This is a genomic window from Calothrix sp. CCY 0018 (genome assembly GCF_963920925.1).
GTDB lineage: Bacteria > Cyanobacteriota > Cyanobacteriia > Cyanobacteriales > Nostocaceae > Rivularia.
In genome coordinates this window covers 1-57,671 of record NZ_CAWUDI010000033.1, presented here as the reverse complement: position 1 = coordinate 57,671, position 57,671 = coordinate 1, and the positions used below count along the sequence as shown (strand labels likewise).

The window sequence follows — 57,671 nt, the reverse complement described above, 5'->3', positions numbered from 1 at the left end:
TATATGTACTATTAGATGTACTTTTTAGCAATAGAGCCGCCGTTGATACCAATAGCAAGCGTCAACGCCGCTATATAAAAAGATACTTCATATACCTGTTAATACTACTCAAAGAAAAACTATTCTCCGGTAGGTTCGGAAAGGGGTACTGCATTTAAGGCAGCTTGGATACTAGGTAATTCCAAAAATTTCTTTGTATCGGATAGTAAACGAGTGCCCCAAAGATTTTCCTTGAGAAATTCTAAATCGGCGTAGCGTGGATCGATGCGGATTGCAGCTTCACCCATTGCTAAACCCCTTTGGCGATCGCTTTTATCGCCTCGATTGTATAAAGCAACGGCTAATGCCAATTGAGGTTCGGCAGCTGGCTGTTTAGCATTGTTGGCTTTAGTAATAGCTTGCTGCCATTGAGTTATAGCATTTTTGATATCGCCTTGTTCGTACAGAATTAATCCAATATTGTTCACAGCAGGCCAAAAATCTTGCTTGTAACCAATTGATTTTTTGTACTCAACAATAGCTTGGGGTAATTTACCCAGCATATAGTAAGCATTGCCCAAATCAAATAACCCTTCTGGGTCTTTGGGATTTATTGTTAAACCCGTTTTATATTCAGCAATAGCCGATTGGTATTTTTTTTGTTGAAAGTAAGTAGAACCCAAAGCAAAATAAGTTTCAGCGTTTTTAGGGTTAAGACTCTGTGCTTTTTGTAAAGCTTCAGTAGCTTTCTCAAATTCTTGGGATTGTAAATATAATCCTCCTAATAGGAACCATACTTTGTCACTATTAGGAGCAAGTTGAGTTGCCAATCGTGCCCGTGGCATTGCCAAGTCGAACTGACGAAATTGTGCAAGCTGTGCGGCTTCCTGGGCTAAAACTAACCCTTGTTGTTCCAACTTTGCGGCATCAAGCTGCACCGTATGAGGTACTAATGCTTGGGCATTTACTGGTTGAGATACGCTTAAAAAGCTACATAGAAATAGAAAAGAAATTAATCCTACACGTTTAGGCACACTACCACCACCTTTTTGCCATAAATTAAGCAATCTTTCAGATAGCTTAAACCATCCAGGCTGTGGATGACAGCTATTTTTTTTGATCGTTCGTCTTTTGTCTAATTCCTTAATGGTCATTTTTGCGTATCCAAGATTTGGGTTACTGAAAACATGAAAAACTAATTAATTATGACTAAAGTCACCACTAAAGGTGAAGCCATATGTAAGCTGAAAAAGCTACTATTAAAAAAGTATTCAAGTACAAGTCGCTCTTTTTTGATTTTAGAAGTACGAACTTTTGTCCGATTTAAACGCCTTGCGCGAAGGTAGATAGTCCAAAATTGATTTACACCATTTGAACAAAACACGCTCCCGTATTTTTGACTTTGCTTCAATCTATCAGTTCCGTAAAAGCATATTCCACTTTACCTTACCCAAACTCTTTACATTTTTTATCGCTGCTGTTATGGCTACACCCATAGAAATTCCCGTAATCGGCAAAGTAAAACGATTACCTCGTTGGCTCGGCGTTTTGGCAGCAGGAATTGTAATTGTTGGTGCAACGACTACCTATGTTGTCGTCAATCGAGCAAACAATAAACTAGATATAACAGAACTTACCGTGCCTGTAGAAGACAAAAATGTGACTCTACTTCTAAGTGCAAGCGGAAAAGTTGTGCCAGTTCAAAGCGTTAATATTAGCCCGAAAAACCCCGGTACGGTTACTCAACTGTATGTAGAACAAGGTGATAAAGTAACGAGCCGGCAAATTCTTGCCAGAATGGATAGTGCAGATATTCAAGCCAGAATTTTACAAGCTCAGGCTAATTTAGCACAGCAGGAAGCAAAATTAGACCAACAAAAAGCTGGTTCTCGTCCCCAAGAAATTGCTCAGGCTAAAGCACGTTTATCACAAGCACAAGCACAATTAGACGCAGCTCGTTCGGGAAATCGTTCCGAAGAAATTGCCCAAGCACAAGCACAGGTAAACGCTGTTAAAGCAAAAGTAGATTTAAGTAACGAACGAGTCAGACGTTACCGAAACTTGTATAACCAAGGAGCAATTGAAAAAGACAAATTAGACCAATTTGTTAGCGAAGATAGTACTGTTCAAGCAAATTTACTTGAAGCTCAAAAAAGATTAGCTTTATTAAAAAGCGGTAGTCGCCCAGAAGAAATCGCTCGACTCGAAGCAGCAGTAGAAGAAGCACGCGCTCAACTACAGCTCTTAGAAAATGGTTCTCGTCCCCAAGAAATTGCTCAAGCGGCAGCAGCAGTTAGTGCAGCACAAGCGCAACTCAAAACCGAACAGGTAAACTTAGACAACACAATTATCCGCGCTCCTTTTTCGGGTATTATCACGCAAAAGTTTGCCAATATTGGTGCATTTGTCACGCCGACAACCTCCGCATCTAGCAGTGCATCAGCCACATCTAGTTCCGTAGTTGCCCTTGCCAAAGGATTAGAAGTATTAGCAAACGTACCCGAAGCCGACATAGCCAGAATAAAGGTAGGACAAGAAGTAGAAATCGTTGCCGACGCTTATCCAGATCAAGTTTTCAAAGGAGCGGTACGTCTAATTGCTCCTGAAGCCGTAAACGAACAAGGAGTAACATTGTTTCAAGTCAGAGTTGCAATTAGTACAGGTTTAGACAAATTGCGTTCCGGCTTAAACGTCAACCTAACTTTTTTAGGTGATGATGTAAATGCTTTATGGATACCAACAGTTGCCATCGTCACAGAAAAAGGTCAAACAGGCGTATTAATTCCTGACGAAAACAACAAAGCAAAATTCAGCGAAGTCACAATTGGTTCCCAAGTCGGAAATGAAACTCAGATATTAGGAGGATTAAAAAAAGGCGATCGCATTTTCACCACCCCTCCAGATGATTACAGAATTAAGAAAAAGTTAGAGAAACGTAACGAGTGAGGGGGAGATGGGGAAGAGGGGGAAGAGGAGGAAGAGGGGGAAGAGGGGGGGAGAATAAATAATAATTACCAATTACCAATTACCAATTACCCATTACCCGTGCCCAATGCCCCATGCCCAATCCCTCACTGATAACTGATAACTGTTAACTGTTAACTGAAAATGAATTTTACAGAAAGTGTACAAATGGCAGGTAAAACCCTGCTATCAAACAAATTGCGTAGTGCCCTGACAATGTTGGGCATTGTGATCGGAAATGCTTCGGTAATTGCCATGATTGGTATTGGTGAAGGGGGACAAAAATTTGTTAATAAACAGTTGGAATCTCTCGGTCCCAACGTACTATTTGTAATTCCAGGAAATCAAGAAACTCAACGGATTACCTTTGAGATTCCTAAAACCTTGGTGTTGGCAGATGCCCAAGCCATTGCAACTCAAGTTCCAACTGTAGCGGGAGTTGCACCGGAGTTGAATCGAAGGTATGTAGTAACTTACGGGAATAGAAACACCGATGTAAATATAATTGGCACTACTCCAGGTTTTCCACTGGTGCGGGATTTTGAAATTGCCGAAGGACGTTTTTTTAATGAAATAGATATTAAACGTAGCAATCAAGTGGTTGTACTAGGTGCCGATTTAGCAGAAAAACTTTTTGGTAGTAGCAATCCTTTGGGAAAGCAAATACGGATTAAAAATACTAGTTTTCAAATTATTGGAACTTTAGAAGGTAAAGGTTCGGGATTGGGAGGTGCTAATTATGATGAAGCCGCATTGATACCGATTACAACTTCAGCAAATCGACTCGTAGGAAAAAATTCGCCCTACGGAATCGCCCTAGATTACCTTGTGATTTCTGCCAGGAATAGCAAAAGTGTAGATGCCGCAGAGTTTCAAATGAGAAATTTATTGCGTTTGCGGCATAAAATAACTGGTGAAGATGATTTTACCGTTCGCTCTCAAAAAGATGCTCAAGCTACAGTAGGGCAAATAACTGGTGCATTAACAATTATGTTAGCTGCAATTGCCAGTATTTCCTTATTTGTTGGCGGCATTGGCATTATGAATATTATGCTGGTTTCCGTTACCGAACGAACTCAAGAAATCGGATTAAGAAAAGCAATTGGTGCAACTCAACAAGATATCTTATTACAGTTCACGATCGAAGCAGTAATTGTTTCAGCAGCTGGTGGATTAATTGGTACTGCTGTTGGTGTTGGCGGCATTTTCTTAGTCGCAGCTTTTAGTCCCTTAGAAGCCGGAATTTCAACTGTAGCAATACTTTCTGCCGTCGGTATTTCCGGTGCGATCGGTTTATTTTTCGGCATAATTCCCGCACGTCGCGCCGCGAAACTCGATCCAATTGTTGCCTTGAGAAGCGCGTGAATCAATTATCAATTAACAATTATCAATTATCAATTATCACTTACCAGTTACCAGTAGCCTTGTTCCCAGTCTCCGGCTGGGAATACATTTCAAGAGGCTCCGCCTCCTGATAATAGATTGCTAATTAATAACTCAATAACAGATGTAGCAGTGCTACGTCTCTACAATTTTTAATCCAAAATCCAAAATCGAGATGGCTAATATAATAATTCGCTTGGAAGATATTTTTAAAATTTATGGTACTGGGATAACTGAGGTAAAAGCATTAAATAATGTAAATCTAACTATTGAAGAAGGGGAATATTGCTCGATTATGGGGCCTAGCGGTTCGGGTAAGTCTACTGCTATGAATATTATCGGCTGTTTAGATCGTCCTACATCAGGAAGTTATTATTTGGATAATGTGGATGTGGCGCAAATGGATGATGCCCAATTAGCACATATTCGTAACAGAAAATTAGGTTTTGTTTTCCAGCAATTCCACTTATTGCAGCAGCTTACAGCATTAGAAAACGTCATGCTACCAATGCTTTACGCTGGCGTAGCGAATTCTGAAAGAAAAGATAGAGGAATCGAAGCTTTAAAAAAAGTTGGTTTAGAAAACCGCGTCAATAATAAACCAAATCAACTATCGGGGGGGCAACAGCAACGGGTGGCGATCGCCCGCGCTATCGTAAATCGTCCCGTTGTACTCTTAGCCGATGAACCTACTGGGGCACTTGATTCTAAAACTACTCAAGAAGTACTAGATATTTTTACCGAGCTAAATTCTACGGGAATTACCGTAGTCATGGTAACTCACGAGCCAGAAGTTGCACGTCAAACACAACGTATTATTTGGTTTCGTGACGGCGAAGTTATACATTCAAATTTAACTGCTGATGATTTGAATACTGTTGCAGTATCTTAATCAGGTTAAAGTTGAAGGTTAGGAGCGATCGGTAACTTGTTACCAGTTAAGAATAAAAAATAATTTACTCCCCATCTCCCCCATCTCCCCTCTCTTCCCCCTCTTCCCACTCTCCCCCCTCTTCCCACTCTCCATTCCTCAACCAAAATTTTTCACAATTTTCACCAACTCTTGGGGATGATGAATTAAAAAATCTGGATTTTCTTTAATTAATGCTTCCTCGGAATTAAAACCCCAAGTTACGCTACAGACTTTTACGTTAGCTTTTTTCGAGGCTTCTATATCTCTGGTTTCATCCCCTACATATATAACTTCTTCAGTTTTGATCTGTTTTTGTCTCAAGACATTATTAATTATTTGAGTTTTTCCAAAAATTGTGACACCAGGATGAACAAACTCAAACAAGTTATCTAAATTATTTACTTTAAGAAACTCTTGGACGTTACCTTTAGAATTAGAAGTTACAATACCCAACCTCGAACCGTTGTCTTTGAGTTCTATTAAAGTTTCTGGAATTCCCGGAATCGGTTTTAGTTCGGGAATTTTATTTTTTAACTCTTTTTTAACCTTTTTGAGTAGAAAAGGTATTTTGAATAAAGGAATCCCAGAGTACTTAAATATTTCTCTAGAAGTTAAATTTCTGAGTATTAAAAATTCTTCTGGAGTAATCGGTGCGTAACTAAATTCTACAGCTAAATTATTAGCAATACTTACTAGCGCATCTACTGTATCCGCGATTGTGCCATCAAAATCAAAAATAATTACTTTAGTCGTCATTCAATTTTGGATTTTAGATTTTAGGTTAACCCTATGTTTAAAGCTAAGGGCTTGAAATAATACAATGTCGGATTTTTCCTATATTCCTATATATGAACCCTGTTAACGGGGAGCCTTTAACTTACTTGCTAAAAGTTCGGGGTTTACAACTTTAAGTTGATGGGGGTTGACGCGATGCTTCAAGATTAGCACGGGCATTCCGTCGTAACATTTGTGGCTTAATTCGCCGTAATGCCGATGCCGGAAATTGTTTGTCCCAATCTTCATCTGTGATTTTGGCTAATTCTATCAGCTTGGGAGCAATATTCCCAGAGTAAGGTTGAAATTCTTCCACGTCGGTAGGATTCGCAAAACGTTGATTCCAAGGGCAAACGTCTTGGCAAATATCGCAACCTGCCACCCACCCTTCTAATTTAGTTGCAATATTTTCGGGTAATTGATCATCGCGATTTTCAATAGTATGGTAAGCAATGCAGCGATTGGCATCTACTACAAATGGCTGTCTAATTGCGTCGGTGGGACAACTTTCAATACATTTAGTACAGCTTCCGCAATGTTGGGTATGGGGAGTATCCGGAGTTAATTCCAAATTTGTCAAAATTTCACCCAAAAATACCCAAGAGCCGTATTCTCTAGTAATTACATTTCCGTTTTTGGCAATCCAACCAATCCCCGCTTGTTGTGCCCAAATTTTATCTTGGATCGGTCCTGTATCTATATAATGTCTAGTTTTTATTTCTTCACCGAATGACTGCAACCAAATTGAAAGCGCTTTCAATTTTTTTTGCACAACTTTGTGATAATCCCTTCCCCAGGCATACCGAGAAATCTTTCCGTATTCTTTTTCTTGAGGACGTTGATGCTCTGTATAGTAATTTAAAGCCACACAAATTAGCGATCGCACTTCTGGCATGACTAATTTTATATTTTGACGCTTGGGATTTCGCATCCATTCCATGTCGGCATGATATCCCAGCGCTAACCATGCTTGTAATCTCTCTACAGTCGTCTCTGTATGATTGACAACAGCTATGCCGACTTTATGAAATCCCAAATCTAGCGCTTTTTCTTTAATTTGTATGCTGCTTAAGGATGATGATTGATTCATTTATCTTATTTTAAGATTTGCCCGAAAACGGCACCCCTATCATATACCGCTATTATGATCCCCCGTTTTAAAATTGCAAATCGATTCATATGTAAATATTATTTGCAATTTGTAAAGTTTCTATGCACAATTACAAGTGGAAGGTAAAGCAACATACAAACAAAACCTTCCTATGTGAATAGTGCGCTACAAAACTTACAAACAAATGCAAACAAAAAATGGTGCCTGATATGACTTTCTCTACAGATTCAATAGAAAACGGTTTTCCCAGCGCTTTCAACTACGATACTCAGTTGATTGATGCGGTAAATTCCACCGTGAATGTATTCAAAAGCCTTTCGGTAGACGATCAATTAGCAGTGCTTTGGTTTGCATATACCGAAATGGGACGTTCTATTACTCCTGCTGCTACAGGTGCAGCACGCTTGCAGCTAGCGGAAGGTTTGCTCAATCAAATTAAGCAAATGTCTCACTCCGAACAATTGCAGGCAATGCGCGATTTGACAGCTAAGAATAATACCCAAATTTCTCGCTCTTACGGTATTCTCAGCGCTAATACAAAGTTAGCTTTCTGGTATGAATTATCTGAATTAATGGTTAAAGGCTTTGTTGTGCCAATGCCATTCAATTATCAATTGTCTCGCGATGGCTCACAAGTATTGAAAGCTGTTAAGGAACTTGATTTTGGTCAACAAATTACAGTTCTTCGCAAGATTGTTACCGATATGGGCGTTGACTCTTTAGCGTAATACCGCATCGCTATATTTTTCAATACAACTACAGGCAGATTTTTTAATCGTACTGCCTCAATCAAAACTTATTTCTTCTAGTTCAATAAAACCGTAGATTGTGGGGTGGGGATTATTTTCCACCTTACAATAATTTTTACCTTCTTACAGAATACGAAGTTGAAAGTTTGTATTTTTAATCCAAAATCCAAAACCAACGCATCCGTTATTAAAATCCAAAATCGAATAGATTGCTTGCGTTATCTACCCATAGAAGTAGTTCGCTTAAAGTAGATTATCTCTCAAGCAGCTTTCGGAGTTGCTAGCTTTTGTATTCAAATAATTATAATAAGCAATTGATACAGGAGATTTCATTTTGGCAGTACAATCGAAAGAATCTATCCAAATTCAAGGAATCAGCGAACCAACTATACAGCAGTATTTTCAAAGTTTAAATGCAGGTGATTACGAAAAAACCGTTTCCTTATTTGCAGAAAACGGTGTGATGCATCCTCCATTTGAATCTGGGATTGTGGGAAGAGATGCAATTGTGAGTTATTTAAACAAGGAAGCAATTGATATTAAAGCTTGCCCTGATGAAGGTATCAGCGAAACCTTAGAAGATAACCGAACCCAGACTCAAGTTGCGGGTAAAGTCGAAACTCCCTGGTTTGCTGTAAATGTATCTTGGTTGTTTATCCTAAATGAAAACCTTCAAATTTTGGATGTGAAAATTAAAGTTTTAGCTTCTCCCCAAGAATTGCTTTCCTTACGAAGATAAAATTTTTAAATCAGCAAAATTAGCGAATATTAATACAGTTTTTTGATAAGTTAGTGCAAAAAATAATCAATTATTAACTTTTAATTGCTGTAGCTTGTTGCAAAGAACTTACTAATAATCTTCGCCCTAACTCCATACCAGAAAAAGCGCATTGCCAATCGGGATGGGCAGTCATTAGTAAACTATCTAAAGTCTCTTCGTCAAATAAATGCCAAACTGGGGCACCCAGTACTTCTATTTCAATTGCGTAACAGTTACTGCTAATACAGTGAATTGTACAGTTACTAGCAACTCTTTCTAAAGTCATTTGTTCGCCGGGTTGAAGCGAGCGAAATTGTTTCATTGCCTGCTTGATTTCATCCATAGAAGAAACCAATAATCCGGGAATTGCCACTGTTAGGCTGCTTTCCCCATTCACTTTAATCCAATAATGACGGCTGGGATCTATTCCTTCTAACCAAGGTAACTCATCATCTAAACGGTAACGCGGTGACAGACAGAACGAAGCTGAGCTATGCATCGTTAATAATTTTAGTATTAGGGACTCAAATAATTTTTAGCTTTAGACACATGGTAAACTACGAGAACCATTTTGAAGTAAATTATGGTCGCGCATCTTTAGCAGTACCCAAGTCTTAACTAGTGAATTACGACGGTGCAATTTACCGACTTAAAGCAATTAGTCAGGAGTACAGCCACTTTTCCATTATTTGATGATTCCCAGACATAAATCAAATAAACTTAGTAAAAGTTATCATTTTAATTAACTATTGTTAACTTAAATGATTATTAATACTTACGGAAAGGTCCTTAATTCCGAAGCGAAGTTAAGGGAGTGTCAATATATATTCTATTGTTGAAAATTCTGTTTTCAGTCCTCTTGAGAGGACTTTAGCTATTGGACAGAGAGCAGCGCGTTACGGAGGTTCCCTCCGTTGTAGCGACTGCGGAGGACTTATAGTCCCTGACGGATGGGAAAGCAGCAAAAAAACCGTAAAAACTTATTGTCTTCAGATTTTATAATTTGATTGTTGTAACACTTTGTTTTCTAAAGCGGTTTTTAAAATTAAGGTGTAAGAGCTAACGTTACCTGAGCGATCAATTATTAACTTTATCTTGAATTTCTGCTTTTTCTGGAAAACTAGCTTCTAATTTAAGACAATTGCCGCCATCGACTTGTAATTCATACTCCACCTTGTCCATCAAACGGTTCATAATCAACCAGCCATAACCTCCCTCTTGTTTTTCTACAGGAGAAGGAGGGAAGTAAGTTGACATATCATAACCTTCACCTTTGTCCCAAACTTCCAAAGCTAAATCCCTTTGTTTGAGTTCCAAGCGAATCAAAATAGGAACAGATGGTTGTTCCTTGTGAGCATGACGGACTACATTAGAGTATGCTTCAACTAAAACTAAGCGTAAACGATTTGATTGTCGCGTCCAATCAACCGATTCTCCTAATTCCGCTTGTAAGCATCCAAGTAGCCAGTTTTCTACAAGATTCAAATACTTCAAGTCACTTGGTACGTGAAGCTCGCTTTTCATTATTTATAAAACCTCTAATGAAAGTATAGTTTGGTCGTCTTCTTGAACTTCGGTATCAACATGGATACGACTTAGTAATTTATTCAGGCTAAGTGGCTTTTCTTGTTCGAGCAATAATTGCCACAATCCTTCTTGATTGAGCATCGAACGTGTTAGTGATTCAACATCGTCTGATGAAGAGTTACTAAAATAAGTTTTCATTGAAACTTGAGCTTCAGTAATTCCATCACTTGCCAGCAACAAAGTATCTGACTGAGCAAGAAGCCATTCTCCAGCGTTTGCTTTCCATTCAGGTAATATACCCAAAGGAATTCCTCGTACTTTAAGAAAATTGGGTTCTTCTAGTTTTGCATCTTTGTGGGAACAGACTATTGGGTAAATATGACCGGCGTTAGCATATACTAACTGCTTGGTAGCGGGAGAATATCGAGCTAATACCATAGTAATAAAGCAATTATTGCTTACCAGGTCATCGCCTAAAGCCTCGTTTAAATTTTTCATAATTATGTTTGGCATTGGAGGTGTTTCTTGAGATAATTCTCGACGCAACACCGATATTGCACTAGCCATAAACAGTGCAGCAGGAACTCCTTTACCGGAAACATCACCTACAGCCAACCATAAATCCCCTTTGGGATGAACGAAAACTTCAAAAAAATCTCCCCCTACTTCCCGTGCTGGGTAGCAACAAGCCTGTACTTTTACCCCTTCCATTTCAGGTAAACTTTGGCGTAATAAATTGTGCTGAATTTGACGAGCAACTTCTAATTCGGCATGAATCTGTTCTTGCTTTTGCTGAAGAGTTTGATAAAGTTTTGCCTGAGAAAGAGCTAACGCAGCTTGTTCGGCAACACCAGAAATTAGTTCAATATCTTCATGCTGCCAATTGCGATACGCCGGAAGCGTCGCCCCTTGGGCATCGCCATATTGCTGATGAAGAACTAGTACTGCTTGTAAATGTTGTTGATAAATCAGCGGTACGGCTAATTGCTGATAGCTTTTACCATCATCTGAAGTAAATTTTGCTATCTCGCTGTTACGGGTGACAAGAACTTTTTCCATTAAGGAAGTAGGATTAAAGGAGCAATTTTCAGAGCCAGTATTATCACTGCTGTATAAGAACTCATCTGGTGCTAATTGTTCTCCCTCAATAGCCCTAAGTATGCAACCCGCTGCTGCAAAAGTTTCCCCAATTGTGCCCACAATTTTTTGTAGCATACTGCGGTAATCTAAAGATTCCCGAATCGCTGTTGTGACTGCATTAACTAAGGATTCCCGCCGTAGAGAACGACGTAAACTGAAAGTTCTTTTTTTTACTAATCGATAAGTTTGGGTAGCTTGTTCGACTAGGGAACGGAGTTGATCTGGCTTCCAAGGTTTGGTAATGTACCTGAATACCTGACCTGAGTTAATCGCCTCTACTAAATCTTCGACATCGGTAAAACCTGTAAGTAGAATCCGAATTGTATCTGGAAAACGCTCTACCGTAAGACCGAAAAATTCGGTACCGTTCATCTCTGGCATTCTTTGATCGGAGATGATTACAGCCATTTCGCCTTCTTTGTCTAAAATTTCAAGAGCAGTGCGAGCATCGCTAGCCTTGAACACTTTAAAATCTCGCCTAAAAGTGCGGTAAAGTAAATCTAGGTTATCTAGCTCATCATCTACTACCATCAATTTGAGTTTGCCTGCCTCAATGTCGGTCATAGTTGACTTTTTAGTTTATATTTTTCAAAAACAAGACTGTATAATTTTGATTAAATTTATCTTGCCTGTTATACCATTTGGGAACAAAAAGGTAGTTGTTAACATCCCTCCACATTCCTAACACAGAATTAACTGAATGTCGTAAATTTATCTCTAATCTCCTCAAAAAATACTCAGAACAACCGAAAAATTATCCTACCAATCCGGAACGCAAAGCACGTACTGCTGCTTGAGTGCGATCGTCGGCGCATAATTTGTTCAAAATATTGCGGACGTGAGTTTTGACAGTTCCCACTGTGATGTAGAGTCTCTCGGCGATAATAGCGTTACTACAGCCTTCTACAATTAGCTGCAATACTTCTAATTCTCTTTCGGTAAGAGTATAAGGTTCAATAGTATCTTCATGATCTTTACTATTACCAAACTCAGACTTTTCCGCAAATTGATTAGTCTGCGACGCTTTCTGAGATGCTGGTGGATTTTCTTGCGCTTGCTGCAATACAATGCGGGCGATCGCCGGATCGATCCAAGCATTACCATTGTGAGTATGGCGCACTGCTTCAAGCAAGTTATCGTATTTGTCTTTCATACAGTAAGAATCTGCACCAGCTGCAAAAGCTGCAAGCACGGCTTCTTTACTATCGCGTAAAGTCAAAATCAAAATTTTAGTTAATAAGCTTGGTACTATTGATTTAGCTTCTCGGGTTAATTCAATGCCATCTTTGTCGGGTAAACCGATATCTACGATTGCCACATCTGGTTGCAGCGTTTTTAATATTTGTAGTCCGTCATTTGCATTAGCAGCTTCTCCTACTATTTCAAAATCAAGATTACGCTGTAATGCCGTCCGAATACCCAAACGGGTAAGATCGTGATCTTCAATTAAAGCAACGCGAATTTTAGTCATGATAAATTTTTGCCCGCTAAACTATTAACTGTAAAATTGAGTTTACTAAAAAGTCTCCGCCAGATACAGTTTCCTTAACATCTGTACTATCGATGCCATAAAACTCATATGTATAGCGATTGATATACGATCGGACTTGGTATTTATTACCCATATTGCAAACGCTATATTTATAAATTTAGAGTTAATTACGCCTTGTTTAACAGCATCCAATAAAAGAATCGGGTTTAAATATACAATCAATAGGACGTGAGTTAATTAGCGATAATACCCCTGAGTGGTTAATATTACCATTACAACCGTATTTGTGTCTCAAAAACTTTAGGCTCGCGAGTAAACTAAAACATATTTTTATTACGTTTTTAACCTCCTTTGTTAAAAGTATACTGGCGTTTTGAAAGATGCCGTCAGTTTGTTTACAATTGCTTGTTTGAAGATATGTATCTAAATGCTACTTAGAATACAAGGTTGCAAAAAATCTCTTATTTTTTCATATTTAAGTATTTTTAATTATCTTATTATTAAATAATATTTAGTAAGCTCAGTTACAAATTACAGTCAAAATAATTATTTCCGTTTGTGAATATCAGTATGTCGATCTTTTCAGGAATTGATGAAGCTGTAGCTAAAATTGCAACACAAACAATAAAGGAACAAATTTGATAAACTAGCTTCGTACTTCACTTGGTGTGATGCAAATTTGGATTAAAAGCATGATTAAAAGCTATGAAGAATTTTCGGTTTTAGGACTACCGATTCATGTAGCAACAAACTACCCAGGCTACTTGTTAGAACGTTTACAACAGAGAATAGGAACTCACGTAGTTACGCTGAATGCAGAAATGACAATGCAAGCGGAACGAAATGAAACTCTTGCGACAATAATTAAAGCCGCCGATTTGGTAATTCCGGACGGGGCTGGGATAGTTTTATATTTACGATTGCTCTTAAAACAAGATGTGCGCCGAATTCCAGGAATTGAACTAGCCGAAGCAGTATTACGCGAAATTGGACAAAATTCTCCTGATTCAACGGTGTTTTTCTATGGAGGAAAACCTGGTACAGCAGCAGCAGCAGCACAATTCTGGCAAGCACAAATTCCCAATTTGAATATAGTAGGAACTCATTCGGGCTATCATTCCCCAGAAGAAGAACAACAATTACACTCCACTCTGGCTAAAATGCAGCCGCAAGTTATTTATGTCGGCTTAGGAGTGCCGCGTCAAGAGTTCTGGATAAAACAAAACCGTCATTTGTGTCCCCAAGCTACTTGGGTTGGTGTAGGCGGAAGTTTTGATATTTGGTCAGGAACTAAAACTCGCGCCCCTGCTTGGTTAGGTGACAACAATTTAGAATGGCTATATCGTCTTTATCAAGAACCTTGGCGATGGCGACGAATGTTAGCTTTACCTGAATTTGCCTTTAAAGCCTTGATTTACGGCATTAAAACCAAAGGAGCTTGAGGTTGGATGGGGAGATGGGAGATGGGGGGATGGGGAGACAAGGGGACAAGGGGACACAAATAATTTTAACCTTTGACCTTTACTATTACTAACTGATAACTGATAACTGATAACTGATAACTGCTCACTGATAACTGATTTAATCAAGATTTGATATTCTCAGGCTCGCTCTGGGAATACTTATTTTGTATTCAATTTTGTATTTAATTTTCATAAAGAGCGATGCCAGTAATTACACCCAACAGCACAATTAATAAATCCGTAGATTTTCAGAATCAAAAGAATAGTAAAGAAAATAGCACTGAGTTTATGGTGCGGCTGCGTTCGGTGACAAAAACCTATGCTAATGGAGCAAATGCTTTAATAGATGCCAACTTAAGCATCAAAAAAGGGGAATTTTTGTTTATTACAGGGCCGAGTGGTTCTGGTAAATCGACTTTATTAAAGTTGCTTTATGGTGAAGAATTAGCAACGCAGGGAGAGGTTATTGTTGACGAGTGCGATTTGTCAGGGTTACGTGGTGATAATTTGTCTTTATTGCGGCGACGTATTGGTATTGTTTTCCAAGACTATAAATTAATTCCTCAAAGAACGGTAACGGAAAATATTGCCGTAGTGTTGCAGGCTCAAGGCTACACCCGCAAGGAAATTCATAGACGTTTGGAACCTACTTTAAAGTTAGTAGGTTTACTAAATAAAGCTAATTATTTTCCCGATCAACTTTCTGGTGGAGAGCAGCAACGAGTGAGTATGGCACGAGCAATTGTTGCAACCCCACCTTTACTCTTGGCAGATGAACCAACCGGAAATCTAGATCCAGATAATTCTTGGCAAATAATCCAAATATTGCGTAAATTAAATTCGTTTGGCGCTACAGTAATTGTCACCACTCATAACGAACACTTAGTAAGACGCTGCAACCAAAGAGTAGTAAAAGTTCGCGATGGAAAAGTTTATGAAGAGTTAGGAGTTAGGAATTAGGAGTTAGGAATTTTTTCTACCCCCTCTACCCTCTCTTCCCCATCTCCCCAATCCCCAATCCCCAATCCCCTATGCCCAATTCTCTAATATCAGCATGAAACGCGGTTTTTGGCTTTCACGGAAAACGGTACTAAAGTAGTCGGATTGCTTTTGGGTATAAGTTTTTCGACTGGTTCTAATGTTTGCAAACTATCAAAGGCTGCATCCCGAATTGTTGCTTCTGATTCATTTGTCAGCAAAAGTTGCAAGCATTCAATAATACATTTCTTTGCGTCTGGCTCAAGTTGTTGAGTCGCTAATTTTGTTAACTGACGCACGCCGATCAAACGTTTGAGGGGATCTGTATCTGTTAAATTCTCTAGCGATCGCTCTAACTTATCTTCTTGTTTTCCATGTAAGCTTATCAACAGTCGAGCTAATAATATTAAAACTAATACGGTTGCCATACCTTGGACAATCGCACCTGCACCAATCCAAACATTAGGGGCATCAGCCCAAATTGTTACGGCGGTATAAGTTCCTAAGCAAGCGATGGCACCACTAGTTACTGATAATACTAAACGTCCGTTGGTAGTTTGCAGATAATTACGTAGCTTATGCCAAAAATTCGACCAGTCCCATTGCGGCATCGAATAAACCAGCAACATGACAAAAATGCCACTTCCGCTTGCGAATAATAACTTCGGGTTCCACAAAAGCATAGCAACGATAATCGTTAAGAACCAAAGAAGCTGAGCCGGATTCTTACGTTGCAATATTCTTTTCATGGCTGCTGTCTTTAACTGCGGAAGCTCCCTTAACGGGTTATTTTTGATGAATCGCTGCCTAAAAGACGAAGCCAATTTTGCCACCTTATTTACCTGCCACTAGAATTACGATTTACTGATAAAAACTAAGAATATATATTTTTACTAGATTTTTTACTAGATTTATACTAGAGAATCTATCACTAAAAGGCACTTATACAAAATTGTTAGCAATTATAAAGTAAAATTTGCACTTCGCAATACTAATAACAAAAGCTTAAGTCGTCAACGGTAAATTGTCCGTCAAAAGCATGAAACCTCACAGAATGTATATTATCAGCCGATACAGATAATAAAGTATTTGCAGCTAGTATTGAGTCGGAATTAGCAAGATTACCGGAAGGTAGTATGGCTTTATTTAGCAGTTGGCGAGATTCATCGTAAGCGGATAGCACTAATGGCTGGGAACTGGTGACGAAGGCACGAACTGAGTTGACGGGATTTACAAAAGTCGCTTCCAATAATCCGCTATGGGGCGAACTCATTAATACTATTACACCTGAATGGGCGGGGAAGGCGGGATTGCTCGGTTCAATGGCGATACAATTATCAAAAATTATCCCTTTACTTTCGTACTGACGATGCACCACTTCAAAGCATTGCAAATCGTCGAGTTGCAAAAAAATGCATTCAGTTATCGGGGAATCTACTGTATAATTTTGCGGACGTTGGAAACACGAATAGGTTGATGTAAATTGAGAATAACTATTAAGGTTGTCAAGCTTAAAGAAAGGCTCCTCAACCGTTGTTACACTTGATTGAAAACTAGCCTGCTTTACCATTGCTCAGATAAAAATCAAAAATACTAATTATATAGAGAATAATTGTTTCCGACTGCATTGGATTTAATAGCGTACAAACAATTGAATCAACAAGCAGCATTCAGAACAATTACAGTAAAAGAGTGAGTGAATCAATAAGGAACTATTACCAGCTTTATTGACGTTCATCCCTATCGATGATGAATAGAAATAGATTATCACAGAAGTCTGGTTGAAATTTTCTACTCCAAGTTATTGAAAATACCCGTACAATCCTCGTAAATACAGTGTTTTCAAGGTTATATTTTTTATACAGTGAAAAAATAAACACCAAATCTTCATAACTAAGACAGTAATTTCACATCTACTTAATCTCTCCAAAGTTAGAAGTAATAATGTGAAGATTTAGCTGATAATTAAAGTAGTGGCAAGCTTTATCTTTGGTAACTCTTGCCCACCACGAAAAAAATCGCGATAATTAACACAAATATCTATGTTTCAGCCATTGGGATTTGAGCGTTGCTCGGTAAATACATCATTAGGTAGGATGGTTTACTATACCAATACAGGCTCTCCGTGGCAGGATGAAATGACTGCCAGTAAGGATAAGGAAACCTTGGTATTCTTACATGGATTTGGTGGTGGTTCTTCTGCTTACGAATGGTCAAAAGTTTATTCCGCTTTTGGGGCAGAATATCGTATCATTGCACCGGATTTAATTGGTTGGGGTGAATCAGAACATCCAGAAAGGAACTACCAAGTTGAAGACTATTTAACTACGATTAGGGAATTTTTACAGCAAAGTTGCGACGGTGCAGTAAAGGTAATTGCTTCTTCTTTGACAGCAGCATTTACAATTCGAGTTGCCATTACTCATCCGGAATTATTCAAATCTTTGATTCTGACAACTCCAGCAGGGCTTTCCGATTTTGGTGAAAACTATTCCCGCAGCTTTTTTGCTCAGTTAATTAGTACACCAGTTCTTGATAAATTGTTTTACACGGCGGGGGTTGCAACTAGCGGTGGAATTCGTAGTTTCTTAGAGCAACGACAATTTGCTAATTCTAATCGGGTTTATGATGAAATTGTAGAAGCTTATTTGGAATCTGCAAAACAGCCAAATGCAGAATATGCGGCTTTGGCTTTTGTTCGCGGGGATTTATGCTTTGATTTATCCCAATATATTGAACAACTCACAGTACCTACAGCAATTATTTGGGGGCAAAAATCACAATTTACCGGACCAGAAATTGGTCAGCGTCTAGCCCAAATGAATCCTCAAGCGATTAAAATTTTTCAACCATTGGACTCTGTTGGTTTAACACCTCAGTTAGAATTACCAGGAGTAACAGTAGGTTTAATTAAAAAGTTTATACCTTTGCTTGAAAAATAGTAAATAAATAGTAATAAGTCATCAGCCATATTAATAGTGACTGATGATTTATAAAGTTATACACATGGGAAGCTCCCTATAAATGATCCAAAAAAACTATATACAAATAAAGCTACAATTCAAAATTACTTGTATTTAATTAATTTAATAATCTAGAATAATCTTGAATTTGGCTAATCAATGAAGGTAAATGCTAATCAGCTTTTTTGCGCGAATTTGTCACAACTAATTCAAACTCCCAGCCGGGAAGCTGCTGTACCGATCTGCTAATGCGACCTAAATCTTCAGAACCATTACAGCTAAGATTTTGTCGCGTTCTAACTTTAGCAGCAACAACCTTTTTATCATTTACAGCTATCAAATCAAGCGAACAATCTGCCAGTACCGTAGGTAGTTTTTCGGAAGATGGATTAATAGTTACTGAATAACCTTGCTCTCGGTATTCTTTGGCAAGTTTTAAGAGTCGCCGATATTCCAAGGGATTTTGGTTGTCCTGATAGCTCATATCTGTTACTAAGAGTTGCTAGGAGTAAAGTATCGATTGCTTCACTTATTATAGAACAAACCTATACGAATGGTACTGTTAAATAGATTGCAACATTGATAATAATTATCATCGCTTAATCAAAACTTAATACTTGTTTTGGCCTTTCAAATCAAATTAAAATATGCGCTTATTATTAGTTTTAATAATCTTTAATAAGCGCATTATAGTAGGCGGGTTCATAGCTATATACACTCAGCAAGTGGAGTAGATGCAGTGCAAGATAGCCTTTATTAAGATTAAGATAAATCTCCAGGATCTGGTGCGGATTCAATTTTAATGTGCAGAAATTCTTCACCTTGGGAAAATCCTTCTGCCAAAGCTGGAGAAATACCTTTAATTCTAAAAGAACCGTTTAGATTGCGACGACGGCTGATAAAATCAGTAATCTGATAGTCATCAACATAAATCAAACCATTCAAAGCATCCCTGACTGGCTTTACAATATTGTCATTATCTGGAACGGCTGATTCGTCACCAGTGGGATCTGCATCATAATAATGCGTGATAATAACTTGGACATAATCTCCTACAGGAGTTTCTCGATTCCAATTAGATTCAGCAGTTTCACGAACTTGTTGTTTCCAAGCATTAACACGCTTGCGTTCTTTTGCTTGGTGAGAAACGGGTTTACCAATTACTACAAATTCAAATGGCAGCATTGAGAAAATCTCGTAGTTAGGTGGAAGCGTCAAGGGTTCCCTTAAAAGTTAAAAAAAAATTAAGCGCGCGTATCAATTAGCTCGCATTCGATAATCTCGCAGCGATCGTAGATTTAATATTTACTTCAAGACTTGAGGTTTCTATTACCGGAAGTGCGGTTCATCACCTTGCACTTGAAATACATATTGGAATTATTTTGATGAAATAAGTAACAATAACTGGGTTGACTTTTCAGTAAGCGAACTCTATGATTATTCTGGGCAATTTAAAGATGTAAGAATTAATAACTAGTAAGATATACTTTGTGTTTTCTCGATTCGTTTGCTTTTATGTATCTGTATTCACACCCTTTTTGTTTTGTCTAAAATACTACCTTTTTATAACTTATTCACACTTACAAGCTAACATATCAAAATATTAAACATCAACATTTTTTAGTTACCGCGCGGTTAAATTTGGTTATAATAATTAGACTTTGTACTTAGCAAAACAATTATTTTGATCGAATATAAATTAAATAACTTTGTTATATAAAAAACAATGTATTTAATATTAACAAAATTCAAAGTAATTAGACTTATTGCCACCATCTATAGAAAGAACAATTAGATAAACATACTAATCCAAAGCTGTAAATTTTAACTTAAAAATTTCTACCCTTATTTAAGCTTGCTAGTAAACTTATAACCACCTGCTTCTATGTGAATTTCACCTTGTTTCCAACCTTGATAGATAGGTGTTTTTTCTGCTGTGGCATTTTGGTAAACGGCAAAGTGATTCTTCCAATCATGTAATTTACCATTTCGCCAAACCTTGGGTAAATCTAAAGGTTGATGTTGCAATTTCACTTTTCCTACAACACCTTGATATTCAACTACACCGTTGTTAATTTGATTCTTATCTAAGCGAGATTTTGCAAGTACCGAACTTTTGAACTGTTGAAAATCTCCGTGAGTTTGCTTTTCACCTATTTCTAAAGCAAATCCACTGTAACTATTTCCGCTACCAGTAGCAGTTAAAATTTGATCTGCGGGATAGTTTTTGGTTATTTCAGAGGTTTTAGTGGCGTTAATTCCTTCAATATCAAGATTTATTGGTGTTAAAGCCAACCATGTTTTTTCGTAGCGAATAAAAGTGACGTTATTTTTGGTTTCTATTCGAGCAGATTTAGGTAAAAAGAATTGAAAAGGTGTTTCTTGTTTATCGTTGAGGAAGATAATCAAGTTGCGGTATTGTGCGATATTGTCACCACCGACGCTAGAAGTTGATATTTTGTTAGGGTTAGTACCTGTCGCTGCAACAAAATAATCAACACCACGCTCTTGATTAAAAGCCATCATCTTAAAACCATTCCAGTCACCACCAGAACCTTTAGCCAAAGTACCTATTTGAAAACTGTTACCGAAATACAAAGTTTCATGAAATTGTGGTGCAGTATCGTTACCTTGTTTCCAATTTTCATAAGTCGGTTTAGAGTTAAGCAATTCTACTGGTTTGGAAAACTGCTTTTTTGCTAAAGCCACAATTGCCGGATGGGGACGATAGCTACTAGTAATTACGTGAACTGAATCGGGAGAAGGCTTGGGATCTTCAATTGGTGAATCATTAAAATACAGTCCTAATTCGTGAGTAGATAAAGAACACCAAACACAATTTCCTTTTCCGTAATCGCGCTTAGTCGGGCCGCCAAATCCACCCCGCCAATATTTCAAGGCTCCTGTTGCCAAAAGCCAATCTAATCCAGCTTTGGCAAAGGATTTCACCTCTTTATCTTTAGCAAAATCATAAAGATTCAAATAAGCAGTAATAGTATGTCCGAGATAGTTTTCCGAATCCCATTCACCTTGTCCAATTTGATACAATGTGCCGATATTTCGCCGGATGCGTTGTTTATAAGCTTGTCTAGTTGTTTCGTTTCCCGTTTCTTCAGCGAATAAATACACCGCACTATTTCGCATTGCTTTTAAATTGTCTGTATTGCGACAATCCACCCAGCTATCACAATTATCAGTTCCGTTAGCCCAAAATTTACGTCTGTCAGGAAAACGACGCTTTAACGGATCTTCTGCTGTTAGAAGCTGCATCGCTTGTTTCATTCGCTGACGATATTCTGGATCGAGATATTTACCAAAATAGAAATATTTGCGAACTTGTCCTTTAAGAGTAAAGCTAGAATAAAAATCAATTCCTAAAGTATGAAGATGACTTTTAGCGTCTGCATCTTCAGCTTGGAGAAAAGCAACAGAACTTTCGCGATTTCCTGCAAGAAAATCGATCATCGCTTTAGGGTAAGAACGTTTTTCACTTTCAAAAGATGTAGTTCCGTATTTCTTACCAGCGATTTGTGCAATTACTCGTTTTGCTCGTTGTTGAAACCCCGCTTCCATTTGCGGTGTCCATTGTGCTTTTGACTTTTGTTGTAAAGGTTGTTCGGATTTGTTTTGTAATTGCAACGTTGATTTGTTTATCGCAGGATTACTAGTGCAACCAAGAGCAAGAAAGAGCAAGCAGAAAGTAATAGTTTTGAGAGTTAAATGTTTCATGTTAAAGGTTTTACCATAGTTAGCTAAGATGGTGCGTAAGACCTGACAAAATTATCGTTTAAATTAATATATACTAGTCGGTCTAACACACCCTACAATAATTTTTTATTTATAAATATCTTCTTTATTACCTTAAAAAAATAGTCCCCTCGTTGCAAACGGGAGACTATTACAAAGTAAAACTAAAACCTTAATAAAGCTTTCTGCATAAATAAAGGAAAGATAAAAAGTGGAGTTTTGATTATTTACCTTTGACCCTTATTTTACCTATTATTTATCTTCAACTCTAACATCAATTACACTAGCGTTGAAGTTATAATTAAAACCTTCTAATTCAAACGGCATCCCAATTTTTACTTTACTATTACCTAAAACAGGTCCGTCATCAGTAATTGTTGCTTTACCAGCTAAAGTCAAAAGCATATCCGTACTAAAGATATTATCTCTAGGATCTTTAATTAATTTAACGCTGCCATCTGGTTGTGTAACAATGATGTCTCTGGGTAGTATTTCAATCGATTTAATAGGAATTTGACCGTAGGGTTGATTGCGGATGATAACATTTGTTTTGCCTTTTTCTTTAAACCCTTGCTCGGATAATCTGTCTACATCGCGTACTTTTAATCCCCGGACAATTAAATCAACTTCGATAGGTTTTGTTGTGACACCTACTTGTGCGACGGAGCCAGTAGTTCCTGGGAACAAAAAGATACCTCCAATTACTAGCAATATTACTAATAAAGCTCCGATATCTAGAATATTGAATTTACCAAATAAGCGACCTTTGGAATCTAATATAGCCATAACTGATTTTTCCTATTTACAGATTGGATAGAGGATCGATATTAGAACAATGAAATTGGTGGAGATAGAAGTTAATCGTATGTGAGATGAAGTATTAAGGATAAAGGATAAAATAGTAAGATTATTACCTTTATTTATTTATAGGACAGTTTATTACTTACACTACTTTTCATCACTTTCATGAAGGAATAGATGATTAGTTGCCATGTTTAACAGCAAAGCTATTGTTGAGTCAAGCCGACTGGATAACATGGCAACTGACATGAGTTGGTAATAACTTAGACGTGCAACTTCTCAAGCTATTTATCGTCTTATAACTTACGTTCTTCTAAAAACCTCCTTGAATTCGATGATGATTGAAAAAAGAAACTTTTATTCTAATTTGCGCTATGCGCGTAAAACATTCTTTTATCCGTTAATTTCTGTAGTGGTAGCATTTAGCGTGTGCTTCACTACACCATTGGCTGCTCAGGGCTTCTCTATATGGGATATTATCTTTCAAGGTGCCCAAATAATTCAACTATCTAATATATCAGACAAGCAAGAAATTCAGCTTGGTAGACAAATAAATCAGCAATTGCTTAGAAGCGATGTCAAGCTTTACAGCAATTCTCAAATCAATAATTATATCAAGAGAATTGGCAACCGCTTAGAAGCGCAAAGTACTCGAAAAAACATCCCCTACACATTTCAAGTAGTTAAAGATGACAGTATAAACGCTTTTGCGACTACTGGTGGATATGTTTATATTAATACTGGTCTAATTAAAGCTGCTGACAATGAAGCTGAATTGGCAAGTGTAATTGCCCATGAAATGGGTCATATTGAAGGCGATCATGTAATAGAACAGATGCAAAAAACTGCGATCGCCAGAGGTTTAGCTACAGCAGCAGGTGTGGAAAACAGCAGGTTAGTTCAGCTTGGTGTAGAACTAGGTTATCGCCGTCCTAACAGTCGTGGTGCCGAAAAAGAAGCAGACCAAATTGGATTAAAAATGCTGACAGACTCAGATTATGCTCCTCAAGGAATGGTTTCGTTTATGAGGAAGTTGGAAAGCAAAAGTGGAAGTAGAGTTCCACCGTTTTTAAGTACCCACCCTTCACCCAGCAATCGAGTGCAATATCTTCAGAGTTGGGTCAACGCGCAGCGTAATAAAGGTAACGACGGCTTAAGTGAAGCTACATACCGTAACAATATCCGACCATTATTATAAAGAGTTAGGAGTTAGGAGTTAGGGGCTAGGAGTTAGATATTTCTAACTTTTAACCTCTCAAGTCCATAACCTGCTATTATTACGATTAACTTTTAGTGAAGTCAGATTAACTTCAGCTGATGCTTCTTCCAAGGGTAAGGTGCGTACAGAGGGTTTAAACATATTGGCTTGATAACAGAGACGATTTGTGACATCAAATGCTGTTAACCAACCACTACGGGGATGATAAGCACCTGTATCTAAATCTAGCCAACCGGCACCTCTAGCAATTTTGCCAGGTGCAATTCCAGGAAATGTAAAGGTTATAGTGTGACCGACGATAATTACTTTATCTGAAAAATAAGGCTTTTGAATGCTGTGAAACTTGTCTCTAATCCAGCAAAATTGTTCGGCTTTTTGTTCTTCTATAGTTTTTGAAGGGTCAATACCTGCGTGAACTAAAAAGATGTCTCCTAAATCTAAATATAAAGGTAAACTTTGAAACCATTCAAGATGTTCTTGAGGTATTTTACCGTTTTTATAGCTTGCTAAGGTTGCTTGTCCGCCACTGTAAAGCCATCCTTGTATGCTGGGAGTGGAAGCATTCTTATCTGTAAGAATTTTTATTAACATATGCTCGTGATTTCCGAGCAAGCAAGGATAGGAATTTTCTTTGACAAAATCCACCACTTGCGAACTTTGGGAACCTCTATCTATCAAATCCCCTAAAAAATAAATTTTGTCATCTGCTGTTGGGGCGATCGCCTCTAACAATTGCATCAAGCCTTGATAGTGACCATGCACATCCCCTATAACTATACGACGGTGGCTAGTTGCACTCATGAGCGTGGAATGAAGGTAAATTTGTTTTATATTCCTGATTCAGTAGAAACTACTATAAATCAGTAAGAAAATGTCAAAAATTTGCTAAATATAAGTTTAATGAAATCAATTCCATCGATAAAGAAGGAAATCTTACAAATCTTACGTATTAATAGACTAGAGCCGATTTATTTTGCTAAACATTCATTTATGTACAATTACCCAGGCGTTGTTTTTGATACTTATATAAATACATGATTATTTGCGTGAGAATACGATAATTTAATTTTTGCTTCATTGGCTGTAATGACAATAAAGTTTTAAAATTCAGATTGATATTGAGAAAGCAGGAGTATGTAATGTCAGAGGAATTTTCGACTCAAGTTAGCGATCGCATTTGTAAGCATATGAATGATGACCATGCCGAAGCGGTGGCATTTTACGCTAAGGCTTATGGCGATTTAGATAATGCCACAGCAGCGAAAATGCTTTCTATTGACGCTGAAGGAATGAATTTACAAGCTCAAGCAAATGGGGAAGATGTACCCGTCAGAATTAAATTCGACCATACTTTGAAAAATGCCGAAGATGCTCATCACACATTGATTGATATGTTGAAGCAGGCTAGGAAATAAGGAGTAAGGGATAGGCAATAGGGAACAGGGAACGGGGAATAGGGAACGGGAAGTTTTATTTAATCATCTTTTTGATTCAAGAACATAATTATTTTTGTATAGCAATATGACTTACGCAAAGCCCCTTTGAAAAAAGCCGGTGACAGCTTAAAATTGCTACCAATTTTATAAACCGTGGAGACGGGTTTTGCTTGTGTAGAAGAGCCAGTGCGCTGCGGAGGTTCCCTCCGTTATAGCAACTGGCGTGCGGTTTCAACCGCCAAATACATTTCTGTTCTCCATTCCTATTACCCATTACCTATTGCCTATTCCCTATTCCCTTCACATTTAAAATCCGATTTAAGCGTGAAAGCAAAGCAGGCTGTAAGAATAGTAAGCACGCCAGTAATCCAGAAGGGAGTTTTGTAACTAAGACTAACTAACATACCTGAAATTGGCGGTCCGATGGCGTTAGAAATACTCAGGTAAGATGCATTAATTCCCAAAATTTCTCCTTGTTCGCGTTCGGTGCTATTCAAGGATAAAATTGAGTCTATTAAAGGCATTGGGAAGGAATTCACAAACCCAAAAATTCCAATAATGATAAAAAATGCAGTTAGATAGGGGAAAGTTGGAATCAATAGAAAAGTAATTCCACGGGCAAATAATGCCAAGGATAGAATATCAATTAAATTAAATTTTTTCCTTAGTGGATCGAGTGCAACAACTTGAGAAATAAATCCCAACATTCCTACAACTGCAAATGTAATTGCTAATGTTTTGGCATCTTGATTAAGAACTTTTAGTACAAAAGGTTGAAATGCAAAGGTAAAAATCGTAAAGCTGGAACCACTTAAAAAAGTGAGAATAAAAAGCTTACCTAGTTTAGGACGAGTTGCAGATTGAAAAACTTTAATAAAGCCAAAATCTCTCCAACTCAAATGAAATTCCTGTTTGTCAGCAGCAGGTAAAGTTTCCGGTAAAAACAAAATAGCCAAAATAGTTGCAAACAAAGCCATACCCGCACCTACAATGAAACTCATTCCCAAAGACGAAACACCCTTAACTGTCGGTAACTGCTGCGCTACATAGCTTAATGCTGGCCCCGCAACGAAACCCAAACGAAAAACAGCACCAAAAATTCCAAAAGCTTTAGCGCGTTGATCGACAGTTGTAATATCGCTAACTACAGCCCTAGCAATAGAAGTATTTCCACCAGTTAAACCATCGAAGACACGCGCAACATATAACAACCAAGCTACGGGAGTTACGGCAGCAACAATACCAGATAAAACCGTTCCTAATAAACTTATTACTAGTAAAGGTTTTCTTCCCAAACGATCTGAAAGCCTTCCTAAAATAGGAGTACCGATAAATTGAGGTAAAGCATAAGCCGTACTCAGTAAACTTGCTTGAAAATCATTTAATCCAAACTCTTTCGCGTAGGGATACAGTAGCGGAATAATTATCGTGAAGCTAACCGAATTGATAAAGGCAACTAGGGTAACAATCCAAAACTGAAGAGGTAAATTAGATTGCCCCCTTAAATTTTTTAAGTTCATCTATTAAGCTAGAATCAATATTGCCAGAATTCGGTCTATTTTGTATAGAAATTTCTAACTGGCAGTTTCTTTCATAGCTTATCCGATTGGTACTTCGCTAAACTTCCTCACTAAGTCAAGAAGTCCCTTTATAAATTATTCTATCTATAGATAGTTGACAACTTGTTATTTATATTAAAAAGTGCATTTCATTCACATCTTTCACCATTGTTGTTAAGCCCCGTGCCGCCGCCTTGTAAGCCGGAGGCTTTCTAGCCCGCACGCTCCGCGTGAACGCAGAGAAATCAATTTCAAGGCTGATAAACAAAGTACGTTAAAACGCACTAAAATCTATACCCAGTATGATTTATCAGACTTTGTATTTGAGCCTGGAGAGCAGTGCGTTGCCGGGGTACAAAGCGGTTGTAGCAACTGCGGAGAATTTATTCCAAGGCGCTATTGAAAATGGTGCAAAAAGCACACACCAACTAACAACCAAAAACCATCAAACTTCTTGCAACAACCAAAAGCCGGTATAAGTCATTCCAGAATCATCAGGCTGTACTAACAAAAAATGCAATCCTTGACTTTGCTGCTTGCGCTGTTGATATAATGCAGCAGCTTCTGAAACTTCTTCATCCTCAAAAGTCGCCACAATCCATCTATCCACTAAACCCGCTTCCAACACCAACCCATCTGGGGCACCAGCAATATAATTTAAAGCCACTGGACGACTTTCTTTTAACCATCTTGCCAAAAGCATAGATTTACGTCCGCCATAAATTACCACACCGGGAATCGGCACCGTTGAAGCCAAACCCAAATTTATCGGCAATAAAAAATCGGGTGTTTCTAAAATAGGAATTGGACGCTCTGAGACAAAATCAGCAATATTACCAGCTTGCAAAGTCGCAAAACTCCATTTATCTCCCCAAATATTTTCAGATAAAGGTACTGGGGGTGGCTTATCTAAAGCCGTGAATTGCTGCTTTTGTTCCAGCCATTTTTTTAGAGCAGCAGTTCTGCGAGTTGCTTCGACTTTAATACCTAAAGTATTCCCAGCTTGTTCAATTAAACTCAAAGACTGGGGACGAAAAACTTGAATTACATCTGGCAAATTATCCGGTGCTGCTTGCTTAATTTGAGAAGCTACCCAACTAGAATTAGCTTCTGACTGGAGACAAGTCGCTTCATATTTAAACTCAAGACTGGAATCACAAATCGATAAATCCCATAAAACCTGTCCCGATTTATCCGGTTGCGAACGACGATAAAAATCAGCTTGCCAAAACATATCAATTATCAATTATCAGTTATCAGTTATCGCTACTATTCATTGTTCATTGTTCACTGCAAAGCTTTTGCATGATGACGAATATGGTCTTCCATAAAAGTGGAAATGAAATAATAACTGTGGTCGTAGCCTTGTTGATAGCGTAGATTCAAAGGTTGATTCACTTCATTACAAGCTTTTTCAAAAATATTTGGAAGCAGTTGCTGCTGTTGAAGAAATTGATCGTCGCTACCTTGATCGATTAAAATTTCACCATTAAAACCAAATTCTTTTACTAATTCACTCGCATCATATTCGCGCCAACTTTCTTTATTTTCACCCAAATAATTACTTAAACACTTTTCTCCCCAAGCGCACTGCATGGGTGCAGCGATAGGTGCAAAAGCTGAAACAGATTTGTATTTTTGGGGATTCCGTATGGCACAAATTAAAGCACCATGTCCCCCCATTGAATGACCAAATATACTTTGTTTATCTTCTTGTACCCGAAAATTAGCGGCGATTAAACGTGGTAATTCTTCAACAACGTAGCTATACATTTTGTAGTGAGATGACCAGGGTTTTGCGATCGCGTCAACATAAAAACCCGCACCCGTACCGAAATCGTAGTCATCATCTTCACCTTGAATTCCCGTATTACGCGGGCTAGTATCCGGCGCAACTAGAATTAAACCATGTTCTGCCGCGTATTTTTGCGCTCCAGCTTTAACTATAAAATTTTCTTCGGTACAGGTTAAACCGGAAAGAAAATAAAGAATTGGTAAGCTTTGGGATTCAGCTTGGGGTGGTTGGTAAACGCTGAAGCGCATTTCGCCATTACAGGAAGCTGAGGAATGGGAGTAAAAGCCAAGTTTTCCACCAAAGCTTTTATATTCGGAGTTGAGGTTGAGAGACATGGAATATTTAGGAACTATATAGGAACTATATTCTTTTTGCTGCCATTAGTTATCCTAACGGCTTACTGTAGAAAAATCTTTTTTTAAAAGAATTTGAAACGTTAAAAAACCTCGTTTTTCCCAAAAACCGGGTTTCTAGAATCTAATTAGACATCAGCTTAACTGCCCACTCTCGTTCTTGCTTTGACTCTTTCCTGTCTTTGATCGGGTAATTCTTTGATCCCAACTTCTTTAATTTCTAGATTCTCTAAATATATTTGTTGTTCTTGTGGTCGTTCATGCTCTACGACAAACACATTTGAGTATAAATTAGCAATTATTTGTTTGCCTTGTTGGGTTAAGGATAAGTAACGTAGTCCATCTTTGATATAAGGATAAACACCATTCCAATAAAACTTTGGATAATTGTTACGCAAATCAGCAGGATTCTTATAACCCAAAATTTTATTCATCCCAGTTTCTTCAAACTCGTAAAATAAAGAAGTAATTTTCTTTAAATAACGTGGATCGCTTAATTGTCCAATTAAATCGGCAGCACGTACTAAGCCCGCATAATTATTAGTTTCTTGATGGTCTTCTGCTGCGGGTACGGGAAAGCGAGTTAATTCTATATTGGATTTTATCACTTCAGAATCAATTAATTTATGACCCCCGAAACGCTCGTCAATAAAAAGTTTTGCTCTGTCAACGTGATATGGTGTAAGACTTGCATCTGAAGCTCCATTAGCTAAAGAAATCATCGCTTCATCTTTACCCGTAGCATACAGGCTTTCTTCTTCTCTATCTTGACGACAAACTCCTTTAACATAACCAATATCATGACACAGTAAAGAAATAATAAAATGCAGCCAATCTTCGCTAGAAACGCCACCTTCTCGTATATGTTTTCCACGCAAAACTTCTTGCCCCACAAGGGTTACTAAGATTGAATGTTCTACGTTATGATATAAAGCATCGCTATTAGCAATATTTTCTAAAGCCATGCTTCCTACCCAAGCGATGATATCTTGGTAATCAGTTTTTAAGCTTCCGTAACTACGACGGTATCCTTCTCTAACTCTATCTACAAAAGCATCTATTAAAACTTCAGTTGCGCTAAACATATTTTAACCCTGTTAATAATTTTTTGTTTTATCTAGATTTTTCAAGTTGATGAGAAACTTGTAAACGATCGATTCAATATGCCAATCAATTTGATCGTTATGCAGAATACGACATTAAATTTACTTTAAGTACAAATTTTTGATTAATTATCTACTTATACCGTCATCAAAATCAAAATATTACATATTAATACTAATTCATGACACTGCAATTCAACAGAATAAAATTTTTAATTTCCTGCTTGCAATTTTATAAAAAATAATCTTGACCCTAAACTTAAAAAAATTTTATCTAATATTGCTATTTTTCAGCAAGCTACAAATTGTACCTGAAATAACATAAATAGAGCTTACCCAAATTACGGCAAATATATACATCGACTTTAACAGGAACTTCCTGACGACATAAAGAGACTAGAAGATCGCTTAATTCTTATTTTTTCATATTTAGATGATTGATCGCGGTGATCTCAACACTCATTTCTTTGTGATGCAAGGTATTTAATTATGTGTCTTTATATACTATAAGCCTGTAGTAGCAAGCCTTTCACCAGATAAATTACTCAACATAAACTTCCAATAAATATATAACGGCTAGTAAAAATATGACTTTTGTCATGGATAAATTAAGTCTGAGACTACAGCCATTACACTAAAAAATAGGTAATAGTTAAGATACAGTAATAAATTTAACGTTTTTTTAAGCTAAACCGTATTATCGCGGTTGGGTAGGAGGTGGAGCAATGACAGCAGGGGACTCGAATTTTTCAGATATTCCAGCAGAAGAAGAAGCAGCAATAGAAGAAACAACTTTTAAAGATTATCCTGAAACTAGCAAGCAGCGCCCTTGGTGGACAATCATGCTCATGGGTGTGGTTTTAGGAGTTGGAATAACTATGGGAGGAATGCGTTTGTTGAGCAATCGTCCTAAAAGCGAAGCTAAGGTAGCAAATACGCCTACTACTGAAGTAGCTCCAGCAATGACTGTTACCCTGGCTTTAGTAGAACTCACTAAAGTTGCTCGCAATCTCAACGTTACTGGTACTGTTGGGGCTAGTGAATTGACTCCGGTATTGCCTCAATCTAATGGTTTGCAAATTAAGCAAATTTTGGTACAACAGGGAGATTCCGTTAAAGAAAGTCAAGTAATGGCGATTTTGGATGACTCGCTGTTACAAGATCAAATTCTTCAAGCCAAAGCAGAAGTAGAATCTCAAGAAGCTGAAGTTGCTTCAAGAGTTGCTGATTTAGCTTCCAAACAAGCAGCTTTAGAATCAAGTAAAGCAAATGTAATATCAAATCAAGCAACAGTTCAGCAAAGACAAGCCGATTTAGCGCAAGCACAAGCGAAATTAAGAGAAGCTACGAGGAATTACCAGCGCAACAAGCAACTTTCCGATCGAGGAGCGATTAGCAAGCAATTATTTGAAACCGCTGAAACTAATTTTGAAACAGCAAAAGAAGCTGTACGTATTGCACAAGCAAATATTCGTAGCGCGATCGCCAATGTAAGTAGTGCCGAAGCCAATATCAGCAGTGCCGAAGCAGGTGTAAGCAGCGCGATCGCCAAAATTAATAGCGCCAAAGCCGGAGTCAAGAGTGCAACAGCTAGAGTACAACAGTTAAAAACTCAGTTAGGACAAACCGTAGTTCGCGCTCCCGTTTCGGGAATAGTTGCCGAAAAACTAGCAAGAGTAGGGGATATAACGGGTGTACCACCGCAAACCCAAGTAGGAAACGTAGTTGGTGGAACCCAAAAGTTATTTTCGATTATTCGTCAAGGAAACTTAGAATTACAGGCAAAAGTTCCCACAGTTCAACTATCGCAAATAAAAGTTTTAGCACCAGCCCAGATTACAACTGATGCAGATAACCGGGTTAAATTGCGCGGAAAAGTTAAAGAAATAGAACCAGTAGTTAATCAACAACGCCGCGAAGCGACAGTCAAAATTGATTTACCAGCCACAAATTTACTTAAACCGGGAATGTTCGCTCGCGCCGCAATTCTCACCGATACAAACATGGCTGTAGCTATACCGCAAAAAGCAGTACTTCCTCAACCTGACGGTAGCGCAATCGTATTTACCATCGATCCAGACAAAATTGCCACCAGTAAAAAAGTAGAAACAGGAGAAATTCTTAAAGGTGGAAAAATTGAAATCAAAAGTGGCTTACAACCCGGAAAAAGCGTAATAGTTGACGGTGCAGGGTATTTGAAAGATGGCGATAAAGTACGGATTGCAAAGCAATAAGGTCAAAAGTTAAAGGTTAAAGGTCAAAGTTTTTAATTTCAATATTTGCTCCTAACTCCTAACTCCTAACTCCTACCTCCTAACTCTCTACTCTTCTAATCCAAAATCCAAAATCTAAAATCTAAAATTATTTAGCTCCTAACAACTAACAACTAACAACTAATGGACGTTTCTGCTTGGTCGATTAAAAAACCAATTCCTACAATAGTTTTATTCTTAATTTTGACTATAGTTGGCTGGTTTTGTTTTGGTATTTTGGGTATTGATACTAGTCCTAATATTGATATTCCTGCGGTTCAAGTTACGGTAACTCAACCTGGTGCGGGACCTACGGAACTTGAGTCTCAGGTGACGAAGAAAATTGAAGATGCGGTTGCTGGTTTGGGCAACATTGATGAATTGCGTTCGGTTGTTAGAGATGGCGTTTCTAATACTACTATCAACTTTGATTTGGGAACCGATAGCGATCGCGCTACTAATGATGTTCGGAATGCGATCGCCCAAATTCGTCAAAGTCTTCCTCAAGATATTAATGACCCTATCGTACAGCGTCTTGAGTTTTCCGGAAGTGCTGTTATGACCTATGTGGTTAGTTCGGATCAACGCTCTGTGGAAGAGTTGAGTAATCTGGTTGACGAAACTATTAGTCGCGCTTTACTATCTGTCAAAGGTGTGGCTGAAATCCGCCGGGTGGGCGGTGTTGACCGGGAAATTCGTGTCAACCTTGACCCAGTTCGCTTGCAGTCTTTGGGTATTACTGCGACTCAGGTAAACGACCAATTGCGAGCTTTTAATATTAATTTACCGGGTGGCCGCGCTGAAATTGGCGGAAGCGAACAAAGCATTCGTACTTTAGGTAGTGCCCAAAGTGTAGATGTTTTGAGAAATTATGAAATTATCCTTCCTAATGGTGGTTCGGTTGCTTTATCGACTTTAGGAAATATAGAAGATAGCTTTGGTGAAGTACGTCAAACCGCACGCTTGAATAATAAACCAGTAGTTGCTTTAGAGGTATTGCGTAGTACTGGTAGCGTCATGGTAACGGTGGAAGAAGGAGTCAAAAAAGAGGTTGAAAAGCTGGAAAAAACTCTTCCTACCGATGTAAAAATGGAATTAATTTTTACTAGAGCTACTTTTGTACGCGATTCTTACGAAAGTACGATGAACGAGCTATTAATAGCTTCTGTATTAGCCGTAGCAGTAATTCTACTATTTTTACGCGATTGGCGAGCAACTTTAATTACAGCAGTAACTTTACCTTTATCAATTATTCCTACCTTCGGCGTAATATTTGCTCTCGGCTACACCCTCAATAATATGACACTGTTGGGTTTGGGATTAGCTGTAGGTAACTTAGTAGATGATGCCGTCGTAGAAATTGAGAATATGGAACGGCATTTAGGCATGGGTAAAGAACCCAAGCAAGCAGCTTTTGACTCATCAGCAGAAATGGGTTTAGCAGTAATTGCAACTTCGGCGACAATCGTAGCCGTATTTTTACCAGTAGCATTTATGGGTGGAATTCCCGGTCAATTTTTCCAACCCTTCGCCATGACAGTTACCGCAGCAACTGTATTTTCCACAGCAGTAGCGCGGATGGTAACGCCGATGATGGGAGCGTATTTGTTGAAGTCAAAGGAGGTTGAAGGTCAAAGGTCAAAGGCCAGAGAAAGTAATCCAAAATTCTCCCCTTACGCTTCCACACTTAGATGGGCTTTACGGCATCGCACTACAACTTTACTGCTGGCTTTGGCTTTCTTTATTGGTAGCTTGATGTTGGTACCGATGATTCCCAAAGGTTTGGTTGATGGGGCTGATGTTGGTATTTCTGGGGTATCTATAGAATTAGCACCTGGTTCGACTTTGGCAGATACTAAGAAAGTAGTGACGCAAGCAACAAATTTAATTAGACAAAATCCTGCGGTTGAAAGTGTTTTATCTACAGAAAATGTTGGTTCGGCAAGTCTTACTGTTAGATTAAAATCCAAGGAAGAACGAAAATCTCAAAGCGAGTTTGAAGAACAAGTTCGTCCGCAGTTTGCTCAAATTCCTGGAGCGAGAATTAGTTTTGAAAGTACTGGTGCTGTGGGTGGTAGAAAAGATTTAACTATAGTTTTGCAAAGTGAAAATCCGCAAGCATTGAAAAAAGCTGCTGATGACTTGGAAAAGCAGATGCGAAGTGTACCGGGATTGGTAGAAGCAACTTCAAGCGCTAGTTTGGTAAAACCGGAAATTTTGGTAGTACCCAACCCGCAACGCGCCGCCGACTTGGGTGTTACCGTCCAGTCAATTGCGCGTACTGCAAGTCTTGCGACTATCGGTGATAGCGATGCTAACTTAGCAAAATACAATCTTCCCGACCGTCAAATTCCTATTAGAGTCCAAATCGACCCCAAAGCACGAGAAGATATCACAAATATTAAAAATCTTCAAGTTCCCAGTCAGAATGGCGGTTTAGTTCCTTTGTTAGCGGTTGCAGATATCCGTTTTGGTAGTGGTGCGGCGACTATCAACCGCTTCGATAGAATGCGTCAAGTTTCGGTGGAAGCCAACTTACAGGGTATTTCTTTAGGAGATGGATTGACAGCTGTTAACCAGTTAGAAGCGATGAAAACCCTATCGCCAGAGGTAACGCGACGTTCGGCAGGGGATGCCGAAATTATGGAAGAGATTTTCGGACGCTTTGGTACTGCCTTGGGTTTAGCGGTAATGATGATTTACGCTATTTTGGTGATTCTATACAATAATTTTCTTCACCCAATCACTATTATGGTGGCGCTTCCCCTGTCTTTGGGCGGTACTCTTTTAGCATTAATGATTGCTCAAAAAGCCTTGGGATTATATGCCTTAATCGGAATAGTTTTATTGTTAGGAATTGTCACCAAAAACTCAATCTTATTAGTGGACTATGCAATTATCGGTTTAGAACAAGGTAAACGCCAACGTCAAGCACTTTTAGATGCTGGTATATCTCGCTTGCGTCCGATTTTGATGACTTCCCTTTCCACAATCGCGGGTACTTTTCCCCTCGCATTAGGACTCGGTGCTGGTGCGGAAGTCCGCCAATCAATGGGTGTGGCTGTTATCGGTGGTTTCACAACTTCTACATTATTAACTTTGGTAGTGGTACCAGTGTTGTTCACTTACATTGATAACTTTCAGCATTGGATTATTAATACAGTGAAATACGGTTTTAAGAAAAAACCTCGCCGTAAAGTTATCAAAGAAAACAAAAAAGTTAAATTCCCGCCTGCGAGTTAGGAGTTAAGAGTTAGGAGTGAGTAGTAAATTAATAATTCTTCTCCCCATCTCCCCATCTCCCCCTCCCCCCATTCCCTGTCTATACTTATTTTAGTTACAAGCCCTAAAAAATATGTCACAGCCCTCCGGTATTCCAAAGACAGGAGAAAAAGCGCCATCCTTTAGTGCAACAAATCAAGATGGAAATTTGGTACAGCTTGAAGATTTCCAATCTAATTGGTTTGTTCTTTACTTTTATCCTAAAGATGATACACCTGGTTGTACTGTAGAAGCCAAAGATTTTAGCGAATACTCAGCACAATTTGATGCTTTTGGAGCCAAAATTCTGGGAGTTAGCCCCGATTCCGAAAAGTCTCATTGCAAATTTATTCACAAACACGATCTATCAATTCAGCTTTTAAGCGATCCGGAACACCGAGTGTGCGAAGCCTATGGTGTTTGGCAATTGAAAAAGTTTATGGGTAAAGAATACATGGGTGTTGTACGCTCAACTTTTTTGATTGCGCCTGATGGTGATTTAGTCCATGCATGGTCTAATGTAAGAACTAAGGCTCATGTTGAAAAAGTCTTAAACAAGTTGCAGGAGTTGCTTGCTGCGGTTTGATTGCTTTGCCTATTTATAGATTATTAGGTTTTGAGTGCGATATAAAATTGAAGCGTATCGCTTTAATTGTCATCCCAAAAAAAATTTCAGCGATGGTTAACCACAAAGGTACCCGCACCGTCAATACTACTTTTTGTATTACGTGTAATTAGGTTTAATGATAATAAATATTTAATTTACTATTTCAACTTCAATCTTAAATATTTGAAGAAGCAGCGTTCCATATAATCGTCATAATCGTCACAAGACTATAAGCTGGGAACCAGCTTAATTCTACCAGCGTCCATTTCAGCCATCAAAAGTTCTAATGCTTCGTAGTCAACGTCAGAAATGTAACCCATCTGAGTCAGTTCTGAATTTATTTCATTTTCTATTTCGGGAGTTAATTTCTTGATAACCAACGCCCTTTCAACTAATTGACGAATAGCAAACTTAGTTCTCATAGTAAGTAACCATTATGTAAATAATACCAATTATCTCAGATATATTTAAGTATAAAACGTGATCCAAATACTGCTTGACAAGTGATATAGATCACAGATATAGCGGACAAGTCACTTGCTATCTCAAAAAGATACAAGCCAATGATTAAGGAAAAAATAAGGACACTTTATATTTAATTAGCCTGTCTCGACTATCCGCAGGCAAGAATACTTAAAGGGCTAATAATTTACAGATATCTTTTTCCATACCCCGGCACAAAGCCATACTGGTTATATAGATTATTTTTTAACTTGAATTAGAAAAAAGTGTATTTTGCTACTGTTTTCTTAAGTATTGTGACAATCTTTAAACATAAGTAGTCTAAGGGTGAAGATTCGACAAAGAGAGCTAATACGAATGGTCGATGCGATAAAAAAAGGATTATGGTCGAATACATCTATCCCTCAAGTAAACAATATTTGAATAGGATGTAATTATGCAAGCAATACTCGATAATCCTCAAATTACCATTATTCGTCCGAATGGTTGTTTAGATGCTGTAAATGCCATAAAACTCGAACGCGAATTGGGTGCAGTTCTAAATCAAAGTAATAATACAATTGTATTGGTAGACCTAGAAAAAGTTGATTTTATAAACAGTGCGGGTTTGATGGCATTGGTATCTGGAGTAAAAGTAGCTCTTGCCCTGCAACAACGAATTTGTTTTTGCTCGGTTGCTCCTGCCCACAGAATTATTTTTGAACTTGCTGGTTTAGATAAAGTCTTTGAAATATTCGATGCAGGAACAATTTTTAATAGTTAATATAAACGTCTCCTTTGCTGCTCTCAATGTTCCTGTTTTTCTCCATTGAAAATAACTGTGGTAGCTATAAGAGGAGAATTTGAATAACTTTCCTAATACACAGCTACGAATCAATGCTAATCTTGGAGGTGAGTAGCTGTAATTACTAGAAGTAGCTTGAAAATAGCATAGTGTCTATTGCAGTAGATAAATTAATCACGTCGGATATTTCAAAACCATCCCGTTACCTGGGTAATGAGCTTTTAGCTAAACATAAGCCTTGGGATACGGCGACGATACGCTGGGTATTAACTTACCCAGAAGTATATGAAGTTGGTGCTTCTAATTTAGGGCATATCATTCTTTACAATATATTGAATGTTCAGCCCCGCCAGTTGTGCGATCGCGCTTATCTACCGGGTGCGGATTTAACGGCAAAGTTAAGAACGACTCAAACACCTTTGTTTGCGGTAGAGTCAAAGCGGAGTTTAGTTGATTTCGATATTCTAGGTTTTAGCCTCAGTTACGAATTGGGGGCTACCAACATTTTGGAGATGTTGGATTTGGCTGGTATTCCTTTTACTTCGGAACAAAGATTAGAGGGAGATTTCCCGTTGATTTTTGCGGGAGGACAAACTGCTACATCTAATCCCGAACCTTATGCTGACTTCTTCGATTTTATCGCTCTGGGAGACGGTGAAGAACTATTGCCTGAAATAGGTTTAATTTTAGAAGAAGGTAAAAAAGCGAAGTTAAGCCGTCAGGAATTATTGCTGGATTTGGCACAGGTTCCCGGCGTATACGTACCGCAGTTTTACGATATGGCTGCTGACGGTTCGGTGCATCCCAATCGTCCAGATGTGCCAGAGCGAGTTATACGAAGGGTTTCGAGTCCCATTCCGGCTTATTCTATCGGTTTGGTTCCCTATGCAGAAACCGTACACGACCGTTTGACAATTGAAATACGGCGCGGATGCACCAGAGGATGCAGGTTTTGTCAACCAGGAATGTTAACTCGTCCGGCGCGAGATGTAGAACCCGACAAAGTTGTGCAAACAATAAGTTCGGGGATGCGCCAAACTGGTTACAATGAATTTTCTTTGTTGTCTCTTTCCTGCTCGGATTATTTAGCTTTAAGTTCGGTAGGAATGGAAATTAAAAATCGTCTTAAAGATGAAAACATTTCTCTTTCTCTACCCAGTCAGCGAGTAGATAGGTTTGATGACAATATCGCCAATATCCTTGGTGGAACCCGGAAAGGTGGCTTAACTTTTGCCCCAGAAGCCGGTACCCAAAGGATGCGGGATATTGTTAACAAAGGTTTGACGAATGAAGAATTATTAAGGGGGGTGAAAACAGCTTGGAAACGAGGCTGGGATAAAATAAAGCTATATTTTATGATTGGCTTACCCGGTGAAACCGATGTTGATGTATTGGGTATCGCTCAAACCGTAAGCTGGCTGAAGCGGGAATGTTGGGCAACAGGTAGAAGACTGGTAAATTTTAAGATCACAATTTCTAACTTTACGCCTAAACCCCATACACCATTCCAGTGGCACTCAGTTTCTACTAGCGAATTTACAGCTAAGCAAGAATTATTGCGCTCAGAATTTCGTCGGATTCGGGGAGTTAAAGTTAATTTCACCGATGTGCGGATTTCGGCGATGGAAGATTTTGTCGGTAGAGGAGACAGAACTCTTGGAAGCGTGTTACGCCGTGCTTGGGAACTAGGCGCGGGAATGGATTCCTGGTTCGAGAATTTGGATCGAGCTTTTGCGGCTTGGGAAAGTGCGATCGCCGAAGCTGGTTTAGATTGGAAATACCGCAAAGTGCTTAGTGGCGAGTGGAATGTCATTGAAGGCAGCAGTGTTGATGAGCGTCTTGATTTATCACTGCCTTGGGATCATATAGATACGGGGATTGATAAAAATTGGCTCAAAGAAGATTTGCAGCGTGCAATGGAAGCCGCCACCGTACCCGATTGTTCCTTTGACGGTTGCTCGCATTGTGGTGTTTGCGGTACTGATTTTGGCCATAATGTGGTAGTAGAACCACCGCCCATACCGGAATTTGCGGGAGATTTCGTTCCAGATACTACCAAAGCTTTACGATTGCGAGTACGGTTTGGTAAGCAGGATGATATGGCATTAGTCGGTCATTTAGATTTAATGAGAGTCTTTGATCGAGCCGTGCGGCGAGCGGGATTACCAGTATCATTTAGCGGTGGGTTTAATCCACAACCCAGGATATCAGTAGCAAATGCTTTAGCTTTGGGAGCTACTAGCAACTCGGAAATAGTAGATTTTGAATTAACGCGCATAGTTGATATTGATACTTTTGTGCATGATTTAAGTTCTGCATTACCTAACGGCATACCTATATATGATGTAGTGCAGCTAGATTTAAAATCTAAAAGTGCATCCCAACTTCTCGAAACAGCCGAGTATTTGATTACCGTAAGCTGCGATCGAGAAGCAAATTTATCCCAATGGCAAGATTGGATTAATGCAATCAAAGAAGTAGAAGAAATTTGGACACAGCACAAAACCAAAAAAGGTAAAATCAAAAATGTAAATCTGCGCGAACGTTTGTTTGAGTTAGAGTTTGTTGAGAGAGCGAAGGTCGAAACCAGCCAAAACAATGCTGTAAAATTGCGTTATTTGGGAGCTTGTCGCAATGATGGTACGTTATTGCGTCCGGAACAAATTCCATTTATGCTTGAATCTGTAACAACAAGAAAATTCGATCTGCTGCACATACATCGGAGCAAGTTAATTTTGGCCGTTTAATAATTTTGGGGCAATTGTAGTTGTGTAAATTGCCCTTCAATTCAACTTAAACCAAAGAATTGATTTTTGACGACCTTGCGCTAGAATTATATGAAGAGAAATTATGTATTGCGCTGCAACGGAACGAATTGATTCACTACCCGCTATGTACGGGGCGTTAAAGCAATAATATTTTAGAGTGCAATGGAGGCGATACTGAGGTATTATCTCAGATAAAGCCGACAGCATCCGCAGAGAAGTATCTCTAAGGGCGTTGTTTGCAACTAGTTTGCAGTGAATCAGTTCCGACTCGTACCAGCAATTTCTGCGTTGCTTCTCTCACCATTTATGATGGCGGAAATAGTAGAGTAAGCTTGAAATTTCCAGCTAACAGGGTTCGGATATGTAGAGTAGCATAGGCACTAAAAAGTACCAGTTGTGGGTAAACTTTTAAAGTCTACTTTGAGACGGGCAAGGAAGTATGCACCCCTACCCTTGAAAAGCTCACGCAGTCAGCCCGCGTCTTAAGAAGAGGCGCAGTTTAACTCGCGAAGATATTCTAGGTAACACTGCCCAATTATTAGAATAATAATACCCGACGAGTTGCACGAGAGTGTAAAAAAGTAAAATTGTCATTGCTTTTTTACCTGACACATTAATTAGCAAGGGAAAGGTGTAAAAAATTGACCCTTAACGGGCGATTTTATTCATAAAAACATTCAGCAGTTTTGATATCGGAGTTGCGTAAACGCAATTCAAGAAGGTAAATAGCTCGTGTTTCTTTGAGCGAAAGTAAGTGCAATTTTATTACAGCAGCGCCTTGGAAGGAGGAGACAGGGTAGATTGATGAAAAAAACTCCTCTCTACAAGGATTTGATCTGCCAATTTTTGAGGAAATTGAATGCCGAAACAAATTATCATCGCCGAACAGCATCAAATTGCTGCGGTGTTCTCTGAAGACCAAATACAAGAACTTGTCGTAGCTACTGGTCATCACCAAATTGGTGATATTTATTTAGGGGTAGTAGAAAATGTATTGCCTGGGATAGATGCGGCCTTTGTTAATATTGGCGACCCGGAGCGTAATGGTTTTATTCATGTAACCGATCTCGGACCGCTAAGGTTAAGACGTTCGTCAGCAGCAATCACGGAGTTATTAACACCACAACAAAAAGTGTTGGTGCAAGTGATGAAAGAGCCGACGGGTACGAAAGGACCTCGGCTTACAGGTAACATTACTTCACCGGGGCGCTACGTAGTATTGATGCCTTACGGACGAGGCGTTAATTTATCTCGTAGAATCAGGAACGAAAACGAACGCAACCGTTTGAGAGCCTTAGCAATCTTAATTAAACCGGCAGGAATGGGTTTATTAATCCGTACTGAAGCCGAAGGTAAACCCGAAGAAGCTATTATTGAAGATTTAGAAATTCTGCAAAAGCAGTGGGAGTCAATTGGCGAACAAGCTCAAACCAGCCGTGCGCCAGCCTTGCTCAACCGTGACGATGACTTTATCCAGCGCGTTTTGCGGGATATGTACGGTGCCGATGTCAATCGGATTGTTGTTGATTCCAGTACTGGTTTAAAGCGAGTAAAGCAGTATTTACAGAATTGGAGCGGCGGACAGGTACCCCAAGGTTTATTAATCGATCACCACCGCGATCGCACTGCAATTTTAGAATATTTCCGGATCAATGCAGCCGTCAAAGAAGCTCTTAAACCAAGAGTTGATTTACCTTCTGGTGGTTACATTATTATTCAACCTACGGAAGCACTAACGGTAATAGATGTCAACTCCGGTTCGTTTACTCGTTCGGCTACAGCAAGAGAAACCGTATTGTGGACAAACTGCGAAGCCGCCACGGAAATAGCACGTCAGTTACGTTTGCGTAATATTGCTGGAGTCATTGTCGTTGATTTTATTGATATGGAATCGCGGCGCGACCAGTTACAGGTTCTCGAAAATTTTAATAAAGCCCTGAAATCGGATAAAGCTCGTCCTCAAATTGCTCAGTTAACTGAATTAGGTTTGGTAGAGCTTACCCGCAAACGTCAAGGTCAAAATATTTACGAGCTTTTCGGGGAAACTTGTCCTACCTGTGGAGGTTTGGGGCATATCGTACATCTACCAGGGGAAAACGAATCCCGAGTAGCACCACCAGCAGCAGAAATAGCAGAGCGTGTAGTACCTTTACCCCAAAGAGAACCCCGTTTGTCTGCTCCTCGATTGAGCGAACCAAGAGAAGCGGTAGATGGATTCGCAGATGCGGATGAAGGTGACGGAGATTTTACAAACTTAAACTTAATCAATCATCCAAGCTATCAAGAATTAGGCGATCCTAATAAACGCCGTCGTCGTCGCCGCATTAATACGGGGAATGGTAAAGATGAACCAAGGATTAATGGAAGTCCTTTGACATTAGCCAATGATGACTTAGATGCTGATGCAGACGCAGAACCAGAACTTAGAAGATCCGAAACACCATTAGGGTTGAATAAAGGTTGGAGCGAAAGACCGACCGAACGTACTAGTAGAACTAGAGTCGAATCGGTCAAAGGAGTACTTGAACCACCAGAAATTGTTTCGGTAGAAATGACTCAGGAGGAACAGGATGTTTACGCTTTAATGGGTGTTACACCTTTAAAGAAGTTGGAGAGAGATTTTAAAAATGAAAAATCCGTAATTATTAATGTAGTTCCACCTGGTGAAGATGAAGATGAAGATGAAGATGAAAATGAAGATGGCATCTCAGAATCTGAATCATATTCGCTGACTCCGACTCCAAAGAAGGTGAAAATAAACAATGTAGATAATGAAGTTAGAATCGAAGAGCAAATAGAAGAACTTGAAGTTTTAGAAGAAGTAGAGCAACCAAAGCAAGTAGAGCAAGTAGAATCGAATCAAGTCATAGATAATAGCGAAACAGAAACCACTACATCAGATAGACGTCGCCGTCGCCGTCGTTCCTCTGTAGAAGCACCATCTAGCTAGGATTAAATGACTGTTTTATGGTAGAAACTGGGCAAGCTATCACTGCAATGGAGGCGCCAAAACTCCCCCTCGAACAAAATTGGCTAGAATTTTTTACGTATTGCAATACAACAAGCGGGTTAATTGCAGGTGTAGATGAAGTGGGGAGAGGCGCTTTGTTTGGTCCTGTGGTAGCAGCAGCAGTCGTCCTACCAAATAGTAATAGTTTGCCCCAACTCCTCACAACCGAAATTAAAGACAGTAAAAAGCTATCTGCTTCTAAAAGAACTCAGTTAGCCAAGCAAATTATTGATATTGCAATAGACTGGAAAATCGGTTTCGCAACTACGGCTGAAATAGACTCTTTTAATATTTTGCAAGCATCACTTTTAGCAATGAAGCGGGCTGTTCTGAAATTAAAGGTACAGCCCGCACTTTGTTTAATTGATGGGAATCAGCGGATAAAAAACTTTTCGTTACCACAAGAAACAATAGTTAAAGGGGATTCGCTTTCGCTTACGATAGCTGCCGCGTCTATACTTGCGAAGGTTTGGCGCGATGAACTAATAATTCGTCTTGCTAATAAGTACTCGATGTACGACTTAGAACGAAATAAGGGCTATGGTAGTAAAAAACATCTATTAGCAATACAAAATTACGGCATTTCGCGCTTGCATCGTACATCTTTTCGTCCTTGTCAAATTGAAGAAAAATAAGTACTGATGCAAAATTAATTTCATATTTCGTTTCGATAGGGAATAAGGTTGGGGGGAACAGTATATAACTGAATAATAATTAGATAAATGATGCTGGCTTAACTACTAAGTATTTTAATAGCATTTATTCTAATCGCTGGTTCTTCAATAGTTGGAATGCTCAAATTTAATACAAAAGCTCTAAAAGCCTTGCTATACAAGTATTAATACAGTAATTAACTAAGATTATCAACGCTTTTTCAATTTTTTACCTATTATCTATTACCTATTCCCTGTTTCCCGTTGCTTATTCCCTAATCGCTTTTCTTTTAATGGTTTTTATTCAGGTTTGAAAACCTTGAAATTATTACTATCCCGATCAAAGCTACTATCTTTGGTTTGTAATTCAACCCAACGTTGATAATCAACCAGCAGTTGTCGTAACAATCTTTGTTTTATTGTTAGCAATACGCTTTTGAGCAAGCCATTACCAGTAGTTTCTAAAATTGATTTGGGAGTAAAAGAGAAAGGTGGTGGTAATTCCACTTGTACTTCCAGATTTGCTATACCTTTAAGGCGAGTATTTCCATCTTTTTCGTAACTTGATAAATTACCTGTTAAATCAAGCTGAAAACGACGATCAATGTATTCCATACCACGAATTTCACTACGGACTGACTCTAAACAAATTGTTCCATCTGAAGCAGCCCATACTCTCATGTCTACAATTGGTTGTATACTCAACGACATAAAAGCTAACGGACGCATTTTTAAACGAAAAACTTCCGTATTTAGCTGTTCAATCCGACTCGAATCAGCTAAAGCATTAACCAAGCGCTGAGGTTGTCGTAAATAATGCTTAATTGGAATAGGCTGATATGGTACGGGAATTTCTACAGATTGGCAGGCTTTAAATTTAGTAGCCATAGTTAAACGACAATAATTTGTCGAAATTGTATTTTTGAAGGAAAATATAGTTGCTTGTATTGTACAAAACCTATACCCTTCTCCATTATAAAAATTATTGTTACTTTATAATATTTATTTTAGGTAAGATAATAGATTATTCTGTTTGCTATCTTCATTATTAAAGGTTTTGTAAATTATGATATCTATTGCACATTTGGGACCTCCCGGTACTTATGCAGAACAAGCAGCTTTATATTATCTTAGTTGGCTGACGAAAAATACTAAAACAGAAGCTTCATTATGTCCTTATCCTAGTATTTTTCAAACAATTTATTCTGTAGCTAAAGGGCAAGCAGATTTAGCTGTAGTACCTGTAGAAAACTCTATTCAAGGAGGAGTAACTGTTACTTTAGATACACTATGGCAACTAGATAATTTGCAAATTCAGTTAGCTTTAATCGTACCAATTACTCACGCATTAATTTCTTGTTCTCAAAGTTTAGATAGTATAAAAACCGTTTATTCTCATCCGCAAGCGTTAGCTCAATGTCAAAAATGGTTAGAGAAGTTTCTTGGGCAAGTACAGTTAGTTCCGACTAATTCTACAACAGAAGCACTGCAAAAATTAGAAAGTGATAAAGCAGCAGCAGCTATTTCATCGCTTAGAGCCGCGCAACTATATGACTTACCCGTACTTGCAAACGGTATTAATGATTACCCAGATAATTGTACTCGTTTTTGGGTAGTTAGTCAGCCGGATAATAGTCCCAACCACGAAATGTTAACAAATACTGCTTTCTATACTTCGTTAGCATTTAGCGTACCAGCAAATTTGCCCGGTGTATTAGTCAAACCATTACAAGTTTTTGCCAATCAAAACATTAACCTCAGCAAGATTGAATCGCGTCCAACTAAACGTTCTTTAGGAGAATATGTGTTTTTTATGGATTTAGAAGCAGACGTTTCCTCTACTAAAATGCAATCTGCTTTAGCTGAATTATCCAATTATACGGAAATTCTGAAAATTTTTGGTACCTATAATGTTTTACCAACTGAATCGTTGTAATAATTAAAAGGGAATAGGGAATAGGGAATAGTGATTATTATTAGTTGGGATTATTAGTTGGGGTTATTTTATTAATTTCTCAATTTAAATAAGTATTTTTTACATAAAAGCTTGCTAAACTCTTATCCGATCAAAACACCATTGCTCTTAATTACTTTCTATCCTCAATTTTCTATAAAAAAAGCGATTAAAAGCTGATTATATTAGAAAAATAATGCTTTGCTGCTAAAATCATTTATTCTTTTATTTTTTACACTGTTGCCTGTTGCCTGTTGCCTGTTGCCTGTTCTCTCTTCCCTAGTTTTTCACTTTCTCAGACTATTCCCCATTCCCTATTTATTAAGAAGTTTGATTTAAAGTATCTTTAAGAACAGTACGAGCTGCTAAATGATTGCGAGTTGAAGTTAAAATTTCTGTTTCTCGTTGTAAACGAGCGGCTGTATCTTGCATTTCTAATAATGACTGTTGCTCTGGAGCTACACGGTAAAGGTTGCTTGCTACCCAATAAGATAATTCTTTAGGTAAAGCTGGTAAATCCTGCGGTAGTTCAATATTTTGTTCGGTCAATTTGGCACTTAACCGCACAACGTCACGCAGTAGCTGTTCTACCTCAGATGCTTCATGTCGTAAATCTTTAGTCGGTTCTTCGTCATCAATCCACTCAACTAACCCAACAAAATAAGGCTTTTCACGAACGTATTCCAACACCCGAAACCTTTGTTGTCCCAAAGTTAGCATTTTCATGCGGTCATCTTTCAAACGTTGATGATGAATAATTTCCGCACAACAGCCAACATTAGCAACAGTACCTTTTGCTTGGTCAACCATCAATACCCCAAACCTGCGATCGCTATCCAAAATCGTGTTCATCATGATACGGTAGCGAAATTCAAAAATATGTAGTGGTAACGGCCTGGTAGGAAACAGAACCACATCCGGTAAAGGGAACAAAGGTATTTCGCGAACTGCAATTCTAGAAGAGGATGTCATATTTAATCTGATATATAGCTGTACTACTACTTGTACTACTCATAAAAGTATTTTTTGCCGGGACTTAAGGAGTCATTAATATAATTATGACATTAAAAGCAATAGTGGAACTTCTCAAAATGTTGGTATTGCTTCCTCATAGAAAGCCAATTTTTGGCTGTGGGCGGTGAAGGCGATCGCTTCGGAAAATTTAGCTTGATGTAAGTTCTATATTTTTGAAAAAACCCGTATATTTTTATATTTTATCTTAAAGTCGTTTTGTAGCGAATAAAAAGCCCTTAGAAAATTGTCTAAGGGGATGAAGGTATTTATTAACACACTTATATCTTTAAACAACAACCATTAATTGTTGTTTTTGGACTAATTATTTCTCGAAAAAGTATAACTAATCCTCAACCAATCCTTAATCAATAATTACAGCTTGACTTCAATGTCCACACCAGATGGTAAATCGAGTTTCATCAAAGCATCAATGGTTTTAGAAGAAGGCTGATAGATATCGATAATGCGCCGGTGGGTACGAGTTTCAAAGTGTTCTCGTGAATCTTTATCTACGTGAGGTGAACGGAGTACGCAGTAAATACGGCGTTTTGTAGGTAAAGGTATCGGGCCAATTGCCGTTGCATTAGTACGGTTAGCAGTATCAACAATTTTCTCGCAAGATGTATCGAGCAAGCGACGGTCAAAAGCTTTTAAACGAATTCTAATTTTCTGCTGCTGTAAAGTAGCCATTTGTTCAGTTTTCCTGGTTCAGATTATTTGTAAAACGGAGGGATGGAAATTTTAATTAATTAGCGTCAAGATTAAAATTAGGACTTTTATTTTGACCTTGATATTTCCAACCAAAGACAGTTAAAAAGCAGAGAGGTATTATACCATCTCTGCTCGTATTCTAGTTAAGGTTCGCCTAAAGCTACTTAACGATTTTAGAAACTACGCCAGCACCAATGGTACGACCACCTTCACGAATTGCGAACCGCATTCCTTGTTCGATCGCAATTGGGCTGATTAGTTGTACGTTCATCTTGATGCGGTCCCCAGGCATTACCATTTCGGCAGTACTACCATCATCAGCAGTAAAGGATTGGATTGTACCTGTTACGTCAGTGGTACGCACGTAGAATTGAGGACGATAACCGGAGAAAAATGGGGTTTTACGACCGCCTTCTTTCTCAGTTAAAACGTATACTTCACCTTCAAACTCGGTATGAGGTGTAATGCTACCGGGCTTTGCCAGTACCATACCGCGCTCGATATCTTCTTTCTGCATACCGCGTAGCAGTACTCCCGCGTTATCTCCAGCCATACCTTCGTCGAGACTCTTCTTAAACATCTCGATACCAGTTACGGTAGTAGCGCGAGTATTTCTGATACCAACCAATTCAACTTGGTCGCCAACTTTGACTTTTCCGCGTTCGATTCTACCAGTTGCTACGGTACCACGACCAGTAATGGAGAATACGTCTTCTACTGCCATCAAGAAAGGCTTATCTATAGCACGTTCGGGAGTAGGAATGTAAGCATCTACTTGATCCATCAATTCGTAGATTTTATCTACCCACTCGTCTTCACCTTTTTTCATGGTGGGGTTAGCAATCATTTTTTCCAACGCTTGCAAACCAGAACCTGAAACTACGGGAATATCGTCACCGGGGAAATCGTAGTCGCTAAGAAGTTCGCGGACTTCCAATTCCACCAACTCCAATAATTCATCATCATCCACCATGTCTTGCTTGTTCAAGAAGACTACGAGGCTAGGTACACCAACCTGCTTAGCTAATAGGATGTGTTCGCGGGTTTGAGGCATAGGGCCATCAGCAGCAGACACCACGAGAATTGCACCGTCCATTTGGGCTGCACCAGTGATCATGTTTTTCACATAGTCAGCGTGTCCGGGACAGTCTACGTGAGCGTAGTGGCGATCGCCAGTTTCATATTCAACGTGGGAAGTATTAATGGTAATACCCCGTGCCTTTTCTTCAGGAGCGTTGTCGATATCATCGTACTTCTTTTGTACTGACTGACCCAAAGCGGATAAAGTCATGGTGATGGCTGCTGTCAACGTGGTTTTACCGTGGTCAACGTGGCCAATAGTACCGATATTAACGTGTGGTTTATTTCTTTCAAATTTTGCGCGTGCCATTTATCCTCGTTTCCTTTTTTAACTATGCGTTCCCTTGTTTTTCGCGATAATTGCCTCAGCCACGTTGCGAGGCACTTCTTCGTAGTTACTAAACTGCATCGAGAAAATACCCCGACCTTGGGTGTTTGACCGAATGTCAGTTGCGTAACCAAACATTGCTGCCAATGGCACTTTAGAAGTTACCTTGGCTAAGCCATCTTCGGACTCCATGCCTTCAATTTGACCGCGACGAGAGTTGAGATCGCCAATGACATCCCCAAGAAATTCTTCGGGTACTTCTACCTCAACTTTCATCAATGGCTCTAACAGCACTGGTGAAGCTTTCATCACCGCTTCTTTCATCGCCATTGAACCGGCAATTTTGAAAGCCATTTCCGAAGAGTCTACATCATGATAAGACCCATCAACTAATGTTGCTTTAACATCAATTAATGGATACCCAGCTATAATACCGGATTCGCTGGTTTCTTTCATTCCCTGCTCGACGGGGCCAATATACTCTTTGGGTATCGAACCACCGACAACCTTGGAAACGAATTCAAAACCGCTCCCCTGCTCTGCGGGTTCCAAGTTTATAACTACGTGACCGTATTGACCCTTACCACCGCTTTGACGGATGAATTTACCTTCAATTCCGTTAACCTGCTTGCGGATTGTTTCGCGATAGGCAACCTGCGGCGCACCAACGTTAGCTTCTACCTTAAATTCTCGCAGCATTCTATCTACTAGAATTTCTAAGTGCAGTTCGCCCATGCCCGCAATCACTGTTTGATTGGTTTCAGGGTTAACGCTAACTCGGAAGGTTGGATCTTCTTCCGAAAGTGACTGCAATGCTCTGCCTAACTTCTCCATATCCACTTTGGTTTTGGGTTCAACCGCAACGGATATTACTGGTTCTGGAATATAAAGCGATTCCAGAATAATAGGAGAATCCTGTTCGCAAAGCGTATCACCCGTAAGAGTGTCTTTTAAACCTACAGTAGCTCCTAAGTCTCCCGCACCCAGTTGTTCAACATCTTGTCGGTCATCTGCCTTCATCACTACCAAGCGAGAAATTCGTTCTTTTTTTCCTTTGGTAGAGTTGTAGACGTAGCTGCCTTTCTTCAGTACGCCAGAATAAACCCGGATAAATGTCAAACGACCGTAGGGATCGGCCATCACTTTAAAAGCCAGAGCCGCTAAAGGTGCTTGATCGTCAGCAGGTCTTTCAACGGTTTCACCACTCGGTAAGGTGCCTTGAATTGGAGGTACTTCCAATGGAGATGGCAAATAATCTACCACCCCATCAAGTAGTAACTGTACGCCTTTATTTTTGAATGCCGAACCGCAAAGCATCGGCACCATAGTTCCGGCGATTGTACCTTTACGCAAAGCAAGACGAACTTCCTCTTCGGTAAGCTCTTCGCCCTCAAAGTACTTAGTCATTAAGTCATCAGAGGTTTCAGCTACTGCTTCAACGAGCTTAGTACGATATTCTGTCGCAAGTTCAAGCATTTCACTTGATATATCTTGCTCTTCGATATCGGTGCCTTCGTCGTTGTTATAAATAAAGGCACGCATTTTCACCAAGTCAATGATGCCGCTAAACTCGCTTTCGCTACCTATAGGCAACTGAATCGGAATAGCATTTGTTCGCAGGCGATCGCGTACTTGCTCGTAAACTTTATAAAAGTTTGCGCCAGTGCGATCCATCTTGTTAACAAAGATAATTCTAGGCACTTTATAGCGGTCTGCTTGCCGCCAAACTGTCTCTGTCTGAGGCTGCACGCCGCCCACAGAACATAAAACCGTAATTACACCATCCAATACCCGCATAGAACGTTCAACTTCAATCGTGAAGTCCACATGACCGGGGGTATCGATGATATTAATTTGATGGTCTTTCCAACTGGTAGTAATCGCAGCAGCGGTGATAGTAATACCCCGCTCCCGTTCTTGTGCCATCCAGTCGGTGACAGCCGTTCCCTCGTGAACTTCACCTATTTTGTGAATGATGCCGGAGTAAAACAGTATTCGTTCTGTTGTTGTAGTTTTTCCCGCATCAATATGGGCCGCAATACCCATATTGCGAACTTTTTCTAGCGGGTTGGTACGTGCCACTACTGCCTCCTATGGCTTTTGCCTCTTGATATCTTGTATATTACACTCTGCTTTAAGTTTCTATACTGACGAACCCAAAACCGTCCGTTCTTACAGCAATAAAGATGATATAACACCTTAAAAATTCGGCAATATATCCGTCTTCAACTTAATAACGATAATGTGCAAAGGCTTTATTAGCTTCTGCCATCCGATGTGTTTCTTCCCGTTTGCGGATTGCGCTACCTGTTTCGTTAGACGCATCCATTAGTTCGTTTGCCAGCCTGCTTGCCATTGTCCGACCGGGACGCTGACGGGAATACTGCACCAACCAACGCAGTGCAAGGGTTGTACCCCTTTCAGAACGTACTTCCATTGGTACTTGATAAGTCGCTCCACCAACTCGTCGAGCTTTTACTTCAACTAAAGGAGTCAGATTGCGTATTGCTCTTTCAAAAACTTCTGTGGGATCTCCACCAGTTCTTTCTTCGATAATTTTCATTGCGTCATAAACAATCCGCGCGGCAAGAGATTTCTTGCCATGACGCATGATTCGCCTGATTGTCATACTGATCAAGCGACTGTTGTAAACTGAGTCAGGCGGAACTGCACGCCTTTGAATAACACCACGACGGGACATACTTAACCTTTAATTCAATATAGCAACTACAGAGAAATACTTTGATACTTCCGGGCATTATCGGGCATTATATAGTATGAATTCTTTTGCTTTGTTTATGACCTACGAACTTCCGTCTTACATTGCAACTCGGAAAACGGATACGTCCTTACGGTCATAATTAACCAAGAATACTGCTCGCGAGCGAGATTTTAAGCGAGCAAGATTCAAAGACGGAATCTATACTACCCGAACTAACTGCTCAAAAGATTGAAGTTGCTGTGGACTTTCTCAACTTTATCAGTATACAGATAACGCCCCGAATAGTTGAAAAACCGCTCCAACCATACATATGAAGCGCCATCATTTATACGTTGATATTTAAACGGAAATCCTGCGCCATAAAATGTTTTGGGCCTCTTCTAACGTCTATCCTAAACGCTTCTTGCAATCCCTGGGTGGTGCAGTTGTTTTCCTTGCTGATTTGATGGCTTCCACTTGGGTTCGCAGATCAAAATCTTGACTAGAGAAAACAACTACAGCCCACCCATAAGGAAAAACAATAAACACATCGCCCGCGTTTTGGGTAGCTGTAGACTTTTAGAACTTGAATTATATACAAACATCGCAATTGAATCTAAAAAACAATGCGACAAACTACAGCCACGATTACGATGCTTCCTTCGGACGTTTTGTTCCGTACTTGGAACGACCTTGCTTGCGATCTTTAACTCCAGCAGTATCCAGAGTTCCACGAATAATGTGATATCTCACGCCCGGTAAGTCCTTAACCCTACCGCCACGAATCATCACAACAGAGTGTTCCTGCAAGTTGTGACCAATTCCTGGAATGTAAGCAGTTACCTCGAATCCAGAAGTCAATCTTACCCTTGCGACTTTTCTCAGAGCGGAATTAGGTTTCTTAGGCGTTGTTGTATACACCCTAGTGCAAACGCCCCGTCTTTGAGGGCATTGTTTCAAAGCCGGGGACTTGGTTTTCTGACGCGCTTTAGAGCGCTCGTTACGAATTAATTGCTGTATTGTTGGCATGAGTTACAGCACGTGAAGCTGCTAATTGTCTAAGTTTTAACAAATCCTGATTATATCTCTTTTTTGAAAAGATTATGTCAACTTTCCCTAAAAGTTTTATATTTTTTTAATATATTATGTTGCGGGGATGGGGAACAGCGAGTTAGGAGTTAGGAGTTAGGAATTAAGAATTTACAACTGGTTACTGGTCACTGTTCACTGTTCACTGTTCACTGAAAAAGAGTTGCCGCAGCCGCAAACGGTTTCTGCTTGGGGATTGTAGAAGCGAAAGCCTCCACCCATGAGGTCTTCGGAATATTCTATGGCTAAGCCCTTAGCGTGTTCTAGGGTTTCGGCATCTAGGACTACTTGTATGTCTTTAGAGGTGAAAACGCGATCGCGATCTGTTAATGCTTGTTCGTCGTTAAAAGACATATCGTAAAACCAACCGGAGCAGCCACCAGGTTTGACAGCTAATCGGAATAACAGGTTGGGTTGCTTTTGTTTTGATTTTAACCGCTGTATCTCGTCTGCTGCGGCTTGAGAAAGTTTAATCATCAAATCAATTTTAGATTTTGGATTTTGGATTTTGGATTAAAAGTTAGAAGTAGGGAGTTAGGAGTTAGGAGTTAGGAGTTAGGAGTTAGGAGTTAGGAGTAGGGAGTGAATAATTTACAGTTATTCCCATTAACTTCTGTAGTGCCTTAACGTACTATCGGGAGTACCTATTTGCTATTTGAAATGACATTACAATTGCTAAGTGCTAACTGATAACTGTTCCTAAAAGTATCGCACGGAAGCCTTAAAACCAAAAAGGTAAAAAGTTTCCGTGCGGATTATAAACGAAGACAATATATTTTTTAAATGAAAGTTATGACGAAAGGTAGGCTATCCCCGATTTTATTTTTCAGTGCGAGCATAGTCGTCTTGATAACGAATAATATCGTCTTCTCCTAAATATTCCCCGTTTTGTACTTCAATCAATACTAAAGGAATTACGCCGGGGTTTTCTAGACGGTGCGGGGTGCATTGTGGCACGTAGGTAGACTGGTTGTTTCTCAAGGTAATTTCTTCTTCACCGCAAGTAACTTTAGCGGTTCCAGAGACGACAATCCAGTGTTCGCTACGGTGGTGGTGCATTTGTAAGCTTAAACGGTGTCCCGGTTTAACTTCAATGCGCTTGATTTTATAGCCCCGTGCTTCTTCCAAAATGGTAAAAGAACCCCAAGGGCGTAATTCAGTTGCAGCCACACCTTCTGGAGTAACTGCTGGGGGTAGGGTAAGTGCGTTCGCTTGTGCTGTTTCTTGGAAATGAGCCATAGTTACCTCGTTTGAAGACATAAAAAAATCTACAGAGTACTCTTTACTATTGTTGGAAAAAAGTAGCGTAATATTGCAACCGTAATTGTCTGCAATTGAGACCACCATTACCAAACATACCAAAGCTATTTGTTACGGTGTAATCAACAGGTAGCAATTATCGTATGTTTACACCAATTCTTCATCAATCATTAAGGTAGCTTTTTACAAGCTTTAAAAAGTCTTCAAATAGTAGTAATTTATCCCTATAGAGTACGCAAAAGGAATAGTATTTTAAATCACTACTTATGACTAAGTAATAGGTATGGAAATTGGGAGTTGAGCATGGGGCATTGGTAATTACTCTCCCCATCTCCCCATCCCCTTGTCCCCCTATCTCCCCATCTCCCCATCTCCCCATCCCCTCACGGACGCGGTAAGAAAATACCAATGCCGTTATGAACGCTGGCAGCAGTGTTGGGGGAGCGATCGAGCAATTGTCCGCCTAGATAAAGGCTTGTGGAACTGCCACCGTCTAAATTAAGAGCGTTAACGCACCCCAACTGCTGCATTAATTGAGCGTGTTCTGTTAAGCTAGGTCCTTTTCCACCGGCGCGATCGTGTACGGCAGCAACTATGAGTTTTCCGGTTGAGGTGGTGCAAATGGCGCTACGGATGGCTTCTTGCTCTGCGAAGGCTTTACTGAATTTTTCGGCTTCAGCGTCGAGAACAATTTGATTGTCTTTTAGTAATAGGGGTCCGGCTCCCAATACGTGGGGATAGCTGTTGAATTCTGGGGAAACTGCGGTACTAGTTAAACGTAAAGGTGTTCCGATTTGGAATTGAGCGGCGTTACTTACGGCACCACTACGCAAAGCTAGTAGATAACCATTTTTAGGAATGGGAGCAAAGCCAACTCCAGCTTCACTTGCTGCATATTGTTGGACAACTTGGTTGTTTTGGACGGCTACAATAATTTCGTTGTCGGTAAGAGGGGTATAATTTTCTCCCCATAGGTCAGTGTATCTAGCTATTCCTTGCTGTACGTATCCACTGTTTAAATGAGAAATTGGCAGATTTTGATTGTTGGGAATAATTAAATTTTCTTCTAAAGAAAGCCGATTCATGTAAAAATCACCGGCATCATTCCAAGCAATTGCACCTCGATTAAGAATTGGGCCGGAGAGCCACTGATTATCTCGACGAATTGCACCCAAGGGTAAACGGTTTTTTCGATTGAAGAAACCACCGTTAATTGCGGCTGCTGCTAAGTATTTTCGCGCAGTTTGAATTAGAGGTGCGGTTCCTTCTTGTTTATCTTGGTTGGTTGCAACGGGTCTAATTTTGGCTTTGGAAGTTCGGGGATCGATTTCTAACCATACTACTGGAAAGCGATCGCTGCCCAAGGATACAAGTTGCTGTCTCCAAAGCAATCCCGGTGCCCAATCGATTGAACGTCCGACTAAAGCATCGGGACGAACATCTACAACTAAACGATCTGGGTTCGGTAAAGTGCTGATGGCAGGAGTTAAGCCGAAAGGAACTACTAGTCGAATAACTGTTTGATTGTTAACTACTTCGACTTGTTTAATAAGTGGTTCGTCAGTTTCGGGTAATATCGGTTGCGGTGTTTTCTTGAAAATATTGTCTAACTTTATCGGTTGCGGTATTGATGGTGCGGGAGTATAACGGCTGACTAAATTACGATCTGCGACTCCATCAATGGTAATTATCCACTCTCTTGCTGGTAGCTCTGGTTTTGGTTTTGGTTTTGGAGCGGGAATATCGGTGTTGATAACAATACTTCGAGGTGGAAATGGAAGTGATGGTACTTTAATTTCGGGTTTTGGCTCAGGTTTTGGTTGAGGTTCTGGTTTTGGCTTTTTAATCAAGGAACCCGCAGTCAAGTTCCAAGGTGTTGGACGATCTAAATCTATAATTAACTGCTGTTGTTGGGATGATGATTTACCTTCTTTAATTGTTTTTACTTCTGCTCTCGGTGTTGAGATGAAGAAGGTATCACCTTTTGCTTGTACTTTCCATTTTGCTTCGCGAGCAAATTTAGTGATGTCTAAATAACGATATCCTTGCTCTAAGAAACCAGTTAACACTTGTGGTTTAGATAGCGAAGAAAACCACTGTACTGGTTGCAATTGTGGACTCTTAGTACTTAATAAATCTACTCCTATTAGCTGCCGAAGTGCCCCATCACTTATATAAATTGCATCGCTTTGATTTTTATTTTTACCTTTCTGTTGAACCCAAGTTCCTGGTAACGTGCGACCATTCAGGGATATTTGATTGCCTTGAGATAATAATTCTTTGGAAGTCGATACAGCTGATGGTTGATTTGACTGAGCCATTCTTGTCACTTCTGAAGAAGCTGGTTTAGCTATAGTGATAGAAGTCGCAGTCAAATTTAGAATTATTGCCAGAGTTGGTAATACCATAACCTTGACAAAAAAGCCATTCTTTTTATTAACCATAGCAGTGCGGTTTTTTCCTTGTCCCAAAGTTAGCTTTTTGACCATAATGTTGGTTAAGTAATGACTGCAAAAAATGCAAGAAATGCAAAAAAATTAACAAACTAGCGCATAACTGTAACGTGCTAAGGTATAGATACCCTTCCTTAAAAAAGCAAATCAATCGGGATAGTTAATTCAGGTTGGGCAAGTTATAAGTAATGCGTCAAGAAACAGATTTATATTGCCAGAACTTGACAATTTTGTTGCTTTAAAAAGATAAATTGAAATATATTATCGTTTTGATACGACGTTACTTGTACTGTGTGTAGCAGGCATTAATAAGATTTGTAAGTAATATTTGCTTACTTAGAGCAGGCGTACTACGACAAAATTTACACCAATCGGGAATTGCAAATCGACAATTAGTGTAATACGCTGGCTTTAAGGCACCCTATCAGCGGAATTTTGGTATTGACAATATTGAACGATTACATAGAAGTTTTGTTTCAGGTCGGCAATATTTAACCCTATCTGTGAAAAAAAACTTGCATTTCAGACAAGCTAATTGAGAGAATATATAGCCTCAAGATATAAAGCCGGAAATAGGTAAGCCACTACGTTGCGCGGGTTCCCCGCGTTGTAGTAAGTGGCGCAACCCGTAGGGCGATACAATTACTAACTCACTCAATTCAGCATAAACACATAAAAAATAACGGGATAAGTTTAGCACGGGTGTACAAAAAACCAACCGTGTGTAGTAAAATCTTTCTCCCGGCATTTTCGTAACTCAGTTTTCTCGCCTTATCAAGGTGAATAGTTTTTTAATCGGACAATATTAAGACAATTAGTGCTATCGGGGGACATTCTATGAATAACGAACAGATGAATCAAGATAAAGACATAGCATTTTCAGATACTTTTTTAGGGCAGAAGTGGTTAGTTGAAGAAAGAGACGCTTGCGGGGTAGGTTTCATTGCCCATCGGCAACAGCAGGAAAGTCATGAAATCTTGGCAAAGGGATTGGTTGCGTTAACCTGTTTGGAACATAGGGGTGGTTGTAGCGCGGATAAAGATTCTGGCGATGGTGCGGGAATATTAAGCGCGA

48 protein-coding genes are annotated in these 57,671 nt (G+C 39.2%); 19 read left to right on the top strand and 29 right to left on the bottom strand.

Annotation, left to right across the window (positions count from 1 at the left end):
- Positions 1-119 precede the first annotated feature (119 nt).
- Entirely contained in the window at positions 120-1,013 is an 894-nt protein-coding gene (locus ACM03V_RS22580) for a tetratricopeptide repeat protein (RefSeq protein WP_414623081.1), read from the bottom strand.
- 448 nt (positions 1,014-1,461) lie between these two features.
- Here ACM03V_RS22580 and ACM03V_RS22575 point away from each other — a divergent pair, with 448 nt between their 5' ends.
- The 3 genes from ACM03V_RS22575 to ACM03V_RS22565 all read left to right on the top strand — a co-directional run bounded on the left by ACM03V_RS22575 (position 1,462) and on the right by ACM03V_RS22565 (position 5,218).
- Positions 1,462-2,925 (top strand): efflux RND transporter periplasmic adaptor subunit, encoded by a 1,464-nt coding sequence (locus ACM03V_RS22575; protein ID WP_414623041.1) that lies wholly within the window; start codon positions 1,462-1,464, stop codon positions 2,923-2,925.
- Between the two features lie 162 nt (positions 2,926-3,087).
- Positions 3,088-4,308 carry an ABC transporter permease gene (locus ACM03V_RS22570; protein ID WP_414623040.1) on the top strand — a complete coding sequence of 407 codons (1,221 nt, stop codon included), beginning with the start codon at positions 3,088-3,090 and terminating at the stop codon, positions 4,306-4,308.
- Between the two features lie 193 nt (positions 4,309-4,501).
- The gene (locus ACM03V_RS22565; protein WP_414623039.1) at positions 4,502-5,218 is read left to right on the top strand and encodes an ABC transporter ATP-binding protein; all 717 of its coding nucleotides are present in this window, start codon (positions 4,502-4,504) and stop codon (positions 5,216-5,218) included.
- A gap of 138 nt (positions 5,219-5,356) precedes the next feature.
- Here ACM03V_RS22565 and ACM03V_RS22560 read toward each other — a convergent pair whose 3' ends face one another.
- Together ACM03V_RS22560 and queG are read right to left on the bottom strand one after the other, a co-directional pair.
- Entirely contained in the window at positions 5,357-5,995 is a 639-nt protein-coding gene (locus ACM03V_RS22560) for an HAD-IA family hydrolase (protein ID WP_414623038.1), read from the bottom strand.
- Between the two features lie 151 nt (positions 5,996-6,146).
- On the bottom strand, positions 6,147-7,103 hold the full coding sequence (queG, locus tag ACM03V_RS22555) for a tRNA epoxyqueuosine(34) reductase QueG (protein ID WP_414623037.1): 957 nt from the start codon (positions 7,101-7,103) through the stop codon (positions 6,147-6,149).
- A 230-nt stretch (positions 7,104-7,333) separates the two neighbouring features.
- Between queG and ACM03V_RS22550 the strand changes: the two genes are divergently transcribed.
- Both ACM03V_RS22550 and ACM03V_RS22545 read left to right on the top strand, forming a co-directional pair.
- A complete protein-coding gene (locus ACM03V_RS22550; protein ID WP_414623036.1) occupies positions 7,334-7,852 on the top strand; it encodes an orange carotenoid protein N-terminal domain-containing protein in 519 nt (172 codons plus the stop codon).
- A gap of 352 nt (positions 7,853-8,204) precedes the next feature.
- Complete coding sequence (locus ACM03V_RS22545; protein ID WP_414623080.1) at positions 8,205-8,612, top strand: ketosteroid isomerase family protein; 408 nt, start codon at positions 8,205-8,207, stop codon at positions 8,610-8,612.
- Between the two features lie 73 nt (positions 8,613-8,685).
- On the opposite strand, the gene ACM03V_RS22540 is transcribed toward ACM03V_RS22545, so the two are convergent.
- The 4 genes from ACM03V_RS22540 to ACM03V_RS22525 form a co-directional block, all read right to left on the bottom strand.
- Positions 8,686-9,132, bottom strand: a complete 447-nt coding sequence (locus tag ACM03V_RS22540) for a hypothetical protein (RefSeq protein ID WP_414623035.1) — start codon at positions 9,130-9,132, stop codon at positions 8,686-8,688.
- Positions 9,133-9,710: 578 nt separating this feature from the next.
- A complete protein-coding gene (locus ACM03V_RS22535; protein ID WP_414623034.1) occupies positions 9,711-10,157 on the bottom strand; it encodes an ATP-binding protein in 447 nt (148 codons plus the stop codon).
- 3 nt (positions 10,158-10,160) lie between these two features.
- Positions 10,161-11,864, bottom strand: a complete 1,704-nt coding sequence (locus tag ACM03V_RS22530) for a SpoIIE family protein phosphatase (protein WP_414623033.1) — start codon at positions 11,862-11,864, stop codon at positions 10,161-10,163.
- Between the two features lie 190 nt (positions 11,865-12,054).
- On the bottom strand, positions 12,055-12,771 hold the full coding sequence (locus ACM03V_RS22525; RefSeq protein ID WP_414623032.1) for a response regulator: 717 nt from the start codon (positions 12,769-12,771) through the stop codon (positions 12,055-12,057).
- Positions 12,772-13,484: 713 nt separating this feature from the next.
- Between ACM03V_RS22525 and ACM03V_RS22520 the strand changes: the two genes are divergently transcribed.
- Both ACM03V_RS22520 and ftsE read left to right on the top strand, forming a co-directional pair.
- Positions 13,485-14,234, top strand: coding sequence for a WecB/TagA/CpsF family glycosyltransferase (locus tag ACM03V_RS22520; protein ID WP_414623031.1), 750 nt, complete (start codon positions 13,485-13,487; stop codon positions 14,232-14,234).
- A 222-nt stretch (positions 14,235-14,456) separates the two neighbouring features.
- A complete protein-coding gene (gene ftsE, locus ACM03V_RS22515) occupies positions 14,457-15,215 on the top strand; it encodes a cell division ATP-binding protein FtsE (protein WP_414623030.1) in 759 nt (252 codons plus the stop codon).
- An 89-nt stretch (positions 15,216-15,304) separates the two neighbouring features.
- Here ftsE and ACM03V_RS22510 read toward each other — a convergent pair whose 3' ends face one another.
- Together ACM03V_RS22510 and ACM03V_RS22505 are read right to left on the bottom strand one after the other, a co-directional pair.
- Positions 15,305-15,982 (bottom strand): armadillo-type fold-containing protein, encoded by a 678-nt coding sequence (locus ACM03V_RS22510; protein ID WP_414623029.1) that lies wholly within the window; start codon positions 15,980-15,982, stop codon positions 15,305-15,307.
- Between the two features lie 242 nt (positions 15,983-16,224).
- Complete coding sequence (locus ACM03V_RS22505) at positions 16,225-16,803, bottom strand: hypothetical protein (protein WP_414623028.1); 579 nt, start codon at positions 16,801-16,803, stop codon at positions 16,225-16,227.
- 472 nt (positions 16,804-17,275) lie between these two features.
- Here ACM03V_RS22505 and ACM03V_RS22500 point away from each other — a divergent pair, with 472 nt between their 5' ends.
- Entirely contained in the window at positions 17,276-18,175 is a 900-nt protein-coding gene (locus tag ACM03V_RS22500; RefSeq protein ID WP_414623027.1) for an alpha/beta fold hydrolase, read from the top strand.
- 193 nt (positions 18,176-18,368) lie between these two features.
- Here the strand turns inward: ACM03V_RS22500 and ACM03V_RS22495 are convergent, their stop codons facing one another.
- The 4 genes from ACM03V_RS22495 to ACM03V_RS22480 all read right to left on the bottom strand — a co-directional run bounded on the left by ACM03V_RS22495 (position 18,369) and on the right by ACM03V_RS22480 (position 22,729).
- Entirely contained in the window at positions 18,369-18,680 is a 312-nt protein-coding gene (locus tag ACM03V_RS22495; RefSeq protein ID WP_414623026.1) for a hypothetical protein, read from the bottom strand.
- A 278-nt stretch (positions 18,681-18,958) separates the two neighbouring features.
- The gene (locus tag ACM03V_RS22490; protein WP_414623025.1) at positions 18,959-19,381 is read right to left on the bottom strand and encodes a RusA family crossover junction endodeoxyribonuclease; all 423 of its coding nucleotides are present in this window, start codon (positions 19,379-19,381) and stop codon (positions 18,959-18,961) included.
- 660 nt (positions 19,382-20,041) lie between these two features.
- A complete protein-coding gene (locus tag ACM03V_RS22485; protein WP_414623079.1) occupies positions 20,042-21,769 on the bottom strand; it encodes a hypothetical protein in 1,728 nt (575 codons plus the stop codon).
- Positions 21,770-22,195: 426 nt separating this feature from the next.
- The gene (locus ACM03V_RS22480) at positions 22,196-22,729 is read right to left on the bottom strand and encodes a DUF4330 domain-containing protein (protein ID WP_414623024.1); all 534 of its coding nucleotides are present in this window, start codon (positions 22,727-22,729) and stop codon (positions 22,196-22,198) included.
- 349 nt (positions 22,730-23,078) lie between these two features.
- Here ACM03V_RS22480 and ACM03V_RS22475 point away from each other — a divergent pair, with 349 nt between their 5' ends.
- Positions 23,079-23,942, top strand: a complete 864-nt coding sequence (locus ACM03V_RS22475; RefSeq protein WP_414623023.1) for a M48 family metallopeptidase — start codon at positions 23,079-23,081, stop codon at positions 23,940-23,942.
- A 57-nt stretch (positions 23,943-23,999) separates the two neighbouring features.
- Here ACM03V_RS22475 and ACM03V_RS22470 read toward each other — a convergent pair whose 3' ends face one another.
- Positions 24,000-24,764: a metallophosphoesterase family protein gene (locus ACM03V_RS22470; RefSeq protein WP_414623022.1), complete on the bottom strand. Its 765-nt coding sequence runs from the start codon at positions 24,762-24,764 to the stop codon at positions 24,000-24,002.
- 338 nt (positions 24,765-25,102) lie between these two features.
- Between ACM03V_RS22470 and ACM03V_RS22465 the strand changes: the two genes are divergently transcribed.
- Positions 25,103-25,378 (top strand): DUF2470 domain-containing protein, encoded by a 276-nt coding sequence (locus tag ACM03V_RS22465; RefSeq protein ID WP_414623021.1) that lies wholly within the window; start codon positions 25,103-25,105, stop codon positions 25,376-25,378.
- Positions 25,379-25,683: 305 nt separating this feature from the next.
- Here ACM03V_RS22465 and ACM03V_RS22460 read toward each other — a convergent pair whose 3' ends face one another.
- The 4 genes from ACM03V_RS22460 to ACM03V_RS22445 form a co-directional block, all read right to left on the bottom strand.
- Complete coding sequence (locus ACM03V_RS22460; RefSeq protein WP_414623020.1) at positions 25,684-26,919, bottom strand: MFS transporter; 1,236 nt, start codon at positions 26,917-26,919, stop codon at positions 25,684-25,686.
- A 484-nt stretch (positions 26,920-27,403) separates the two neighbouring features.
- Entirely contained in the window at positions 27,404-28,192 is a 789-nt protein-coding gene (locus tag ACM03V_RS22455; protein ID WP_414623019.1) for a Tab2/Atab2 family RNA-binding protein, read from the bottom strand.
- Positions 28,193-28,245: 53 nt separating this feature from the next.
- Positions 28,246-29,088 carry an S-formylglutathione hydrolase gene (fghA, locus tag ACM03V_RS22450; protein ID WP_414623018.1) on the bottom strand — a complete coding sequence of 281 codons (843 nt, stop codon included), beginning with the start codon at positions 29,086-29,088 and terminating at the stop codon, positions 28,246-28,248.
- 158 nt (positions 29,089-29,246) lie between these two features.
- A complete protein-coding gene (locus tag ACM03V_RS22445) occupies positions 29,247-30,191 on the bottom strand; it encodes an Npun_R2479 family HD domain-containing metalloprotein (protein ID WP_414623017.1) in 945 nt (314 codons plus the stop codon).
- A gap of 743 nt (positions 30,192-30,934) precedes the next feature.
- Here ACM03V_RS22445 and ACM03V_RS22440 point away from each other — a divergent pair.
- From ACM03V_RS22440 to bcp, 3 genes are all read left to right on the top strand, one after another.
- Positions 30,935-32,443, top strand: a complete 1,509-nt coding sequence (locus tag ACM03V_RS22440; protein ID WP_414623016.1) for an efflux RND transporter periplasmic adaptor subunit — start codon at positions 30,935-30,937, stop codon at positions 32,441-32,443.
- A 162-nt stretch (positions 32,444-32,605) separates the two neighbouring features.
- A complete protein-coding gene (locus tag ACM03V_RS22435; protein ID WP_414623015.1) occupies positions 32,606-35,704 on the top strand; it encodes an efflux RND transporter permease subunit in 3,099 nt (1,032 codons plus the stop codon).
- Positions 35,705-35,816: 112 nt separating this feature from the next.
- On the top strand, positions 35,817-36,308 hold the full coding sequence (bcp, locus tag ACM03V_RS22430; protein WP_414623014.1) for a thioredoxin-dependent thiol peroxidase: 492 nt from the start codon (positions 35,817-35,819) through the stop codon (positions 36,306-36,308).
- Positions 36,309-36,556: 248 nt separating this feature from the next.
- Here bcp and ACM03V_RS22425 read toward each other — a convergent pair whose 3' ends face one another.
- Complete coding sequence (locus ACM03V_RS22425) at positions 36,557-36,751, bottom strand: hypothetical protein (RefSeq protein WP_414623013.1); 195 nt, start codon at positions 36,749-36,751, stop codon at positions 36,557-36,559.
- A gap of 476 nt (positions 36,752-37,227) precedes the next feature.
- Between ACM03V_RS22425 and ACM03V_RS22420 the strand changes: the two genes are divergently transcribed.
- From ACM03V_RS22420 to ACM03V_RS22405, 4 genes are all read left to right on the top strand, one after another.
- Positions 37,228-37,554: an STAS domain-containing protein gene (locus ACM03V_RS22420; protein ID WP_414623012.1), complete on the top strand. Its 327-nt coding sequence runs from the start codon at positions 37,228-37,230 to the stop codon at positions 37,552-37,554.
- 170 nt (positions 37,555-37,724) lie between these two features.
- Positions 37,725-40,322 carry a TIGR03960 family B12-binding radical SAM protein gene (locus tag ACM03V_RS22415; RefSeq protein ID WP_414623011.1) on the top strand — a complete coding sequence of 866 codons (2,598 nt, stop codon included), beginning with the start codon at positions 37,725-37,727 and terminating at the stop codon, positions 40,320-40,322.
- Between the two features lie 880 nt (positions 40,323-41,202).
- Positions 41,203-43,293 (top strand): Rne/Rng family ribonuclease, encoded by a 2,091-nt coding sequence (locus ACM03V_RS22410; RefSeq protein WP_414623010.1) that lies wholly within the window; start codon positions 41,203-41,205, stop codon positions 43,291-43,293.
- A gap of 17 nt (positions 43,294-43,310) precedes the next feature.
- Positions 43,311-43,988 (top strand): ribonuclease HII, encoded by a 678-nt coding sequence (locus ACM03V_RS22405; protein ID WP_414623009.1) that lies wholly within the window; start codon positions 43,311-43,313, stop codon positions 43,986-43,988.
- A gap of 318 nt (positions 43,989-44,306) precedes the next feature.
- On the opposite strand, the gene ACM03V_RS22400 is transcribed toward ACM03V_RS22405, so the two are convergent.
- Positions 44,307-44,894, bottom strand: a complete 588-nt coding sequence (locus ACM03V_RS22400; RefSeq protein WP_414623008.1) for a DUF1997 domain-containing protein — start codon at positions 44,892-44,894, stop codon at positions 44,307-44,309.
- 175 nt (positions 44,895-45,069) lie between these two features.
- On the opposite strand from ACM03V_RS22400, the gene pheA reads away from it, so the two are divergent.
- Positions 45,070-45,942, top strand: coding sequence for a prephenate dehydratase (gene pheA / locus ACM03V_RS22395; protein WP_414623078.1), 873 nt, complete (start codon positions 45,070-45,072; stop codon positions 45,940-45,942).
- A gap of 339 nt (positions 45,943-46,281) precedes the next feature.
- On the opposite strand, the gene ACM03V_RS22390 is transcribed toward pheA, so the two are convergent.
- The 9 genes from ACM03V_RS22390 to ACM03V_RS22350 form a co-directional block, all read right to left on the bottom strand.
- Positions 46,282-46,932 carry an LON peptidase substrate-binding domain-containing protein gene (locus ACM03V_RS22390; RefSeq protein ID WP_414623007.1) on the bottom strand — a complete coding sequence of 217 codons (651 nt, stop codon included), beginning with the start codon at positions 46,930-46,932 and terminating at the stop codon, positions 46,282-46,284.
- A gap of 414 nt (positions 46,933-47,346) precedes the next feature.
- The gene (gene rpsJ / locus ACM03V_RS22385) at positions 47,347-47,664 is read right to left on the bottom strand and encodes a 30S ribosomal protein S10 (RefSeq protein WP_015117212.1); all 318 of its coding nucleotides are present in this window, start codon (positions 47,662-47,664) and stop codon (positions 47,347-47,349) included.
- A gap of 181 nt (positions 47,665-47,845) precedes the next feature.
- The gene (tuf, locus tag ACM03V_RS22380) at positions 47,846-49,075 is read right to left on the bottom strand and encodes an elongation factor Tu (protein WP_414623006.1); all 1,230 of its coding nucleotides are present in this window, start codon (positions 49,073-49,075) and stop codon (positions 47,846-47,848) included.
- An 18-nt stretch (positions 49,076-49,093) separates the two neighbouring features.
- Positions 49,094-51,175, bottom strand: a complete 2,082-nt coding sequence (fusA, locus tag ACM03V_RS22375; RefSeq protein WP_414623005.1) for an elongation factor G — start codon at positions 51,173-51,175, stop codon at positions 49,094-49,096.
- A 148-nt stretch (positions 51,176-51,323) separates the two neighbouring features.
- On the bottom strand, positions 51,324-51,794 hold the full coding sequence (rpsG, locus tag ACM03V_RS22370; RefSeq protein ID WP_414623004.1) for a 30S ribosomal protein S7: 471 nt from the start codon (positions 51,792-51,794) through the stop codon (positions 51,324-51,326).
- A 648-nt stretch (positions 51,795-52,442) separates the two neighbouring features.
- Entirely contained in the window at positions 52,443-52,823 is a 381-nt protein-coding gene (rpsL, locus tag ACM03V_RS22365) for a 30S ribosomal protein S12 (protein ID WP_414623003.1), read from the bottom strand.
- A gap of 195 nt (positions 52,824-53,018) precedes the next feature.
- A complete protein-coding gene (locus ACM03V_RS22360) occupies positions 53,019-53,360 on the bottom strand; it encodes a HesB/IscA family protein (RefSeq protein ID WP_414623002.1) in 342 nt (113 codons plus the stop codon).
- Between the two features lie 342 nt (positions 53,361-53,702).
- Positions 53,703-54,122 carry a phosphomannose isomerase type II C-terminal cupin domain gene (locus tag ACM03V_RS22355; protein WP_414623077.1) on the bottom strand — a complete coding sequence of 140 codons (420 nt, stop codon included), beginning with the start codon at positions 54,120-54,122 and terminating at the stop codon, positions 53,703-53,705.
- A gap of 404 nt (positions 54,123-54,526) precedes the next feature.
- Positions 54,527-56,632: a phosphodiester glycosidase family protein gene (locus ACM03V_RS22350; protein ID WP_414623001.1), complete on the bottom strand. Its 2,106-nt coding sequence runs from the start codon at positions 56,630-56,632 to the stop codon at positions 54,527-54,529.
- 801 nt (positions 56,633-57,433) lie between these two features.
- Here ACM03V_RS22350 and ACM03V_RS22345 point away from each other — a divergent pair.
- Positions 57,434-57,671 (top strand): hypothetical protein (locus tag ACM03V_RS22345; protein ID WP_414623000.1); only part of this gene is annotated, 238 nt, incomplete at its 3' end.

What these genes read in the sequence shown, in the direction of transcription:
- ACM03V_RS22445 (WP_414623017.1), bottom strand. Translation starts at nt 30,191, where the DNA reads ATGTTTAGCGCAACTGAAGTTTTAATAGATGCTTTTGTAGATAGAGTT.
- ACM03V_RS22485 (WP_414623079.1), bottom strand. Translation starts at nt 21,769, where the DNA reads ATGGAAGCGGGGTTTCAACAACGAGCAAAACGAGTAATTGCACAAATC.
- ACM03V_RS22435 (WP_414623015.1), top strand. Translation starts at nt 32,606, where the DNA reads ATGGACGTTTCTGCTTGGTCGATTAAAAAACCAATTCCTACAATAGTT.
- ftsE (WP_414623030.1), top strand. Translation starts at nt 14,457, where the DNA reads ATGCCAGTAATTACACCCAACAGCACAATTAATAAATCCGTAGATTTT.
- ACM03V_RS22400 (WP_414623008.1), bottom strand. Translation starts at nt 44,894, where the DNA reads ATGGCTACTAAATTTAAAGCCTGCCAATCTGTAGAAATTCCCGTACCA.
- ACM03V_RS22540 (WP_414623035.1), bottom strand. Translation starts at nt 9,132, where the DNA reads ATGCATAGCTCAGCTTCGTTCTGTCTGTCACCGCGTTACCGTTTAGAT.
- ACM03V_RS22560 (WP_414623038.1), bottom strand. Translation starts at nt 5,995, where the DNA reads ATGACGACTAAAGTAATTATTTTTGATTTTGATGGCACAATCGCGGAT.
- fghA (WP_414623018.1), bottom strand. Translation starts at nt 29,088, where the DNA reads ATGTCTCTCAACCTCAACTCCGAATATAAAAGCTTTGGTGGAAAACTT.
- ACM03V_RS22530 (WP_414623033.1), bottom strand. Translation starts at nt 11,864, where the DNA reads ATGACCGACATTGAGGCAGGCAAACTCAAATTGATGGTAGTAGATGAT.
- ACM03V_RS22465 (WP_414623021.1), top strand. Translation starts at nt 25,103, where the DNA reads ATGTCAGAGGAATTTTCGACTCAAGTTAGCGATCGCATTTGTAAGCAT.
- ACM03V_RS22575 (WP_414623041.1), top strand. Translation starts at nt 1,462, where the DNA reads ATGGCTACACCCATAGAAATTCCCGTAATCGGCAAAGTAAAACGATTA.
- ACM03V_RS22505 (WP_414623028.1), bottom strand. Translation starts at nt 16,803, where the DNA reads ATGGTAAAGCAGGCTAGTTTTCAATCAAGTGTAACAACGGTTGAGGAG.
- rpsJ (WP_015117212.1), bottom strand. Translation starts at nt 47,664, where the DNA reads ATGGCTACTTTACAGCAGCAGAAAATTAGAATTCGTTTAAAAGCTTTT.
- ACM03V_RS22550 (WP_414623036.1), top strand. Translation starts at nt 7,334, where the DNA reads ATGACTTTCTCTACAGATTCAATAGAAAACGGTTTTCCCAGCGCTTTC.
- ACM03V_RS22405 (WP_414623009.1), top strand. Translation starts at nt 43,311, where the DNA reads ATGGTAGAAACTGGGCAAGCTATCACTGCAATGGAGGCGCCAAAACTC.
- ACM03V_RS22525 (WP_414623032.1), bottom strand. Translation starts at nt 12,771, where the DNA reads ATGACTAAAATTCGCGTTGCTTTAATTGAAGATCACGATCTTACCCGT.
- ACM03V_RS22475 (WP_414623023.1), top strand. Translation starts at nt 23,079, where the DNA reads ATGATGATTGAAAAAAGAAACTTTTATTCTAATTTGCGCTATGCGCGT.
- ACM03V_RS22420 (WP_414623012.1), top strand. Translation starts at nt 37,228, where the DNA reads ATGCAAGCAATACTCGATAATCCTCAAATTACCATTATTCGTCCGAAT.
- ACM03V_RS22570 (WP_414623040.1), top strand. Translation starts at nt 3,088, where the DNA reads ATGAATTTTACAGAAAGTGTACAAATGGCAGGTAAAACCCTGCTATCA.
- ACM03V_RS22440 (WP_414623016.1), top strand. Translation starts at nt 30,935, where the DNA reads ATGACAGCAGGGGACTCGAATTTTTCAGATATTCCAGCAGAAGAAGAA.
- ACM03V_RS22360 (WP_414623002.1), bottom strand. Translation starts at nt 53,360, where the DNA reads ATGATTAAACTTTCTCAAGCCGCAGCAGACGAGATACAGCGGTTAAAA.
- rpsL (WP_414623003.1), bottom strand. Translation starts at nt 52,823, where the DNA reads ATGCCAACAATACAGCAATTAATTCGTAACGAGCGCTCTAAAGCGCGT.
- ACM03V_RS22355 (WP_414623077.1), bottom strand. Translation starts at nt 54,122, where the DNA reads ATGGCTCATTTCCAAGAAACAGCACAAGCGAACGCACTTACCCTACCC.
- ACM03V_RS22490 (WP_414623025.1), bottom strand. Translation starts at nt 19,381, where the DNA reads ATGCTGCCATTTGAATTTGTAGTAATTGGTAAACCCGTTTCTCACCAA.
- bcp (WP_414623014.1), top strand. Translation starts at nt 35,817, where the DNA reads ATGTCACAGCCCTCCGGTATTCCAAAGACAGGAGAAAAAGCGCCATCC.
- ACM03V_RS22500 (WP_414623027.1), top strand. Translation starts at nt 17,276, where the DNA reads ATGTTTCAGCCATTGGGATTTGAGCGTTGCTCGGTAAATACATCATTA.
- ACM03V_RS22495 (WP_414623026.1), bottom strand. Translation starts at nt 18,680, where the DNA reads ATGAGCTATCAGGACAACCAAAATCCCTTGGAATATCGGCGACTCTTA.
- rpsG (WP_414623004.1), bottom strand. Translation starts at nt 51,794, where the DNA reads ATGTCCCGTCGTGGTGTTATTCAAAGGCGTGCAGTTCCGCCTGACTCA.
- ACM03V_RS22460 (WP_414623020.1), bottom strand. Translation starts at nt 26,919, where the DNA reads ATGAACTTAAAAAATTTAAGGGGGCAATCTAATTTACCTCTTCAGTTT.
- ACM03V_RS22410 (WP_414623010.1), top strand. Translation starts at nt 41,203, where the DNA reads ATGCCGAAACAAATTATCATCGCCGAACAGCATCAAATTGCTGCGGTG.
- ACM03V_RS22390 (WP_414623007.1), bottom strand. Translation starts at nt 46,932, where the DNA reads ATGACATCCTCTTCTAGAATTGCAGTTCGCGAAATACCTTTGTTCCCT.
- ACM03V_RS22565 (WP_414623039.1), top strand. Translation starts at nt 4,502, where the DNA reads ATGGCTAATATAATAATTCGCTTGGAAGATATTTTTAAAATTTATGGT.
- ACM03V_RS22455 (WP_414623019.1), bottom strand. Translation starts at nt 28,192, where the DNA reads ATGTTTTGGCAAGCTGATTTTTATCGTCGTTCGCAACCGGATAAATCG.
- tuf (WP_414623006.1), bottom strand. Translation starts at nt 49,075, where the DNA reads ATGGCACGCGCAAAATTTGAAAGAAATAAACCACACGTTAATATCGGT.
- ACM03V_RS22510 (WP_414623029.1), bottom strand. Translation starts at nt 15,982, where the DNA reads ATGAAAAGAATATTGCAACGTAAGAATCCGGCTCAGCTTCTTTGGTTC.
- ACM03V_RS22350 (WP_414623001.1), bottom strand. Translation starts at nt 56,632, where the DNA reads ATGGTCAAAAAGCTAACTTTGGGACAAGGAAAAAACCGCACTGCTATG.
- ACM03V_RS22425 (WP_414623013.1), bottom strand. Translation starts at nt 36,751, where the DNA reads ATGAGAACTAAGTTTGCTATTCGTCAATTAGTTGAAAGGGCGTTGGTT.
- queG (WP_414623037.1), bottom strand. Translation starts at nt 7,103, where the DNA reads ATGAATCAATCATCATCCTTAAGCAGCATACAAATTAAAGAAAAAGCG.
- ACM03V_RS22480 (WP_414623024.1), bottom strand. Translation starts at nt 22,729, where the DNA reads ATGGCTATATTAGATTCCAAAGGTCGCTTATTTGGTAAATTCAATATT.
- ACM03V_RS22470 (WP_414623022.1), bottom strand. Translation starts at nt 24,764, where the DNA reads ATGAGTGCAACTAGCCACCGTCGTATAGTTATAGGGGATGTGCATGGT.
- ACM03V_RS22520 (WP_414623031.1), top strand. Translation starts at nt 13,485, where the DNA reads ATGATTAAAAGCTATGAAGAATTTTCGGTTTTAGGACTACCGATTCAT.
- ACM03V_RS22535 (WP_414623034.1), bottom strand. Translation starts at nt 10,157, where the DNA reads ATGAAAAGCGAGCTTCACGTACCAAGTGACTTGAAGTATTTGAATCTT.